Annotated in this window: 53 protein-coding genes and 1 pseudogene (1 of these 54 cut by a window edge); 28 read left to right on the top strand and 26 right to left on the bottom strand. The window is 71.8% G+C overall.

Translation table 11 applies throughout. The annotated features are described in order from the left end of the window. The first annotated feature begins 128 nt into the window (after positions 1-128). A complete protein-coding gene (locus H288_RS0120785) occupies positions 129-665 on the top strand; it encodes a glyoxalase superfamily protein (RefSeq protein WP_020094504.1) in 537 nt (178 codons plus the stop codon). A gap of 459 nt (positions 666-1124) precedes the next feature. Then, a complete protein-coding gene (locus H288_RS34050; RefSeq protein WP_081636503.1) occupies positions 1125-2099 on the top strand; it encodes a sterol desaturase family protein in 975 nt (324 codons plus the stop codon). Positions 2100-2386: 287 nt separating this feature from the next. On the opposite strand, the pseudogene H288_RS35970 reads toward H288_RS34050, so the two are convergent. After that, positions 2387-2590 (bottom strand): annotated as a pseudogene (locus tag H288_RS35970) (transposase); the annotation flags it as partial. A 97-nt stretch (positions 2591-2687) separates the two neighbouring features. Here H288_RS35970 and H288_RS0120775 point away from each other — a divergent pair. Then, positions 2688-3026 carry an MmcQ/YjbR family DNA-binding protein gene (locus H288_RS0120775; RefSeq protein WP_020094502.1) on the top strand — a complete coding sequence of 113 codons (339 nt, stop codon included), beginning with the start codon at positions 2688-2690 and terminating at the stop codon, positions 3024-3026. A gap of 48 nt (positions 3027-3074) precedes the next feature. Here the strand turns inward: H288_RS0120775 and H288_RS0120770 are convergent, their stop codons facing one another. The 3 genes from H288_RS0120770 to H288_RS0120760 form a co-directional block, all read right to left on the bottom strand. Beyond that, positions 3075-3566 (bottom strand): YidB family protein, encoded by a 492-nt coding sequence (locus tag H288_RS0120770; RefSeq protein ID WP_026605145.1) that lies wholly within the window; start codon positions 3564-3566, stop codon positions 3075-3077. Between the two features lie 126 nt (positions 3567-3692). Continuing rightward, positions 3693-4082 carry a nuclear transport factor 2 family protein gene (locus tag H288_RS0120765; protein ID WP_020094500.1) on the bottom strand — a complete coding sequence of 130 codons (390 nt, stop codon included), beginning with the start codon at positions 4080-4082 and terminating at the stop codon, positions 3693-3695. A gap of 173 nt (positions 4083-4255) precedes the next feature. Then, positions 4256-5272 carry an LLM class flavin-dependent oxidoreductase gene (locus tag H288_RS0120760; RefSeq protein ID WP_020094499.1) on the bottom strand — a complete coding sequence of 339 codons (1017 nt, stop codon included), beginning with the start codon at positions 5270-5272 and terminating at the stop codon, positions 4256-4258. A 209-nt stretch (positions 5273-5481) separates the two neighbouring features. Between H288_RS0120760 and H288_RS0120755 the strand changes: the two genes are divergently transcribed. Then, a complete protein-coding gene (locus H288_RS0120755) occupies positions 5482-6768 on the top strand; it encodes a hydantoinase/carbamoylase family amidase (protein ID WP_020094498.1) in 1287 nt (428 codons plus the stop codon). Between the two features lie 11 nt (positions 6769-6779). Here H288_RS0120755 and H288_RS0120750 read toward each other — a convergent pair whose 3' ends face one another. Together H288_RS0120750 and H288_RS0120745 are read right to left on the bottom strand one after the other, a co-directional pair. Beyond that, positions 6780-8099 (bottom strand): dihydroorotase, encoded by a 1320-nt coding sequence (locus H288_RS0120750; protein WP_020094497.1) that lies wholly within the window; start codon positions 8097-8099, stop codon positions 6780-6782. Between the two features lie 13 nt (positions 8100-8112). Beyond that, positions 8113-8793 (bottom strand): aspartate/glutamate racemase family protein, encoded by a 681-nt coding sequence (locus tag H288_RS0120745; protein WP_020094496.1) that lies wholly within the window; start codon positions 8791-8793, stop codon positions 8113-8115. 169 nt (positions 8794-8962) lie between these two features. Between H288_RS0120745 and H288_RS0120740 the strand changes: the two genes are divergently transcribed. Then, entirely contained in the window at positions 8963-10429 is a 1467-nt protein-coding gene (locus tag H288_RS0120740) for an amidohydrolase family protein (protein ID WP_020094495.1), read from the top strand. Positions 10430-10448: 19 nt separating this feature from the next. Here H288_RS0120740 and H288_RS0120735 read toward each other — a convergent pair whose 3' ends face one another. From H288_RS0120735 to H288_RS0120710, 6 genes are all read right to left on the bottom strand, one after another. Next, the gene (locus H288_RS0120735) at positions 10449-12041 is read right to left on the bottom strand and encodes an ABC transporter substrate-binding protein (protein WP_020094494.1); all 1593 of its coding nucleotides are present in this window, start codon (positions 12039-12041) and stop codon (positions 10449-10451) included. A gap of 180 nt (positions 12042-12221) precedes the next feature. Beyond that, positions 12222-13388, bottom strand: a complete 1167-nt coding sequence (locus tag H288_RS0120730) for a Xaa-Pro peptidase family protein (RefSeq protein ID WP_020094493.1) — start codon at positions 13386-13388, stop codon at positions 12222-12224. A gap of 26 nt (positions 13389-13414) precedes the next feature. Next, on the bottom strand, positions 13415-14095 hold the full coding sequence (locus H288_RS0120725; RefSeq protein WP_020094492.1) for a GntR family transcriptional regulator: 681 nt from the start codon (positions 14093-14095) through the stop codon (positions 13415-13417). Between the two features lie 67 nt (positions 14096-14162). Then, the gene (locus tag H288_RS0120720) at positions 14163-14972 is read right to left on the bottom strand and encodes a transporter substrate-binding domain-containing protein (protein WP_020094491.1); all 810 of its coding nucleotides are present in this window, start codon (positions 14970-14972) and stop codon (positions 14163-14165) included. A gap of 65 nt (positions 14973-15037) precedes the next feature. Continuing rightward, positions 15038-15721, bottom strand: coding sequence for an amino acid ABC transporter permease (locus H288_RS0120715; RefSeq protein ID WP_020094490.1), 684 nt, complete (start codon positions 15719-15721; stop codon positions 15038-15040). 34 nt (positions 15722-15755) lie between these two features. Then, positions 15756-16562 carry an amino acid ABC transporter ATP-binding protein gene (locus H288_RS0120710; protein WP_020094489.1) on the bottom strand — a complete coding sequence of 269 codons (807 nt, stop codon included), beginning with the start codon at positions 16560-16562 and terminating at the stop codon, positions 15756-15758. Positions 16563-16885: 323 nt separating this feature from the next. On the opposite strand from H288_RS0120710, the gene H288_RS0120705 reads away from it, so the two are divergent. The 5 genes from H288_RS0120705 to H288_RS0120685 are packed head-to-tail and all read left to right on the top strand — an operon-like array spanning position 16886 to position 21159. Continuing rightward, positions 16886-18142: a Zn-dependent hydrolase gene (locus tag H288_RS0120705; protein ID WP_020094488.1), complete on the top strand. Its 1257-nt coding sequence runs from the start codon at positions 16886-16888 to the stop codon at positions 18140-18142. A gap of 26 nt (positions 18143-18168) precedes the next feature. Beyond that, a complete protein-coding gene (locus H288_RS0120700) occupies positions 18169-18942 on the top strand; it encodes a 5-oxoprolinase subunit PxpA (protein WP_020094487.1) in 774 nt (257 codons plus the stop codon). Continuing rightward, positions 18935-19669 carry a 5-oxoprolinase subunit PxpB gene (gene pxpB / locus H288_RS0120695; RefSeq protein WP_020094486.1) on the top strand — a complete coding sequence of 245 codons (735 nt, stop codon included), beginning with the start codon at positions 18935-18937 and terminating at the stop codon, positions 19667-19669. Before H288_RS0120700 ends, pxpB begins: the two co-directional genes overlap by 8 nt. After that, the gene (locus tag H288_RS0120690; RefSeq protein ID WP_020094485.1) at positions 19662-20696 is read left to right on the top strand and encodes a biotin-dependent carboxyltransferase family protein; all 1035 of its coding nucleotides are present in this window, start codon (positions 19662-19664) and stop codon (positions 20694-20696) included. Before pxpB ends, H288_RS0120690 begins: the two co-directional genes overlap by 8 nt. A gap of 49 nt (positions 20697-20745) precedes the next feature. Beyond that, positions 20746-21159, top strand: coding sequence for a VOC family protein (locus tag H288_RS0120685; protein ID WP_020094484.1), 414 nt, complete (start codon positions 20746-20748; stop codon positions 21157-21159). 63 nt (positions 21160-21222) lie between these two features. Here H288_RS0120685 and H288_RS0120680 read toward each other — a convergent pair whose 3' ends face one another. The 10 genes from H288_RS0120680 to H288_RS0120635 form a co-directional block, all read right to left on the bottom strand. Continuing rightward, positions 21223-22818, bottom strand: a complete 1596-nt coding sequence (locus H288_RS0120680; protein ID WP_020094483.1) for an ABC transporter substrate-binding protein — start codon at positions 22816-22818, stop codon at positions 21223-21225. Positions 22819-22948: 130 nt separating this feature from the next. Next, entirely contained in the window at positions 22949-24472 is a 1524-nt protein-coding gene (locus H288_RS0120675) for a class I adenylate-forming enzyme family protein (protein ID WP_026605142.1), read from the bottom strand. Further along, the gene (locus H288_RS0120670; RefSeq protein WP_020094481.1) at positions 24469-25281 is read right to left on the bottom strand and encodes a VOC family protein; all 813 of its coding nucleotides are present in this window, start codon (positions 25279-25281) and stop codon (positions 24469-24471) included. Before H288_RS0120670 ends, H288_RS0120675 begins: the two co-directional genes overlap by 4 nt. After that, on the bottom strand, positions 25278-25697 hold the full coding sequence (locus H288_RS0120665) for a PaaI family thioesterase (protein ID WP_020094480.1): 420 nt from the start codon (positions 25695-25697) through the stop codon (positions 25278-25280). Before H288_RS0120665 ends, H288_RS0120670 begins: the two co-directional genes overlap by 4 nt. 26 nt (positions 25698-25723) lie before the next feature. Next, the gene (locus H288_RS0120660) at positions 25724-26740 is read right to left on the bottom strand and encodes a zinc-binding dehydrogenase (RefSeq protein WP_026605141.1); all 1017 of its coding nucleotides are present in this window, start codon (positions 26738-26740) and stop codon (positions 25724-25726) included. A gap of 31 nt (positions 26741-26771) precedes the next feature. Continuing rightward, positions 26772-27752 (bottom strand): ABC transporter substrate-binding protein, encoded by a 981-nt coding sequence (locus tag H288_RS0120655; RefSeq protein WP_020094478.1) that lies wholly within the window; start codon positions 27750-27752, stop codon positions 26772-26774. A gap of 64 nt (positions 27753-27816) precedes the next feature. Continuing rightward, positions 27817-28632, bottom strand: coding sequence for an ABC transporter permease (locus tag H288_RS0120650; protein WP_020094477.1), 816 nt, complete (start codon positions 28630-28632; stop codon positions 27817-27819). Then, complete coding sequence (locus H288_RS0120645; protein WP_020094476.1) at positions 28623-29393, bottom strand: ABC transporter ATP-binding protein; 771 nt, start codon at positions 29391-29393, stop codon at positions 28623-28625. Before H288_RS0120645 ends, H288_RS0120650 begins: the two co-directional genes overlap by 10 nt. Further along, positions 29390-30154 (bottom strand): GntR family transcriptional regulator, encoded by a 765-nt coding sequence (locus tag H288_RS0120640; protein WP_042670257.1) that lies wholly within the window; start codon positions 30152-30154, stop codon positions 29390-29392. Before H288_RS0120640 ends, H288_RS0120645 begins: the two co-directional genes overlap by 4 nt. 365 nt (positions 30155-30519) lie before the next feature. Continuing rightward, positions 30520-31065, bottom strand: coding sequence for a MarR family transcriptional regulator (locus H288_RS0120635; RefSeq protein WP_026605140.1), 546 nt, complete (start codon positions 31063-31065; stop codon positions 30520-30522). Positions 31066-31186: 121 nt separating this feature from the next. On the opposite strand from H288_RS0120635, the gene H288_RS0120630 reads away from it, so the two are divergent. The 13 genes from H288_RS0120630 to H288_RS0120565 all read left to right on the top strand — a co-directional run bounded on the left by H288_RS0120630 (position 31187) and on the right by H288_RS0120565 (position 45939). Further along, positions 31187-32470 carry an amidohydrolase/deacetylase family metallohydrolase gene (locus H288_RS0120630; RefSeq protein ID WP_020094473.1) on the top strand — a complete coding sequence of 428 codons (1284 nt, stop codon included), beginning with the start codon at positions 31187-31189 and terminating at the stop codon, positions 32468-32470. 10 nt (positions 32471-32480) lie between these two features. Then, positions 32481-33350, top strand: coding sequence for an alpha/beta hydrolase (locus tag H288_RS0120625; RefSeq protein ID WP_043712895.1), 870 nt, complete (start codon positions 32481-32483; stop codon positions 33348-33350). Beyond that, on the top strand, positions 33347-35701 hold the full coding sequence (locus H288_RS0120620) for a xanthine dehydrogenase family protein molybdopterin-binding subunit (RefSeq protein ID WP_020094471.1): 2355 nt from the start codon (positions 33347-33349) through the stop codon (positions 35699-35701). The genes H288_RS0120625 and H288_RS0120620 overlap by 4 nt, the downstream gene beginning before the upstream one ends. Then, complete coding sequence (locus tag H288_RS0120615) at positions 35698-36570, top strand: FAD binding domain-containing protein (protein ID WP_020094470.1); 873 nt, start codon at positions 35698-35700, stop codon at positions 36568-36570. The genes H288_RS0120620 and H288_RS0120615 overlap by 4 nt, the downstream gene beginning before the upstream one ends. Next, positions 36567-37766, top strand: coding sequence for a 2Fe-2S iron-sulfur cluster-binding protein (locus tag H288_RS0120610; RefSeq protein ID WP_020094469.1), 1200 nt, complete (start codon positions 36567-36569; stop codon positions 37764-37766). Before H288_RS0120615 ends, H288_RS0120610 begins: the two co-directional genes overlap by 4 nt. A 34-nt stretch (positions 37767-37800) precedes the next feature. Next, the gene (locus tag H288_RS0120605) at positions 37801-38949 is read left to right on the top strand and encodes an ABC transporter substrate-binding protein (RefSeq protein ID WP_020094468.1); all 1149 of its coding nucleotides are present in this window, start codon (positions 37801-37803) and stop codon (positions 38947-38949) included. A gap of 83 nt (positions 38950-39032) precedes the next feature. Next, positions 39033-39905, top strand: coding sequence for a branched-chain amino acid ABC transporter permease (locus H288_RS0120600; protein ID WP_020094467.1), 873 nt, complete (start codon positions 39033-39035; stop codon positions 39903-39905). Beyond that, the gene (locus tag H288_RS0120595) at positions 39902-40936 is read left to right on the top strand and encodes a branched-chain amino acid ABC transporter permease (RefSeq protein ID WP_020094466.1); all 1035 of its coding nucleotides are present in this window, start codon (positions 39902-39904) and stop codon (positions 40934-40936) included. Before H288_RS0120600 ends, H288_RS0120595 begins: the two co-directional genes overlap by 4 nt. Then, positions 40933-41751 (top strand): ABC transporter ATP-binding protein, encoded by an 819-nt coding sequence (locus H288_RS0120590; RefSeq protein ID WP_020094465.1) that lies wholly within the window; start codon positions 40933-40935, stop codon positions 41749-41751. The genes H288_RS0120595 and H288_RS0120590 overlap by 4 nt, the downstream gene beginning before the upstream one ends. After that, positions 41744-42448 (top strand): ABC transporter ATP-binding protein, encoded by a 705-nt coding sequence (locus H288_RS0120585; RefSeq protein ID WP_020094464.1) that lies wholly within the window; start codon positions 41744-41746, stop codon positions 42446-42448. Before H288_RS0120590 ends, H288_RS0120585 begins: the two co-directional genes overlap by 8 nt. Next, the gene (locus H288_RS0120580; protein ID WP_020094463.1) at positions 42441-42839 is read left to right on the top strand and encodes a Rieske (2Fe-2S) protein; all 399 of its coding nucleotides are present in this window, start codon (positions 42441-42443) and stop codon (positions 42837-42839) included. Before H288_RS0120585 ends, H288_RS0120580 begins: the two co-directional genes overlap by 8 nt. Before the next feature lie 665 nt (positions 42840-43504). Beyond that, on the top strand, positions 43505-44101 hold the full coding sequence (locus H288_RS0120570; RefSeq protein WP_020094461.1) for a response regulator transcription factor: 597 nt from the start codon (positions 43505-43507) through the stop codon (positions 44099-44101). Beyond that, positions 44098-45939 carry a hybrid sensor histidine kinase/response regulator gene (locus H288_RS0120565; RefSeq protein ID WP_020094460.1) on the top strand — a complete coding sequence of 614 codons (1842 nt, stop codon included), beginning with the start codon at positions 44098-44100 and terminating at the stop codon, positions 45937-45939. The genes H288_RS0120570 and H288_RS0120565 overlap by 4 nt, the downstream gene beginning before the upstream one ends. Positions 45940-46020: 81 nt before the next feature. On the opposite strand, the gene H288_RS0120560 is transcribed toward H288_RS0120565, so the two are convergent. Next, complete coding sequence (locus H288_RS0120560) at positions 46021-46464, bottom strand: PACE efflux transporter (protein ID WP_020094459.1); 444 nt, start codon at positions 46462-46464, stop codon at positions 46021-46023. A gap of 89 nt (positions 46465-46553) precedes the next feature. Here H288_RS0120560 and H288_RS0120555 point away from each other — a divergent pair, with 89 nt between their 5' ends. Both H288_RS0120555 and H288_RS0120550 read left to right on the top strand, forming a co-directional pair. After that, positions 46554-47453 (top strand): LysR family transcriptional regulator, encoded by a 900-nt coding sequence (locus H288_RS0120555; RefSeq protein WP_020094458.1) that lies wholly within the window; start codon positions 46554-46556, stop codon positions 47451-47453. Between the two features lie 167 nt (positions 47454-47620). Beyond that, positions 47621-48523: a LysR family transcriptional regulator gene (locus tag H288_RS0120550; protein WP_020094457.1), complete on the top strand. Its 903-nt coding sequence runs from the start codon at positions 47621-47623 to the stop codon at positions 48521-48523. A gap of 149 nt (positions 48524-48672) precedes the next feature. Here H288_RS0120550 and H288_RS0120545 read toward each other — a convergent pair whose 3' ends face one another. The 3 genes from H288_RS0120545 to H288_RS0120535 form a co-directional block, all read right to left on the bottom strand. Next, complete coding sequence (locus H288_RS0120545) at positions 48673-49365, bottom strand: helix-turn-helix domain-containing protein (protein WP_020094456.1); 693 nt, start codon at positions 49363-49365, stop codon at positions 48673-48675. A gap of 156 nt (positions 49366-49521) precedes the next feature. Further along, a complete protein-coding gene (locus H288_RS0120540; protein ID WP_020094455.1) occupies positions 49522-49860 on the bottom strand; it encodes an SPW repeat protein in 339 nt (112 codons plus the stop codon). A gap of 345 nt (positions 49861-50205) precedes the next feature. After that, complete coding sequence (locus H288_RS0120535) at positions 50206-51879, bottom strand: methyl-accepting chemotaxis protein (protein ID WP_043712889.1); 1674 nt, start codon at positions 51877-51879, stop codon at positions 50206-50208. A gap of 408 nt (positions 51880-52287) precedes the next feature. On the opposite strand from H288_RS0120535, the gene H288_RS0120530 reads away from it, so the two are divergent. The 3 genes from H288_RS0120530 to H288_RS0120520 form a co-directional block, all read left to right on the top strand. After that, positions 52288-52710 carry a response regulator gene (locus H288_RS0120530; protein WP_020094453.1) on the top strand — a complete coding sequence of 141 codons (423 nt, stop codon included), beginning with the start codon at positions 52288-52290 and terminating at the stop codon, positions 52708-52710. A gap of 249 nt (positions 52711-52959) precedes the next feature. Beyond that, on the top strand, positions 52960-54123 hold the full coding sequence (gene puuE / locus H288_RS0120525) for an allantoinase PuuE (RefSeq protein WP_020094452.1): 1164 nt from the start codon (positions 52960-52962) through the stop codon (positions 54121-54123). 178 nt (positions 54124-54301) lie between these two features. Continuing rightward, on the top strand, positions 54302-54822 hold the 5' portion of the coding sequence (locus H288_RS0120520; protein WP_020094451.1) for an NCS1 family nucleobase:cation symporter-1. The gene runs 976 nt beyond the window's last position; the window shows 521 of its 1497 coding nt (coding positions 1-521); its start codon is at positions 54302-54304; its stop codon lies off the right edge, out of view.

The raw sequence follows: 54822 nt of genomic DNA, 5'->3' as shown, positions 1-54822 counted from the left end.
GCCTGCCGCTCGCCCCGGAACCGGGATGGTGAAAGCATCGCGGACGACCCACCCCCACCGTGTCCCTGACCGGCGCCGGGTCGGCAATGCGGGCACCGACGGACCGACGCCGGCTCGGGGAGAGGACCATGACGACCGTCGATCAGGCCAAGACCATGGCCAAGCGGCTGCGCGCCGCGCTGGCAGCCCGCGACCTCGCCGTCCCGCACGCGGCCGCCCTCGAACTCGTCGCCGCCGGGCTGCGCTACGACGACTGGAACACCGCCTGCGCCGTCCTGGACCGGGACGCGGATGACGGCCCCCGTTTCCTGGAAGCGGTGCCGGTTCTGCGCATCTTCGACGAGGCCAAGGCGCGCGCGTTCTACTGCGGCTTTCTCGGCTTCACGCCCGGGTTCGAGCACCGGTTCGAGCCGGGTCTGCCGCTCTACATGGAGGTCGCCCGCGCGGGATTGCGGTTGCACCTGACCGAGCACCACGGCGACGCCACCCCCGGCTCGACCGTGTTCGTGCCGATGCGCGGCATCCGGGCCTATCACCGGGCGCTCACCGACCAGCGCTACGGCTATGCCCGGCCCGGCATCGAGCAGGCGCCCTGGGGCGAGGTGCTGGAGGTGGCGGATCCGTTCGGGAACCGGTTGCGATTCTGCGAGCGCCGGACCGGGTGACCGGTCGGGCGGGCGGTCCGATCCGCCGCCGACCCAGCATCTGGACTCGATCGGCACCTAACGGCGACGACGGCGTTCAGAGCGACGCCCGAGGCGTGGTGTTGCCCTCGATCGCGAAGGCGGCCTGTGGGGAAAGGCCGATCCCGGGCGCATCCCCATCGCCGGCCGGGTCCCGATGCCGCCGGCGTGCTGGGCCCGCCTCCAGTCCGAAAGCGGATCGTAGGTGCCGGCCCGGCGCCCGTGCTGCAGCGCTCTCACCGCGACGGAGCCGCACGCTCGTATGGGTGCTCATATAATGACCTTGACGTGGGTTAATAGGGGCGATCTCAAAAAACTTATTGAACATAGACGCTAGGTCTAATATCTGACAATTTTTAGATCAATATTGGTGGGGTCGGCCACATCGCTTTGGTGGGCGCCTGCCTTTCTGGAATCGATTGAATTGCGTTGGAGGGAGCGATGACTGATTTTTTCAAGCAAATCATTCATGCGCCACAGTTGCTTATTACCTGGACAATGTTTTTCGGGTTCGGACTGGCATTTTATGTAGCTTATATTGCAAAGAACCGCGCGAAATTCTCGCTCCGTGGACTTGCGAAGCACTGCGTGCCGTTCAATGTCCTCACGGAAAAAAGCTTCCACACAGATGTAAAAATATACATCATTGGAAAATTGACAGGCAGTTTCATCGTGATACCTGCCATATTTCTCACTGCTGTTTGCTGCAATGCATATAGTTCTCTCGCGCATCTACTGTTCCCGGATTTCAAGAATATCGAGTTTAGTATTTTTTATGCCAGTATTTGCACGATCGTCGTGTTCGTTGTCGTAGAATTCTCGGATTTTATCTGCCATTATGTTGAGCATAAAGTGCCGTTCCTGTGGGAGCTTCATAAAGTCCATCATTCGGCGCAAACTCTGAACCCTCTGACATCGAAGCGAGGCCATCCCGTGGGGATGGCGCTCGAAGCCATCGTTCGAGGGCTTCTGACTGCCGTGCCTGGTGGCTTGTTCATGTTCCTGTTCGGTCTTAGCGTCGTTGAGGCAACGTCACTATCTTGGGTCGCATCGAAAGTTTTTATTTTTCTCACTCTCGATCCGCTGAAGCATTCCCATCTTCCGATAAGCTTGGGTTTCTTCGATAAATTCCTGATCAGCCCGCATATGCACCAGATACATCACAGCAAGGTGCAGGCGCATTGGGACAAAAATTTCGGTACAAATTTGTCTATATTCGATTGGATGTTCGGGACTGCCTACAGACCGAGTCGGAACGAGATGCCGGTATTCGGCATCTCTGGCCTCAAAGACGAAACGTTGATGAAATACAACTCTCTGTACGGGTCCTATGTCGCGCCTCTGACCAGGAGCTACAGAAAGATCCGGAAAATGTTCAATCATGAAACAGGCTCAACCGAGCGATCGGCATCCTAGCTGGGGGCTCATTCAGGCCCATGCGATGACACGGGAGACGAGCGCGACGGCGGCGAGATGATCATGGGTCGAGCGATCGTGGTGGATCGTGACGGGCCGCCAGTTTCTGAGGTGTCCGCAAAGGCGCGCGACTCGATTGCGCCGCCGGTCGGCGATCCGGCTGTGCTTGTAGGGCACCGTCCGCGTGGCCGTGGACGGGATGGTGGCGATCAGTTCGGTGGCTCTTGAGCCAATCCCCCAGGCTCTGCGCGTCGCAGGCTCTGTCGGCCGTCAGAGCCCGCGATGAGCCACCTGTTGTAGCGGTTGTGGATCGTCGTGTGGGTGCCGTGGGCGGAGGGCGTGTCCTGCCAGCGGCAGCCGACCTTCGGGACGTGCCGGATGCCGCTGATCACCCGCCTGTCGTCGATCCGAGGTTTGCCCGGTCGGCCATGCGGCAGAAGCGGCTCGATCCGCGCCCAGGCGTCGTCCGAGAGCTGGAACAACCGCGCCATCGCGATCCTCTCGCGCGGAGAACTCCACAATCAGGAAGAGGACGCGAGCGGACGCAGATCGTTGTATGAGTGCCCGAACTAGGGGAGGAGGGCCGCGATGGGCGTCGATATCGCGCGCGTGAAGGCGCTCATCGCGACGTTGGAGGCGGTGACCTCCGCCCCCCATTTTCACAGGACGGCCTTCCGGACGCCGCGCAAGACCTTCGCGACGCTGGACGAGGTGGGCCACGACATCAACCTGATGTTCGACCCGGACCTGCGCGACTTCTTCTGCGAGCAGGTGCCGGCGGCTTTCAGCCCCGTTCCGGGCGGCTGGGGGCGGATGGGCGCGACGCGGTGCGACCTCGCGATCGTCGACGAGGCGACCCTGATGTCGGCCCTGACGGCGGCCCACCGGCTCGCCGCGCCGAAGCCGCGCACGCCCCGCCGACCGTGACGGTCCCGACCCCCAAGGTCGGGCCGGGATCCGTCCGCCGGCCAGACCTCAGGCCGGGATCCGTCCGTCGGGCGTGTAGCGGTCGACGGCCCGGGGGAGCTCGCGGGACAGCCGGGAGAGCAGCTCATCGCGGGACAGTCCCGTCCGCTGGGTGAGAGCCGTTAGGACGTCGGGTCCGATCGCCTGTTCCAGATGATGCGGCGCGATTTCCTGGTTCGGTCCCGTCTTGACCCAGGACTGGGCGGCCGTCCCGTGACCGGCCTGCTGGAAGCGGTCCAGCATCTCGCCGAGGCCGCTGTGCAGGAACCCGCCGGGAGCCTCGCCGCGCCTGTCGCCCAGCAGGCCGCCGAGGAGACCGCCCAGGCCGGCACCGGAGCCGCTGTTGGAGGCGCTGTTGGAGCCGTCGGCCGGGCCGCCGGGGCCCGCCGGCGCGGTCTGACCGGCGCCGCCCAGCAGTTCCGCGAGCTTGTCGCGGTTCTGGTAGCCTGCCAGGGCGAGGAGGCCCAGGAGCGCCGTCATCGAAGGGTAGCCATCACTCATGGTTTGTCTCCCGCTGCGGGCAGCGGGCCCGCGCCCGTTCGCCACGCGACGCCAACCAACGCGCACGGACCCGGTTGCGATGCGGGCGGCCCCGCCGAGGCCGGCGCGGCCGCATCGCGAACGGCTCTAGCCCGCCGCGGCACCGACGGGGTTGTCGACGCCGATCGGGTAGGTGCCGTGCCCCGCCCGCACGCGGCCGTCCTCGAAGACGAGCACCTCGCTGACGCTCACACCCTTCTGATTGCGATACTGGATCACCAGCGTGTCGATGCCCGCGAAGACCTGCTCCACCGCGAAGTGGAGGTCCGGGATCCGCCGCAGGGCCTCGGTCCAGTAGGCGCGCAGCGCATCCTTGCCCCGCACCGTTCCGCCCGAAGCGGGAACGATCCGCGCGGCGCCCGGCGAGGTGAACACGGCGTCGTCGTGGAAATGGGCCAGCACCCGCTCGACATCGTGCGCGTTCCAGGCGGCGCACCACGCATCGGCGAACGCGTTCCAGTCCAACGGGCGCGGCATCCCGGAGATCCCCTTACAAGTGCCGGACTCGGGCACAGCGGCACCGCGTGACGGGCCGACGGGAGGCTACCGCACGCTCGCGGCGATGGGTAGGCCGGCGGGCCAGGTCCCAAGATAGGGCCGGCCGAGGAGCTGCATGCCCTCGGCGCCGGCGAACCCGGCCGGAGGTCGGCTCAGCGCCACCCGAGCGCGGGGGCCACGTGCGAGAGCAGGCTCTCGATGAGGTGGGCGTTGTAGGCGACGCCCAGCTGGTTCGGGACCGTCAGCAGCAGGGTGTCGGCCTCCGCGATCGCCGCGTCGGCGCGCAGCTCGTCAACCAGCCGGTCCGGCTCCGCGGCGTAGGAGCGGCCGAACACCGCGCGCATGTTGTCGATGATGCCGACCTGGTCGCTGCTCGTGCCGCGCCCGAAATAGGCGCGGTCGAGGTCGTTCACGAGCGCGAAGATCGAGCGCGAGACCGAGACCCGCGGCGTGCGGGCGTGCCCCGCATCCTGCCACGCCTGCCGGTAGCGGCGGATCTGCCTGGCCTGCTGGACGTGGAACGGCTCGCCGGTCTCGTCCGCCTTCAGGGTCGAGCTCTGCAGGTTCATGCCCTGCTGCGCCGCCCAGATCGCGGTCGCGTCGGAGGCCGATCCCCACCAGATGCGGTCCCGCAACCCCTCGGATTGCGGCTCCAGGCGCAGGAGTCCCGGCGGGTTGGCGAACATCGGCCGCGGGTTGGGCTCGGCGAACCCCGTTCCCTTCAGGAGGTCGAGGAAGACCTCGGTGTGCCGGCGCCCCATATCGGCGTCCGTCTCGCCCTCGGCCGGGGCGAAGCCGAAGTGCCGCCAGCCGTCGATGACCTGCTCGGGCGAGCCGCGGCTGAGCCCGAGCTGCAGGCGTCCGCCCGCGATGAGGTCCGCCGCGCCGGCATTCTCGACCATGGAGAACGGGTTCTCGTAGCGCATGTCGATGACGCCGGTGCCGATCTCGATGCGCTTCGTCCGGGCGCCGACTGCCGCCAGCAGCGGGAAGGGCGAGGCGAGCTGGCGCGCGAAATGGTGGACCCGGAAATAGGCGCCGTCCGCCCCGAGCTCCTCCACGGCGACCGCGAGGTCGATCGACTGGAGGAGTGTGTCGGCCGCACTGCGCGTCGCCGATCCGCCGGTCGGCGACCAGTGCCCGAAGGACAGGAACCCGATCGTCTTCATTTGCAGAACCTCCGCCCGCCTGCCGGGACCGGCGATAGCCGCCGGAATCCGGCCGGGCAACGACCCCGCGCCGCGGGGCTGACCCGCGCGGCTGGCCGCGCGCCCGGCGATCCGGCAGACTCGGTCCCGGTGATCCGGCGGGCCGGCACGAAAGTGGCAGGGGCACCGGCGGGCCCGTCCCGGGGACCGGCGCTCGGGGAGGCGTAGCGATGGACCGCGTGTCCGCCATCTCGGCAGCTGTGCGCGCGCAGCGCGGCCGGGTCGAGGCCCTGTTCGCGGAGTTGGCCCGGTGCGGCCGGACGGAGCCCGGGTTCACCCGGCCCTCCTACAGCCCGGAGGAGACCGCGGCGCACGCGGTGGTGGCGCGCTGCGCGGCGGATCTCGGCCTCGCGATCGGCCGGGACGCCGCCGCCAACACCGCGATGACGCTGCCCGGACGGGACCGGACCCTGCCGCCGATCCTGATCGGCTCCCACCTCGACACCGTGGCCCAGGGCGGCAACTTCGACGGGGCCGCCGGCGTGGTGGCCGGGCTCGCCGCCGTCGCGGCCATCCGCCGGCTCGGTCTGGAGCCGGAGCGGGACATCACCGTCCTGGGCATCCGCGCCGAGGAGAGCGTCTGGTTCCAGGTCTCGTACATCGGGAGCCGCGCGGCGCTCGGAGCCCTGCCGGACGGGGCGCTCGACGCGGCCCGGATCGACACCGGCCTCAGCCTCGCCGCCCACATCGCCCGGGAGGGCGGCGACCCGGACGCGCTCGCCCGCGGACCGGCGGCCCTCGACGCCGCCGCGATCCACGCCTTCCTGGAGGTGCATATCGAGCAGGCGCCGAGCCTGGAGGAGGCCGGGATCCCGGTCGGGCTGTGCACCGGGATCCCCGGCAACGTCCGCTATCCCGACGTCCGCATCGCCGGCCGCTACGACCATGTCGGGACGCCGCGCCGCTTCCGGCGCGACGCCGCCATGGCCGGGGCCGAGATCGCCCTGGCTCTGGACCGGGTCTGGGCGGAGCGCGAGGCGGCCGGCTGCCCGATGGCCGTGACCTTCGGCCGGTTCCACACCGACGCCGCGGCGCACGGCCTGACCACGGTCCCGGGCGAGTTCCGGTTCAGCCTCGACATGCGGGCCTACGCGGCCGAGGTGCTGGCGGAACTGGAGGCGGCGTTCCTGGCGGCCGTCGCGGAGGTTTCCGCGCGGCGCGCCGTGACGGTGACGCTGGGCCCGCGCGCCGAGGCGGGCGTCGGCGCCGTCGCGCCGCGGATCCGCGACGGGTTCGCGGCGGCCGCGGACGCGCTCGGCATCGCGACCCGGCCCCTCGGCAGCCCGGCCTCCCACGACGCCGCCGCCTTCGCCAAGGCCGGCGTGCCGATGGCCATGCTGTTCGTGCGCAACGCCAACGGCAGCCACAATCCCCGCGAGGCCATGGCGATCGACGACCTGCTCGACGCCGTGGCGATCCTCACGACGTGGCTCGTGGCGGAGACCTGCACCGCCTGACGGGCGCCCCGTCAGGCGGCGAAGCGCGCGAGGCGGCCGACGGGCTCGCCCAGCACCGCGTCGTCGCGCATGACGGGGATCCCGCGCACGATCGTGGCGACGGGCCAGCCGGTGACGTCGACGCCCGCGAAGGGCGTCCAGCCGCAGGGCGACACGATCCAGGATTCCTCGATCCTGCGGCGGGCCTTCAGGTCCACCAGGGTGAAGTCCGCGTCGTAGCCGGCGGCGATGCGGCCCTTGCCGAGGAGCCCGTAGACGCGGGCCGGCCCGGCTGCCATCAGGTCGACGAGGCGGGCGAGGGACAGCCGCCCCGCCGCGACGTGGTCGAGCATTACCGGCACCAGCGTCTGGACCCCGGTGAGGCCGGCCGGGCAGTCCGGCCAGGGCTGCGCCTTGGCCGCCCGCGCGTGGGGCGCGTGGTCGCTGCCGACCGTGTCGACGGTGCCGTCGCGCAGGGCCGCCCAGGCGGCCGCCCGGTGGCGCGCGTCGCGGATTGGCGGGTTCATCACGCCGAGGCCGCCCAGCGTGTCGTAGCAGTCCGGCGCCACCTGGGTCAGGTGATTGACCAGCACCTCGACGGTGGCGACGTCGCGGAAGTCGCGCAGGTAGGCGAGTTCCTCGGCGGTCGAGACGTGCAGGATGTGGGTCGCCCGGCCGGTCTTGCGGGCGAGGGCTATGAGGCGCCGCGTGCCCAGGAAGGCGCATTCCGCGTCGCGCCACTCCATGTGAGTCCGGTAGGGCTGGCCCCGGCTGAACAGCGGCCTGCGCGCCTGGAGCCGGTACTCGTCCTCGCTGTGGAAGGCCATGCGCCGGTGGCCGGCGCGCATCGCCCGCTCGAGATGCGCGTCGTCCTCGATCATCAGCGCCGCCGTGGAGCTGCCGGCGAAGACTTTGACGGCGCAGACCCCCGCCTCGCGCTCCAGGGCGGCGAGCGCGTCGATGTTGGTCTTGGTGCCGGCCACGTAGAGGCCGATGTCGCACCAGCTGCGGCCCGCGACGTAGTCGCGCTTCCAGGCGAGGCGCCCGGCGTCGGCGATCGGCGGGACGGTGTTTGGCATGTCGAAAAGGGTTGCGATGCCGCCGAGGATCGCGGCCCGCGTGCCGGTTTCGATCGTCTCCACCGCCGGGTCGCCGGGATCGCGCAGGTGAACGTGACTGTCGATCAGGCCGGGCAGGACGTGCAGGCCCGCGGCGTCGATCACCGCCTCCGCCGTCGCTCCGGCCGGGACCCCGAGGGCCGCGATGCGCCCGTCGCGGATCCCGACATCCGCCGTCTCGGTGCCCCACGGCGTCACGCAGGTACCGCCGCGGATCAGGAGGTCGTACTGCATCGCCGGTTCCTTCTCACGGGGCGGCCCGGAGCAGCACGGCCCCGAGGGCCGCGGCGGCCGCCTGCTGGCAGGGCTCGATGACGGGGCACCCGATCGCGGCCTCCGCGGCGGCCCGGTGGCGCGCCATGCCGGCGCAGCCGAGCACGACCACGTCGGCGCCGTCGCGCTCGACCAGGGTCCGACCGGCCGCGATCAGGCGCGGGCCCATCGCGGCGTCCGCCGTCTCGGAGGCCCGCGCCTCCACCGGCCGGCTCCCGGCATAGCGATCCCCGAGGCCCATCTGGCGCACCGTGCGGCGCTGGCGCCGGACGCTGCCCTCGGACAGGGCCACGATGCCGAAGCGCTCCCCGAGCGTCAGGGCCCGCAGGATCCCCCACTCGGCGATGCCCATCACCGGGCGACCGCTCGCCGCCTCCCGGACCGCGTGCAGGCCCGGATCGCTGAAGCAGGCGATCACGAAGGCGTCGGACGGATCGTCCGCCACACACCGGACGAGCGGCATCACCACCGAATCCGCGTCCCGCTGGGTCGCGATGCTCTCCGGGCCCTCCGGCAGGTCGGTCACCGCGAGGATGGGGCCGCCCGGCAGCCGCAGCGGCGCCAGGGCGGCGTCGATGGCGGCCGTCACCGCCCGGGACGCGTTCGGGTTGATGATCAGGATGCGCGCGGGCTCGGTGGTGTCGCGAGGCCGCATGGCGCCTTCCCTCTGAATACCGGTCGATCGGGATCGACCGCGATGCCGCGACGTCGACCGACCCATCGTGACCGCGGAAGACCTCAAGCGAAACCCGGGCCGCATGGCCGCCGATCCGACCGGAAGGCACCGTTCTTGCCCGCCCGCTTACGCAAGGGAGAGGTTATCGATGCAGGACGAAGCTCCGGACGCCACCGCCGAAATCACGCTGGTGAAGGGGGCCCGGTGGGTCGTCGCCTGGGATCCGGACAGCGGCAGTCACGTCTACCGCACCGGCGCGGACGTCGCCTTCGCGGACGGCGCCCTCATCCATGTCGGGCCGGGCTACGCGGGTCCCGAGCCGGCCCGGACTGTCGACGCCTCCGGCTGTCTGGTCATGCCCGGCCTCGTGGACATCCACACCCACCTGTTCTCGGAGCCGATGAACAAGGGCATGTGGGACGAGGTCGGCAGCCAGCGGCTCTACAACACCTCGCTCTACGAGTACCTGCCGATCCTGCGGCCCGACGCGGAGGGGACGCGGGCCGCCTACGGGGTGGCGCTCGCCGAACTCGCGCTCTCGGGCGTCACCACCGTCTGCGACCTCGCCCTGCCGAGCGCGGGCTGGCTGGATCTCCTCGGCGCCTCGGGCCTGCGGGTCTGCATCGCCCCGATGTTCCGCTCCGGGCGCTGGCTCACCCGCAACGGCCACAGCGTGGACTACGAGTGGGACGCGGCGGCGGGCCAGCGCGGCCTGGAGCAGGCCCTCGCCGAGATCGCGGCGGCGGAGGGGCACCCGAGCGGCCGCCTCTCCGGCATGCTCTGCCCGGCGCAGGTCGACACCTGCACGGCGGAGCTGCTGCGGGACGCCCATTCCGAGGCGGTCGCGCGCGACCTGCGCTTCCACACCCACGCGGCGCAGTCCCTGTCGGAATTCCACGAGATCACCCGCCGCACCGGGATGACGCCGATCGAGTGGCTCGACGATCTCGGCGTGCTCACCGAGCGGACCATCGTGGGCCACGGGATCTTCCTCGATGACCATCCCTGGACCCACTGGCACAGCCCGGGCTCGGACCTGCGCCGCCTGGCCGAGCGCCGCGCCACGGTCGCCCACTGCCCGACGGTCTTCGCCCGGCGCGGCATCGCGCTCCACCATTTCGGGCGCTACCTCCAGGCCGGAGTCAACATGGGGATCGGCACCGACGTCTACCCGCACAACATGCTCGACGAGATGCGCCTCGTCTCGTACCTCGCCCGGGTCGTCGCCGAGAATCCCCGCGACACCCGCGCGGCGGACGTGTTCCACGCCGCCACGGTGGGCGGCGCCAGGGCGCTCGGGCGCGAGGACATCGGCCGGCTCGAACCGGGCTGCAAGGCCGACTTCGTGCTCGTGGACTGCGGGCATCCGGCCATGCGCCCGTGCCGCGATCCCGTGCAGTCGCTGATCTACTCGGCCGGCGACCGCGCGGTTCGACAGGTCTTCGTCGGCGGCCGCGAGATCGTCCGCGACGGGCGCGCCCTGACGATCGACTACGCCGCCGCCGCGGCCGCGCTGGAGGAGGCGCAGGGCCGCGCGCTCGCGCAGGTCCGGCAGCTCGACTGGGCCGGGCGCGGCCCCGACGCCATCGCGCCGCCGACCTTCCCGGGGCTGTGAGGCCCCGGAACTCGCCCCCTCAGGCGGGCCGGACGTTCCAGAACGTCGGGAACCCGTCGAGGATCCCGGTGAGGCGGGAGCGGTAGGCGGTCGGCTGCAGGTACTGGCCCAGCGGGTAGTGGGGCACGTCCTGCATCGCCTGGAGCTGGATGTCCCGGCACAGGGCGGCACGCGCCGCCTCGTCCGGGGCGGTGAGCCACGCGTCGCGCAGGGACTCGATCCGCGGGGTCGTGGCCCAGCCGGCGTAGCCGCTCTCGCCGGTGCCGCGCAGGGCGATGTAGCCCGCGGGGTTCAGCCAATCCATGCCGGACCAGTTGGTGACGAAGGCGCTCCAGCCGCCCTCCGAGACCGGCCCCTTTCGGTTGCGCCGCTGCAGCATCGCGTTGAACTCGACCGCGTAGACCTCCACCGTCATGCCGACCCGCTGCAGCAGGTCGGCCGCGACCTGGCCGAGCGCCAGCAGCGGCGCCGAGTTCGACGGCACCATCAGCAGCACGGTCTCGCCGCCGTAGCCGGCCGCCTTGAGATCGGCGCGCACCCGCGCCGGATCGCGCGGATCCGTGAGCGGCTGCAACCCGTCCGTCGAGGCCATCGGCGTGCCCGGGCAGAAGAAGCCGAGGGGCACGTGGAACAGGCCGGGATCCTCGGCGCCGACGACCCCCTGCATGCACGCGGTCTGGTCGATCCCGCCCCAGAGAGCCCGCCGGATCGCCGGGTTGTTGAAGGGCGGCTGCAGGTGGTTGACCCGCAGCATGGTCACGAAGCCGGTCGGGTCGAGAACGCGGGTGCTCACGCCCTTGGCCGCCTGCAGGAGCGCGATCTGGTCGTGCGAGGCGTATTCCTGCCAGTCCGTCTCGCCGGCGATCAGCGCGGAGGTCGCCGTGGAGGTGTCGCCGATGACGCGCCACTCGACCCGGTCGAAATGGACGACCTTCGGACCCGAGGTCCAGGTCAGCGGGCCGTCCGGGCGCGGCACGTAGTCCTCGAAGCGGGTGTAGACGACGCGGTCGCCGGGCACCCGCTCGTCGGGCTTGAAGCGGAACGGTCCCGAGCCGATGAGCTCCGGCACCTGCTGGAACGGGTCGATGGCGGCGAGGCGCTCCGGCATCATGGCGCAGACCGGGACGGACGCCTTGCCCAGCGCGATTGGCAGCAGCGGGAACGGGTGTTTCAGGCGGAACCGGATCGTCCGGTCGTCGGGCGCGGAGAGTTCGTCGGTCGCCTCCATGAGGGAGCCGCCGAACGGGTCGCGCTTCGCCCAGCGCCGCAGCGACGCGACGCAGTCGCGGGCCAGCACCGGCGTCCCGTCGTGGAAGCGCAGGCCCGCCCGCAGGATCAAGTCCCAGCGGCGCCCGTCCGCCTCGACCCAATGGCCCTCGACCATCTGCGGCGTGGCGCGATAGGCCGCGTCCATGCCGTAGAGCGTGTCGAAGACCATGTAGCCGTGGTTGCGGGTGATGTACGCGAAGGTCGTCACGGGATCGAGGGTGACGAGATCCTGCTGCGGGATGAAGCGCAGGGTCCGGGCCGCCTCCGCGCGGACGAGGGCCGGCGCCGCGACGGCGCCGGCGACGAGGGCGCCGGCTCCCTGCAACAGCGTGCGTCGCTTCATCCGAGACCTCCCGCTCCGCTCCGGCACCACGCACCGGTGGGCCGGGTCCCCGCGGGAAGCCCGGCCCGGCATCGCTTGCAGGAATGGGGCCGGCTCCCGCTCGGCGTCGCCGACCAGTCCGCGACCGCGGGAGCGGTACGGCGGCCCGTCAGTTCAAGCTCCGCTTGTGAAAGCAACGCCTCACCGCACCGACAGGGTGCGCGGCAGGTCGGACAGGGGCTCGACCCCGTCTGCGGTGACGATGACGGTCTCCGAGGCGCCGACCGTCCAGGCGCCGTAGCGGCGCAGGGTGGCCGGCAGGTGGAAGACCATGCCGGGTTCGATCGGCCGGTCCTGTCCGGTGAACAGCGAGAGCAGGGCACCCTCTCCCCAGTCCGGCGCGAAGGCGACGCCCATCGAGTAGCCGATCCGCTTGCGGAAGGCCGGGCCGTAGCCCGCCGCGTCGATCACGGCCTGCGCCGCCGCGTGCGGGGCGGCGCAGGGATGGCCGGGGCGGATCGCGCCGAGCGCCGCGTCGAGGGCGCGCAGGGCGCAGTCCATCATCCGCTGCGCCTCGGCCGGCGGCGGGCCGATCCAGACGCTGCGCATTAGCGCCGCGTGGTAGCGGGCGTGGCTGCCGGCGAGCTCAAGGAAGACCGCGTCGCTCGGCTCCAGCCGGCGGCGCCGCCACGTCATGTGCGGCAGACCGCTGCGCGGTCCCGACGCGACCAGCGGCTCCATCGCCATGGCCTCGGATCCGGCGGCCGTTGCGGCCGCCAGCATGGCGGCGGCGACGGCGTTCTCGTCGGTGCCGGCCGCGCAGGCGTCGAGCCCCGCGGCGAGACCGGCCTGCGCGTACCGGGCGGCGGCCCGGATCGCCGCCAGTTCGGCCGCCGACTTCACCGCCCGCAGGGGGGCGAGGAGGCCGGATCCGTCGGGCAGCGGGCCGCTTCCGAGGGCGGCGTCGATCCGCGCCGCGAGCGCCGGCGCGACGAACCAGCCGTCCCGCTCCAGGGCCGGCCGGGCGACCCCGCGCCCGCGCACGAGGGCCGCCAGGGCCGCGGCCGGGTCGGCGCCGTCCGGGTAGGCCCGGATGTCGTCGAGCCACGTGTTGGCGGCCGCGCCCGGCAGTTCGAGCTGCCGGACCAGGAGGGCCGGGTCGCCGTCCACGGGCACGAGGAGTGCCTGGAAGGCGAAGTAGCCCGCCGTCTGGCGGCCGGTCAGCCAGTAGATCGTCTCCGGGCCGGTCACCACGAGGGCGTCGTGGCCGGCACCCGCGATGGCGGCCCGGGCCGCCGCCTGCCGGGCGGCGAACTCCGCCTCCGGGAAGGCCGCCTCGCGGCCGCGCAGCTCCGTGAACTCGTGCATCGCGCCGCCCTCGTCCCAGACTTCGCTCAGACTTCGCTCAGGCGCTGGATGATGCCCTGCTTGAAATTCTCGAGATGGGCCGCGATCGCGTCCGCCGCCGCCGCCGCGTCCTTGGCCCGCAGGGCGGCGACCACCGCGAGGTGCTCGCGATGGACCGCCTCGAACCGCTCGGGCATCCGGCTTAGGTTGAACATCTGCGTCTTGAGCCGCAGGTCCTTGATCGTCTTGGCGAGGGTCGCGTTCTGGCTGTGCTCCGCGATCAGGTCGTGGAAGCGCCGGTCGACCTCCCAGTTGCCCGGCGCGTCCGGGTCGCCCGCCGCCAAGAGTGCCTCCATCTGACGCTGCAGGTCCGCCAGCACCGCGTCGGCGATGCGGCCGGTGGCCAGCGCGACGCTCTCCCGCTCCAGCAGGCGGCGGACATGCAGGATCTCGATCAGCTCGCGCAGGGAGAATTCCTTGACCACGAGCATCCCGCCGGGTTGCCGCTCGATCAACCCCTCGGTCTCCAGCCGCGACATCGCCTCGCGGGTCGGGGTCCTGGAGATGTCGAGCATCTCGGCGAGGCGGCGCTCGTGCAGCACGGTGCCGGCCGGAAGGTCGCGGCGGACGAGCATGTCGAGCAGGCGGTCGTAGGCCATCTGGCCGAGGCTCTGCTCGCGCCGTGCACTGAGCGCCGTCGTGTACGACGCGGCGTCGAGGGTCTTCATGGTGTCCTCCCGGAGCGGCCGGCTCAGCCGCTCCCCATTCTTGTTCTCGCGCGTCCGCCGTGCCCGCTCACATGGCGGGCGTGCGGATCGGCTCCTTCGGGGCCGGATCATAGCCGATCAGCGGGGTAACGAGCTTGGCGTAGGTACCGTCCGCGACCATCTCGCCGAGCGCCTTGTTGACGGCGGCGTGCAGGTTCGGCTTGCCCTTCTTGATGGCGAAGCCCTTCTGGACCGTGCTCAGCGGGGTCTCGATCATCACCAGGGGCAGCTTGCGCGCCTTGATGGCGTAGTTGCCGGCCACCGCGTCGTTGATCACCGCGTCGATGTTGCCGCCGACGAGGTCCTGCATGGCGTCCGCGGCCGTCTTGTAGCTCTTCAGGGTGGCGCCGTTCTCCTCGGCGAGCTTGCCGAAGGTCGAGGCCGAGAGGGCGCCGACGTTGCGGCCCTTGAGATCCGCCGGCCCCTTGATGCCGGTATCCTTGCGGGTGACGATCCGCGCGCCGGATTCGAGCCACCCGTCCGCGAAGGCGACCTGCTTCTGCCGGGCGGGGGTGATGTCCATCGACTCGCTGGTGATGTCGTACTGGTCGGCCATCAGGCCCACCAGCAGGGCGTCGAACTTGATGTTGACCGGGCTGTACTCGAGCCCGAGCCGGCGGCAGACCTCGCGCATGACCCGGACCTCCAGCCCGTCGAGCTCGCCGCTCGGCGTGCGCATGCTGAAGGGCGCGAAGGTGCTGTCCGTCGCCACGATCAGCTTGCCGGGCTCGATCAGCTCCAGCTTGCCCTCGGCCGCGCGGGTCGCGGGGGCGGCGAGGATCCCTGCGCCGAGGCTGGCGCAGAGGGCGGCGAGGGCGAGGACGTGGCGGCGGTTCATGGTGATCTCCGGTCTCGGGACGGGGCGGGAAGGATCGGCCGCGGCCCGTCCCGCGGCGGGGGGGCTCAGGACAGGCGGGCGTAGCGCCGCTCGAAATAGGCCGAGAGCTGCGACAGGATCGACGTGAGGCCGAGGTAGATCAGCGCCGCCGCGATGTAGAAATCGAACGGCCGGAAGGTCGTGGCGATCATGAGCTGCGCGTAGAGCGTCAGCTCCACCACCGTGATCGTCGACAGCAGCGAGGTATTCTTCACCGCCGAGATCGCCTCGTTGGTCAGCGACGGCAGGATCATGCGGAAGACCTGCGGCAGGACGATGCGCACCATCATGATCCGCGGGTTCATGCCGAGCGCCAGCGCCGACTCGACCTGACCCCGGGGGATCGCCGCGAGGCCGGCCCGGATCGTCTCGGCCACGTAGGCGCCGCTGCTGACACCCAGCGCGATGATGCCGGCGGTCACGGGCGAGAGCTTCACCCCGACCTGCGGCATGCCGAAATACACGATGAAGACCTGCACGAGGGTCGGCGTGCCGCGGATGAACCAGACGTAGAAGCTCGCCAGCGCCCGGAAGGGCGCGAAGGACGAGCGCTTGCCCAGCGCCCCGAGCAGGCCGCAGGCCCAGCTCACCAGGATGCTCGCCACCGTGACGCCGAGCACCACTAGGGTCGCCGAGAGGAAGCCGGGGCCGTAGGTGACGACCTCGTCCGAGAGGGTGAGCCACCACTCCTGCAACGCCGCGACGCTCATCGCTGTCCCTTCTCCCCGGTGATGGGCCGGCGGCTCACGCCGTCTGTCCCGGCGCGGCGGGCTGGTGCAGGACGCGCCGGAGGAACTGGCGCAGCCGCTCGCTCCGGGGCGCGCCGATGATGGCGTCGGGCGGCCCGTCCTCGGCGATCACGCCGCCGTCGAAGAACAGGGTGCGGGTGCCGACATCCCGGGCGAAGGCCATCTCGTGGGTGACGAGCAGCATCGTCATCCCGTCCGCCGCGAGGGAGCCCATCAGCGCCAGCACCTCGCCGACCAGCTCCGGATCGAGGGCCGAGGTCACCTCGTCGAACAGCATCACCTTGGGCGCCATCGCCAGGGCGCGCACGATCGCCACGCGCTGCTGCTGCCCGCCTGAGAGCTTCGACGGGTAGGCGTGCCGCTTCTCGTAGAGGCCGATGCGCTGGAGCAGCGCCTCCGCCTCCGCGACGGCCTGCCGGCGCGGCATCCGCCGCACCCGGATCGGCGCCTCGATGACGTTCTCCAGCACGGTCATGTGCGGCCAGAGATTGTAGCTCTGGAAGACCATGCCGATCCGCGCCCGCAACTCGCAGAGCTGCTGCGGCGTCGGCTGGCGGCGGGCGCCCTGCTCGTAGTCGAAGGCGAAGCGCTCGAAATCCATGAAGCCGGAGGTCGGCGTCTCCATGAGGTTCAGGCAGCGCAGGAACGTGCTCTTGCCCGAGCCGCTCGCACCGATGATCGACACGACCTCGCCCTCGTGGATGTCGAGGGAGATGCCCTTCAGGACCTCGTTGGTGCCGTAGCTCTTGTGCAGTTTCCTGATCTTCAGGAGCGGGGGCGCGGCCGTATCGATCTGAGCCATCGTCGAACCTGATGTCGTGCGATCGCGGCGCAGATCAATGCTTCGATCAGCGTGCAGAACGCGTTACGTGACTGTGTTATTGTGCATCAAATCTCTCAATGTGGAGATTTAATTTTTCATCCGGCAACGTTTTACATTGCCAAGCTGGATGGGATGCCTTAGCAGAACCGGTATACCGCCGGCATTCAAGCGGTATTTTTGAGCATGGCTGCCTCCGACATGGTCATCGAGCTTCCGGACCCCGGTATTCCCTTCGCGACCGCGCCGGGCGCGTGCCTCATTGTTCAGCCGATGAACCGGGTCGGACCCGCGCGGCAGCCGGCATGACCCGGCTCGCGATCGATCCGGATCTCTGCGCGGGCCTGTTCGCCGAGCTCCTGAGCTTCAGCCAGGACGCGCCGGGCGTGACGCGGGCGGCCTACGGCGTCGGCGAGGAGCGCGCCCACGCCCTGATGCGAGCCACCGGGCTGGCACTCGGGCTCACCGCCGAGACCGACGCGGCCGGCAACCTGTTCCTGACGATGGCGGGCCGCGACCCGGCACTGGCGCCCTGGATGGTCGGCTCGCACGTCGACACGGTGCCCCACGGCGGCAATTTCGACGGGGCGGCGGGCGTGATCGGCGGCCTCGCGGCCGTGGAGGCCATGCGCCGGGCGGGGATCGTGCCGGCGCGTCCCGTGACGGTGGCGGTGTTCCGGGCCGAGGAGAGCGTGTGGTTCCCGTCCTCCTACGTCGGCAGCCGGGCCGCGCTCGGCCTGCTGCCGCCGGAGGTGCTCGATCTCCCCCGCGCCGATACCGGCCGGAGCCTGCGCGACCACATGGCCGAACTCGGCCTGCGGCCGGAGGCGGTGGCGCGGGGCGCGCGGCTCCTCGATCCGGCGCGGATTCACGGCTTCGTCGAGATGCACATCGAGCAGGGCCCGGCGCTGGAGGCGGCCAGGCTCCCCGTGGGCTTCGTCACGGCGATCAGCGGCAGCTTCCGCTACCGCAAGGCGGCCTGCTTCGGCCGCTACGGCCATTCCGGCGCCGTGGCGCGGAGCGAGCGCAGCGACGCCGTCTTCGCCCTCGCCGACCTGATCACCGGCCTGGACGGCCTCTGGGGCGCGCTCGAGGCGGAGGGATGCCCGGCCACGATCACGCTGGGCGAGGTCGCCACCGACCCGGTCCAGCACGCCTTCGCCAAGATCCCCGGCGAGGTCCGCTTCTGCCTCGACGTGCGCAGCACCGAGCCGGCCGTTCTCGACCGGGTCGAGGCGGCGCTCGCCGAGCATATCGCCGCCATCGAGGCCGCCCGCTCGGTACGCTTCGTGCTGGGCGAGCGCACCGGCAGCACGCCGGCGCGGATGAGCGCCGCGCTGGTCGAGGCCCTGTCCGGCCACGCGCGCCGGCTCGGGACGCCGTTCCGCACGATGGCGAGCGGGGCGGGGCACGACACCGCGACGCTGGCCGGCCAGGGCGTGCCGAGCACGATGATCTTCATCCGCAACCAGAACGGCAGCCACAACCCGGACGAGGCGATGCGGATCGCGGATCTGTGCGCCGCCGCCACCCTGGTGGCCCACCTCGTCGCCGAAGCCTGACCCCGCGCGAGAGAAGGGATGCACCGATGATCGTCGATCTGAACTGCGACATGGGCGAGGGCTTCGGCGTCTACCGTCTGGGCGACGACGCCGAGATGCTGACCGTGGCGACCTCGGCCAACATCGCCTGCGGCTTCCACGCCGGCGACCCGCTGGTGATGCACGAGACCCTGAGCCGCGCCGCCGCGGAAGGCGTGCAGGCCGGCGCCCATCCGAGCTTCCTCGACCTCTGGGGCTTCGGCCGGCGGCCGATCCACGGCGAGCGCCCCGCCGACATCGAGAAGGCGGTGCTTTACCAGGTCGGCGCGCTGCTGGCGCTGGCGCAGGATGCCGGCTGCCCGGTGCGCCACGTGAAGACCCACGGGGCCATGGGCAACATGGCCAACGAGGATGCCGACCTCGCTCTGGCGGTGGCCCGGGCGATCCGCACCCTCGACCGCGACCTGATCTTCGTGGTGATGCCCGGCCTGGAGACCGAGCGGGCCGGCGAGAAGCTCGGGCTGCCGATCGCGCGCGAGATCTACGCCGACCGCGCCTACGCGGATGACGGCACCCTGGTCTCGCGCAAGCTTCCCGGCGCCGTGCTGCACGATCCCGACGCCGTCTCGGAGCGCGTGGCGCGGATGCTGGAGGACGGGGCGATCACCTGCCTGTCCGGGCGGCGCATCCCGACGCGGATCGACACGGTCTGCGTCCACGGCGACACGCCCGGCGCGGTCGCCATGGCGCGCCGCCTGCGGGCAGAGTGCGCCGCCAAGGGCATCGCCCTGCGCCCGATGGCCGAGGTGCTCGGTGTCTGAGCCCGGCTACCGCCTCCTCGATAGCGGCGACCGGGCGCTCACGGTGGAGCTCGGCCGCGCGGTCGATCCCGCGATCAACGCGCGGGTCATCGCCCTCGACGCGGCGCTCCGCGGCGCCGGGCGCCCGGGCCTCTTGGAGACCGTGCCGACCTACCGCTCGCTCCTCGTCCTATACGATCCGGACCTGCTGCCCCGGGCCGACCTCGCCGCGCTGATCGCCGCGCACTGGCCGCCGCCGGACGGGGCGACGGGCTCGCTGCGCCGCTGGCGGGTGCCGGTCCATTACGGCGGCGCGCACGGCGCCGACCTCGACGACCTCGCCGCCGGGGCCGGGCTCAGCCCGGAGGCGGTGATCGCCCTTCATTCCGGCCGCGACTACCGCGTCTACATGATCGGGTTCGCCCCCGGCTTCGCCTATCTGGGCGGCCTCGATCCCCGGCTCCACGCGAGCCGGCGCACCGATCCGCGGCCCAAGACGCCCGCCGGCAGCGTCTCGATCGGCGGGAACCAGACCGGCGTCTCGCCGCCCCTGGAGCTGCCGAGCGGCTGGCAGCTCATCGGCCGCACGCCCGCGCGCTCCTACGATCCGGGCCGGGCCGAGCCGTTCCTGTTCGCGGCCGGCGACCTGATCCGGTTCGAGCCGATCGACCGCGCCGCGTTCGACGCCCTCAGCGAGGCCGCCCGCGCCGGCGAGACCGTCGCGACCCTGGAGCGGATCGATGCCTGAGGGCCTGCGCGTCATCGCCCCCGGCGTGGCCTCAACCCTGCAGGATGCCGGGCGGCCGGGCTACCTGCGCTACGGCATCTCGGGGTCCGGCGCGATGGATCCCGACCTGCTGGCCCTGGCCAACGGCCTCGTCGGCAACCCGCTCGACGCCGCGGTGATCGAGATGGCGATGGTCGGTCCGACCCTCGCCTGCGAGACGGATATCTGCCGCGTCGCCCTCGCCGGCGCGCCCTTCGCGATGAGCCTGAACGGCCGCGCCCTCGACCCGTTCACCGCCCACGACCTGCGGCGGGGCGACCGGCTCGTCCTGGGCGGACCGCGGCAGGGCCTGCGCGCCTGCCTCGCGGTCGCCGGGGGCTTCGCCGTCGCGCCGATGCTCGGCAGCGTAGCGACGCACACCCGCACCCGCCTCGGCGGCCTCGACGGCCAACCCCTGGCCGCGGGCGACCTGCTGCCCCTCGCGGCGCCCGCGCCTCGCGACCGCCCGCTGACCCTGCCGCCGGCCCACCGGCCGACCTTCGGCGGGCCGATCCGGGTGGTGCTCGGGCCGCAGGCCGACGGCTTCACCGCGGACGGCCTGCGGACCTTCCTCTCCGAAGCCTACACCCTCACGGCGCGGGCGGACCGGATGGGCTGCCACCTCGACGGGCCGCCGATCGCCCACGCGGACGGCTTCAACATCGTCTCGGACGGGATCGTGAACGGCTCGATCCAAGTGCCCGGCCACGGGCGCCCGCTGATCCTGCTGGCCGACCGCCACACCACCGGCGGCTACCCGAAGATCGCCACCGTGATCTCGGCGGATCTCGGCCGCCTCGCGCAGGTGCGGCCGGGGGAGACGATCCGGTTCGCGGCCGTCGCCGTCGCGGAGGCCCAGGCCATCGCCCGCGCCGCGCGAAGCGCTCTGGCCGCGCGGCTGACGGCGCTGGTGCCGGCCGGCGGCGGCGATCTCGACAGCGCGTTCCTGCTGTCCTGCAACCTCGTCGGCGGCGTCGTCTCGGCGCGTGCCCTCGATCCGGCGCCCTGACGGCGCCGCAACCCCCTCTCAACCGAGCTCAGCAAGCAAGAGACCGTCGATGCTCACGCCGTTCCACCTCGCCTACCACGTCACCGACCTCGACGCGGCGCGCCGCTTCTACGGGGGCGTCCTGGGCTGCCAGGAGGGCCGCAGCACCGAGACCTGGGTCGATTTCGACTTCTTCGGCCATCAGCTGTCGCTGCACCTGGGCGAGCCCTTCGCCACCACCCGGAGCGGGAAGGTCGGCGACCACACGGTGATGATGCCGCATCTGGGCGTGGTGCTGCCGCTCGACGCCTGGGAGGCGCTCGCCGGCCGTGTCGAGGCGGCCGGCATCGCCTTCGACATCCCGCCCGTCGTCCGCTTCGCCGGCGAGCCCGGCGAGCAGCGCACGATGTTCTTCTTCGACCCGAGCGGCAATCCGATCGAGGTCAAGGGTTTCCGGGATCTGGCCGGCGTCTTCGCGCACTGAGGCGCGTATCCGCGAAGCGGCCCGCCGCCGGAGCGGCGACGGGCGGCCAGGACACGCCGCCCGTCAGGCGCGGCGGGCGTTCCAGAAGACGAACTGGCCGTCGACCACGTCCCGGAGGTCGCGCCGGAAGGCCGTCCGGTAGAAGTACTGGCCGGTCGGCAGGTACGGCACGTCGCGCATCGCCAGGGTCTGCATCCGGGCCGCGATCGCCTGGCGCGCGGCCTGGTCCGGCGCCTCGATCCAGGCCTCGCGCAGGCTCTCCAGTTCGGGCAGGTCCGGCCAGCCGAAGAAGCCCTTCGGGCCGCCGCAGCGCAGGACCTGCTCCACGACCGGGTTCGCCATGTCGAGGCCGGTCCAGGTCGTGGTGAAGATGTTCCAGCCGCCCTGGTCGGGGGGCGCCTTGCTGGCGCGGCGGGTGACCAGCGTGCCCCAGTCGGACACGACGTACTGCACGTTCATCCCGAGGCGCTGGAGCAGGTCGTGCATGATCTCGCCGAGGGCGCCGAGCACGGGGTTCTCGCTCGTCGACATGAGCACGACGCGCTCGCCCTGGTAGCCGGCCGCCACGAGGTCGCGCTTGGCCTTGGCGAGATCGCGCGGCCGGGTGAGCACGTCGAGCCCGGCATCGGTGGCCATCGCGGTCCCCGGTGTGAACAGGCCGACATCCTTGCGCCACAGCTTGGGATCGTCGCCGGCGGCCGCCGCCATGAAGTCCGCCTGGGACAGGGCCTCGAGGACCACGCGCCGGACCGCGGGCTTGTCGAAGGGCGGATGGAGATGATTCATCACGCCGGTGCCGAGATTGCCGAGCGGCGAGGCGAGCTGCGTGGCGATCTGCGGGTGCGCCTGAAGCGTCGGCACGAGATCGCTGATCGGGTTCTCCCACCAGTCGACCTCGCCGTTCTGAAGGGCGGCGGCCGCGGTGCCGGGATCCGGCATGACCTGCCACTCGACCCGCTCGAAATGGACACGCTTCGGCCCCGCCACCCAGGAGACCGGGCCGTTCTCCCGGGGCCGGTAGTCCGGGTTGCGGTCGTAGACCACGCGGGCGCCGACGAGCCGCTCCTTGGTGTTGAACCGGAACGGCCCGGAGCCGATCAGCTCGGGGATCTGCTGGGCCGGGTCGGTGGCGGCGAGGCGCTCGGGCATGATGACGAGGACCGGCGGACCGAGCTTCGCCAGCGTCTCGAGCATCAGCCCGTAGGGCCGCTTCAGGCGGATGACGAAGGTGCGGTCGTCCGACGCCTCCAGGGCGTCCGTGCGCGCCATCAGGGCCTGCCCGAGGCTGTCGCGTTGCGCCCACCGCCGGATCGACGCGACGCAGTCGCGGCCCCGCACCGGCTCGCCGTCGTGGAATCGCAGCCCCTCGCGCAGCCGGAAGGTCCAGCGCCGCCCGTCCTCCTCGACCGCGTGCCCCTCGACCATCTGCGGCTGCGGCGTGAACTGCGCGTCGAGGCCGTAGAGCTGGTCGAACACCATGAGCGCGTGGTTGCGCGTGACGTAGGCCGTGGTCGTCACCGGGTCGACGATGGTCAGGTCGGATTGCGGCACGAAGCGCAGGACGCTCGCCCGGCCGCCCTGGGCCAGGGCCGGGCGGGCCGGCAGGAAGGGCACGGCGGCCGCGGCGGCGGCACCGCCCAGGAAGGTTCGTCGCAGCATGGGGTCACTCCTGGCGTTCCGGGTCAGGCGGACGGGGACGGGAGCGCCGGTCGGCCTTCCGTGCGAGGCCAATTTCTGCGGGCGCAGTCCGCGGGAGCACAACCTGCAAGGGCCGTTCCGCCCCGGCCGGTCACGGGGTGCGGACGGCCTCTTCGGCCCGCCGGCGCAGGGCCGCGCGGTCGATCTTGCCGGTCGAGGCGAGCGGCAGCGCCTCGACGAACCAGACCCGACGCGGGTGCTGGTAGGCCGGCGCGTGTTCGAGCGCGTAATCCTTGAGAGCGGCCTCGTCGACGGTGGCGCCGGGCCGGCGGACCACGAAGGCGACCGGCTTGGTGCCCTTGATGGCGTCGTCCACCGGCACCACGCAGGCCTGGAGCACCGCGGGGTGGCGCTCCAGCACCAGCTCGACCTCGCCCGGAAAGATGTTCTCGCCGCCGGAGACGAACATGTCGTCGGTCCGCCCGAGGAAGTAGAAGAACCCGTCCGCGTCGCGGCGGAAGACGTCGCCGGTGTCGTAGAACCCGTCCGCGGTGATCGGGACGGGCACGTCTGGCCGGTTGTGGTAGCCGAGCATGATCGCGGGGCTGCGCATCTGCAGGATCCCGGTCTCCGGGGCGTCCGGTCCGACGAGGCGCAAGGCCACCTGGGGATGCGGCACGCCGACCGACGCGACCGGCGTCGGCAGGCCGTCCGGATGGTCGCCGAACACGACCGGGCCGCCCTCGGTGGTCCCGTAGGCGTTGAGGATGCGGGCGTTCGGCAGGAGGGCGCGGATCTGCCGGGCGAGGGTGTCGTTGACCGGCGCCGAGCCCATCCGGACCGTCCGCACGCCGGTGAGGTCGGCTTCCGCGAGGAGATCCGGCTCCCGCAGCATCATGGCGATCATCGGCGGCACGGCGGTGAGCCACGTGCAGCGGTACCGGTCGATCGCCGCGATGTAGGCCCGCGCCTCGAATTGCGGCAGCAGCACCATCGTGGCGCCGGCCGCGCAGACGAGGAGCGCCAGGGCGAGCGCGTTCATGTGGTAGAGCGGCGCCGCCACGAGCAGCCGGTCGTCGCGCAGGTCCGTCTCCGCGGCGCGGGTCCGCGCCACCCAGAGGTGGCTGGCATGGCTCAGCCGCACGCCCTTCGGCCGGCCCGTCGAGCCGGACGTGTAGAGGAACAGGGCCGCCTCGTCGGGCTCGGGCACGACCGGCACGAACGGACCGGGGTCGAGCCAGGCCGCGAAGCCCTCCGGCCCGTCATCGTCGAACCCGGCGATCCGGATATCGGGGCCGAGATCGGCCAGCAGCGCCCGGCGCGGGCCGTCGCAGAGCACGAGCCGCGCCCCGCAATCGGCGAGCACGGCGGCGATCGTGGCCGGCGGGAACTTGTGATTGACCGGGACCGGGACCACGCCGGCGCGCATCGCCCCGAGCAGCGCCGCGATCGTGTCGGGCCGGTTGGCCGCGAGGATCGCGACCCGCGCGCCGCGGGCGATCCCGCCGCGCAGCAGGCCGCGCGCGAAGGCGTCGGCCCGGGCGTCGAGGCCGGCGCGGGTCATCACGGCGGGCTCGCCATCGGGGGCGACGCCGATGATCAGCGGCCTGTCCGGCGGCCCGGACCGGTCGACGAGATCGCCGAGATTGGTCGGAGCCGTGGCCGCGCGCGTCATGGGGCCGCCCTGCACGGGAGGTTGAGGTCGAAGGTCGGCAGCGTCAGCGTGGCCGCGCCCGGCCCGTGCCGAACCCAGCCCGCCTCCGGGAGCGCGCCCGCGCGGGCTTCGAGGGCGTCGAGGCTGCGGAAGCGCAGGGTCAGGGTGGCGAAGCGGCCGGCCGGCCCCGGCGCGATCGCGACCCGCGTCTCCCCGAGCCGGAGGGTCCAGCCGTCACCCACGGCCTCGGCCGGCGCACCGCTCGCGGCGGCGTAGAGACGGGCGTCGGCATCCGGTGCCGGGCTCTCGATCTTCAGCGCGTCGATCCCCGTGAAGCCGTTCGGATGGTCGAGCCATTCGGGGCGCCAGACGAGATCCGGGGTCAGGTGCTCACAATGGTAGAGGCGCCCCGCCGGGAACCGGTCGACCGGCACCCGCACCGTGCGGAACCGGGCCGTGTCCTCGCGGCCGTCGACGGTCACGGGGCGCGTGAAGGCGACGGTCGGCCCGGCCGCGAGCCCCGCCGCGGCGAGGCGGGCATGCGTCGCGTCGGCGTCCCGGCTCGCCACGACGAGCCCGTTCAGGCCGAACGGGCTGTCCAGAACGTCCTGCCGCTGCGGACCCGTCTCGGGCAGGCCGACGAGTTCGAGGTAGGGTCCGGCCGTCATCATCAGGTGGTTGATGGAGCCCAGCGAGTGGTGGCCGCGCGGTGTCAGGCGGAAGCCGAGGGCGGCGAACAGCTCCGCCGCCTCGTCCATCCGCCGCAGCACGTTGATCACCACGTGGTCGAGGGCCCCATCCGCCGGGGCGCCGGGGGCCGGTCCGGTCATTTCGGCGGCGCCGTCATGTAGACGCCGCGGCCGCTCGCGAGCAGGCGCCCCTCCGGGTCGAGGATCTGCGCCTCGGCCACCGAGAGCTGGTTGCCGAACTTCACCACCGTGCCGCGGCAGGTGAGATCGCCCTGCATCGCGGCCCGGTGATAATCGACCCGCAGGTCAACGGTGGGGACGCCGCGGCCGGTCTTGGAGACCAGCGCCCAGTCGGCGGTGAGATCCACGAGCGTCGCCAGGATGCCGCCGTGCACGTAGCCGCGCTCGGCGTTGACGACCCATTCCGGCCGCCACGTCGCCTTCAGCTCGATCGTCCCATCGCCGACGGCGACGACGGAGAGGCCGAGCCACTGGTGGAACGGGCCGCGCAGCAGCAGCGCCTCGACCTGCTCCTTGGTGAGGGGGGTGTCGGACATGGCTTGGGGGATCTCCTCGGGCGGTGTCAGGGGGTGACGACGATCTTGCCCATGACCTCGCGGTCGCGGATCATCCGCAGGCCCTCGGCGGCCTCCTCGAGGGGCAGGAGCTTGTCGATGGTCGGCTTCAGCGTGCCGGCCTGGATCATGTCCATCAGGGCCGACAGGTTGTCGTCGTAGAAGCTGTTCGAGCCGATCACCTTGAGCTCGAAGCTCCAGATGTAGCGGAGATCCTCCTTGGGATCGTGCCCCGCGGTGGCGCCGCAGACCAGCAGCGTGCCGCCGCGCTTCAGGCACTTGAGCGAGGGCACCCAGGTGTCGCCGCCGGTGAAGTTGATCACCACGTCGACCCCGCCCTCGTAGGTCCGGCGCTGCGGCTTGCCGTACTGCTGGATCGCCCACTTGGAGAAGTCGGTCTCGCGGTAGTTGACGACGTGGTCGGCCCCGAGGGCCGTCAGCGCCGCCATCTTCTCCGCGCTGCCCGCGCAGGCGATCACCTCGGCGCCGAGCTGCTTGGCCAGCATCACGCAGCCGGTGCCGACGCCGCCGCTGGCGCCCAGGATCAGGACCTTGTCGCCGGCCTTCACGGTGTTGTGGGTGATCAGCATGCGGTGGGCCGTGCCGTAGGCCACCGGCAGGGACGCCGCGTCCGCGTAGCTCACGTCCGGCGGCATCGCGATGAGCTGGCCCGTCGAGACCCGGCAATACTCGGCCATGCCGCCGTCGAGCATCTCGCCCATCAGGCCCTTGGCCTTGTTGAGCGGGTTGACCAGCACCCGGTCGCCGACGCGCCACTCCGCGACGCCTTCGCCGAGCTCGACGATCTGCCCGGCCATGTCGAGGCCGATCACCACCGGCATCGGCACCTTGATGCCGGGCATGCCCTTCACGGTGAACACGTCGTGGTAGTTGAACGAGGACGCGCCGACGCGGATCAGGACCTCGCCCGGGCCGGGGGACGGCCTCGGATAGTCGTCGACCACCTTCAGCGTGTCGATGTCGCCGTGCGCCTCCAGCACGAGCGCCTTCATCGTCTGAGCCATCGTGGAAACCCTCTTCTGCAGGTCGGAAAGGCTATGGGATCGACTTCGACCGCTCGTAGGGGCCGGGGACCAGGGCCGTGTCCGGCAGGCTGCCCTGGACGGCGCCGACCGCCTTGAACACGTCGAATTCCCGCTTCAGCGAGGCGATGTCGGCGGGCTCCAGGCTGACCGAGTAGATGCCGTCCCAGAGGCCCGCGTAGGCCGCGGCGTCGGCGTCGCTCAGGTTCGCGGCCGCCTTCAGGATCTTGGCCACGCCGGGCTTGTCGGCCTGGCCGAAGGCGTAGGCCTTGCGCATCGCGGCCACGACCTTGGCGGGCGCGTCCGGATTCTGCGTCATCCAGGCGTTGCGCATCAGGCCGACGCCGAGGACCGGCGGCGCGTCCTGCTGGGTGAGGCGCCTCCACTCCTCCCGGAAGGTGCCGAGTCGGCGCAGCTTCACGTCCGGCAGGAGCGCGAGGGTCACGGTGCGCAGGGCCGCGGCGTCGATGTCCTTCTGGACGAGGAATTGCGCCAGCCGGGAATCGTTGCCGGGGACGGCCTGGTAGTCGGCGGGCTTGAGGCCGTGATTGGTCTCCAGGATCGCCGCCGCGATGGCGGCGGTGCCGCTGCCGGCCGGCGAGGTGCCGATCTTCCTGCCTTTGAGGTCGTCCATAGTCTTGATCGGCGAGTCCTCCGGGACGACGAAGTCGAGATCGGCCACCTGGGTCGCCAGGACGATGCTCATCGGCAGCCCGTCGGCGGTGACGCTCAGCGCCGTCCCGGCGCTCGCCGCGATCGCGAAATCAATCGCCCCGGCGGCCATCGCCTTGGTCGGCGCGTTCACGTCCGGGAACTTGACGTACTCGGCCGTCAGGCCCTCCTTCTCCATGAACTTGCCGGCTTCCAGCACGGCGCCGAAGCCGAGGCTGATGCCCGAGCTCCAGTATCCGATGCGCACCGTCTCGGCGCGCGCGAGGCCGGGCAGGCCGAGTGCGCAGAGCGCGGCGGCGGCGAGGACGCGGATCCGTTTCAAGGCGTTCTCCGGGACGGGCGATGAGGGGTCGTGCGACGGGCGTGTCGCCGGGCGGTGCCGGCCGTCACGGCTGCGCCACCTTCTTCCAGGCGAACAGGCGCTGCTCGGCCGGCTTCAGGACGAGCGTCTCGAGCCCGATCATCAGGGCGACGAGGGTGAGGGTCCAGGCGAAGACCTGGTCGGTCTGGACGAGGTCGGCCGCCTGCCGCAGGCGGTAGCCGATGCCGCTGCTCGCCCCGAGCGATTCCGCCACGAGGACGACCCGCGCCCCGAAGCCGATGGCGAGGCGCGCGCCCGCGAAGAAGGCGGGCAGGATCGTCGGCAGGTAGATCTTGGTCAGCACCTTGCGGCGCGGCATCCGGAAGGTGCGGGCGAGCTCGAGATGCTCGGCGCTGACCGTGCGCGTGCCCTGCCAGACGTTGGTCAGGATCAGCGGCATCGCGGTCATGAACACCACGAAGATCGTGGTCCAGTTCGAGAGGCCGAACCAGATCAGCGCGAAGATCGCCCAGATCGCGGAGGAGACGGTGTTGGTCACCGTCAGCACCGGCTCGAAGAAGCGCCCGAGGCGCGGGCTCGCGCCGAGCAGCAGGCCGAGCGGCAGCCCCACGAGGGCCGCGAAGGCGAGGCCGGCGCCGATCCGGCCCAGCGTGATGCCGAGATCGGCGGCGAAGCTCGGCGTGGCGACGAGGCCGAGCCACGTGTGCCAGACCCGCGCGGGGCTCGGCAGGACGAAGCTCGGCGCGTGCAGCGATCCGAGCTGCCACGCGGCCAGCGCCAGGGCGAGCAGGGCGAGCCGCTGGAGCAGCACGCCCGCCCGGCGTCCGGCGCCGGACGTCCGCGTCCGCCGGATCAGGCGCGGCGGGGTCTTCACGAGCATCGCGCGCTCGCGGCGGAGAGGCTGATGCGCAGGCGCCGGACCTCCTCGGCGACCTCCGTCGAGAGCGGGTCGCGGGGGTACGGCAGATCGATGGCCCGGACGGTGCCGATCCGGCCCGGCCGCGGGTGCAGGACGACCACCCGGCTCGCCAGCACCACCGCCTCCTCGACGTCGTGCGTGACGAAGACCAGGGTCATCGCCCGCAGACCGGCGATGCGCAGCAGCTCCGCGTGCATCTGCGCGCGGATCTCGGGATCGAGCTTCGAGAACGGCTCGTCGAGGAGCAGGATCTTGGGCTCGGTCACGAGGCTGCGCGCGAGCGCCACCCGGCTGCGCATGCCCCCCGACAATTCGTGCGGGTAGGCGTCGCGGAAGGCCTCCAGCCCGACGAGCCGCAGGGTCTCGTCGACCCGCCGCGCCCGCTCCGCCCGGCCCATGCGTCCGGCCTCGAGGCCGAAGGCGACGTTCTGGGCGGCCGTGCGCCAGGGCAGCAGCCGGTCCTCCTGGAACATGTAGGTCATGGCCCGCCAGTCGCGGAAGGCGTGCGACGGGATGCCGTTCAGGAGGACGGCGCCCTGATCGGGCTCGACCAGCCCGGCGATCATGTTGAGGAGGGTGCTCTTTCCGCAGCCCGACGCGCCCAGGATCGCGACGATCGCGTGCTGCGGGATCGCGATGTCGACGGTGTCGAGGACGTGGAGCGGCCCGCCCTCGCGCCGGTCGAACCACTTGCTGACGTGGTCGAGCTCGACGGCGTTCACGGCTCGCCCCCGTCGACCCGGGCCGGCCGCACCGGCGCCACCACCGCGGTGTCGCGCAGGCTGGCGATGACCTTCTCCAGGGTCATGTCGCGGAACGTCTCGACGTGGCGGCGGGCCACCAGGGCGGCGCTGTCGGCGTCGCCCGCCACGAGGTGCTCGATCATCGCGGTGTGGTCGTTCTCGATGTTCGGCCGCACCCCCTGCACGCCGAAGCCGAGGGCGACGAGGCGGGTCATCTCGTCGAGGAGGCCCGACAGCGTCCGGTACAGGCGCCCGTTCCCCGAAGCCGCGGCGATCGCGAGGTGGAAGCCCCGGTTGGCCTCCAGGAAAAAGTCGATCTGGTTGCCCATCTCCACCGTGATCTTGCGGCGGCAGGCCTGCTCCAGGCGCTCCAGATGCGCCCGGTTCACGCGGCCGGCGGCGCCCCGCGCCGCGAGGGGCTCAAGCTCCATCCGGAGGGCGAAGACCTCGTCGACATCCTTCACGGTCACCGGGCTGACCCGGTAGCCGTGCCGCGGCATCGAGCTGACGAAGCCTTCCTGGGCCAGGCGCTGGAGCGCGATCCGGCAGCTCGCCTTGCCGATCTCGAACCGCTCCATCACCTCGGCCTCGGTGAAGCGCGTGCCGGGCAGGAGGCGGCAGGCGACGATCTCGCGGCGCATCAGGTCGTAGGCCTGGTTGCCCTTGCGCGTGGCGTCGGGGACGGCGAGCACCGTCGTGGTCGGGCGAGCGGGCCGGGACCTGTCATCGCGGGTCGTCATCGCACCTCGCTGTTCGGGCATTGAGGCTCCCACAGCATGCTGTGAGCTGCCCACCACACGCAGGACATGTGCCAACCCCGCGCCGGCCCGCCTGCGCGCGGCGCGCATCGGCAGGCGGAACGATGGTCGGGTGCCGGCATTCGTCGCGCGGTGGGAAGCTCAGATGCGACGCGTGATCAGCTCAGCGCGCGCTGTGGGCATTCCATGCCGTATTTATGCGCAACGTCTCCGCGTTCTGTAAATGGAATGCGCGTCCAATTTTCGCGAAGATGTTGGAAGAAAGAGCTTTTCGCGGCACTCCAAGGCAGAACGATCTGTATTTTCTTTGAGCAGTGGGGCCTGCTGCGGGCCGCGTCGGCGACGCCCTACAGGATGTCGGGCTGGCCGCGCCGATGCTCGTGCCCCGCGATGACGCGGCGCAGGAGCCGGGTCAGGGTGTCCTGCTCCGCCGGCGTGAGGGCCTCGACGGTGAGGGCGTGCGCGGCCCGCGCCGCCGGCTCCATCGCGCCGTGGAGCGCGGCGCCTTCGTCCGTCAGCCGGCAGACCTGCGCGCGGCGGTCGAGGGGCGAGGTCGTGCGGCTCACCAGACCGCGGGCCGCGAGGCGCTTCAGGGCGCCGGTCGTCGTCGTCCGGTCAAGGGCGACCGAGCTCGCGAGCGTCGTCTGATCGGCCTCCCCCAGATCGCGCAGCAGCGAGAGCAGGCTGTACTGGAGCGGGGTGACGCGAAACGCGGCACAGCGTTCGGCGAAGAGGCTGACGTGGATCTGGTGCATGCGGCGGGCGAGGAAGCCCGGGCGCTCGGCTAGTGGCCAGTGCCGCGCCTTCGCGTCCGTTGCCGCGCTCGCCGCCCCCGCGGCGACCCCCGCCTCTGCCGACCCCGCAGCGAACCCGGCGTCCGGGACCTCATCCATCGTCCGCCTCCACAGAACGGTTCCAGCCTTGGCACGCGGTGTGCAACGCCGGAATACGAAGCATGCTTCGCTTTTGGCAAGGGCGAGGCCGGCGTGCGCCGGCCGGGACCACGAGGTCGACATGGACAATCGCCGCTATGATCTGGTTCTGCGGGGCGGGCGGGTCATCTGCCCTGCCTCAGGCATCGACGGCATCCGCGACGTGGCGGTGCGGGACGGGCGCATCGCCGCCGTGGCGGAGACGATTTTGCCCTCGGCCGCCGCCGAGGTGGTCGACGTCTCGGGCAAGCTCGTCCTGCCCGGCATGATCGACACCCACGCCCACGTCTACCAGTACGTCACCGGCCGGTTCGGCCTGAACCCCGACATGGTCGGCGTGCGCTCGGGCGTGACCACGGTGGTGGACCAGGGCGGGCCGTCCTGCATGACCCTGCCGGGCTTCCGCCACTTCATCGCCGAGCGCTCGGAGACGCAGGTCCTCGCCTTCCTGTCGGCCTACCTCGTCGGCGGCCTGGAAGGGCATTTCTACCCGAACCTCTACAGCCCGGACGGCGTCGACATCGACGCGACCGTGAAGTCGGCCACCGAGAACCGCGACCTCGTGCGCGGCATCAAAGGCCATGCCGAGATCGGCGGCTTCGCCCGCTGGGGCATCAAGGTGATGGAGATGGCGGCCGAGATCAGCCGGCGCGCCGACCTGCCGCTCTACGTGCATTTCGGCCAGCTCTGGGGCCTGCCGGAATCGGGCGCCAACGGCGAGGATGCCGACACCATCGTCGAGCGGGTGATCCCGCTGCTGCGGCCCGGCGACGTGCTGGCCCATCCCTTCACCCGCCACCCGGGCGGCTTCATCAACGAGCAGGGCGAGGTCCACCACATCATCCGCCGGGCCATGGAGGCCGGGCTGAAGGTCGATGTCGGCCACGGCAGCCACTTCTCCTACCGCGTGGCCCGCGCGTCCCTGCCGGCCGGCGTGATCCCCTACACGCTCGGCGCCGACATGCACGGCTACAACACCGAGGTGCCCGAGGTGACGAAGCCCGCCGGCACCCCGGACGAGCACCACGACGACGAGAACCATCCCTTCCTCGGCCAGGCCCGGTTCAGCCTGACCCAGGCGATGAGCTCGATGATGGCGCTCGGCATCCCGCTGGAGGAGGTGGTGCCGATGGTGACGTCGCACCCGGCCGAGATGCTGCGCATGGGCGACCGGATCGGCGCCCTCAAGGTCGGCTACGCGGCCGACGTCTCGGTGCTGCACGACGATCGCGGCCGCTTCCTGCTGCGCGACAACGAGGACACGCGGGTGATCGCCGACCGTCTGCTGCGCCCGGCCTTCTGCCTGCGCGCGGGGAAGCGCTTCGAGGCCGACTCGCCGATCCTGCCCCAGGCGATCGCGGCCTGAGGTGGCGCCGGTGACCGCCTTCGTCCTCGACGACCCGACCCCGCCGGACCCGCGCCGCCGCTGGGACAGCCTGGACTTCGCGGCCCGGGGCGCCTCCTACGACAACAACGCGGGCGTGCCCGACAGCGCCGCGCAGGTCGCGGCCCGCAACGCGGCCTCCGCGGCCTACCGCGCGGCGCACCCGGCCGGGCTCGACATCCCCTACGCCGCCGGCGCACGCACCGGCTTCGACCTCTACCCGGCGTCGGAGACGGGGGCGCCCTGCCTCGTCTTCGTCCACGGCGGCTACTGGCAGCGCAACGCCCGGGCCGATTTCGCCTGCTTCGCGGAAGGGCTGAACGCCGCCGGCTGGTCGGTGGCGATGCCGGGCTACACCCTGGCACCCGAGGCGAGCCTCACCGGGATCGTCGCCGAGATCGGGGCCGCCCTCGACTGGCTCGCCGCGCACGGGACGGCGCGCGGGATCGGAGGCCCGATCGTCCTCGCCGGCTGGTCCGCGGGGGCGCAGCTCGCCGCGCTCCATCTCGGGCATCCCGCCGTGTCCGCGGGTTTGGCGATCTCCGGCGTCTACGACCTCGCGCCGATCCGCGAGACCTACCTGAACGAGAAGCTCGGGCTGACCGAGGACGAGATCGGGACGCTGTCGCCCCTGCGCCTGCCCGTCGTGCCCAAGCGCATGACGATCGCCTACGGCAGCCGGGAGCTGCCCGCCCTCGTCCGCGACGCGCGCAACCTCCACGCTCTGCGCGGCGCCGCCCACGCGCCGGGCGCCCTGCTGCCGGTTCCGGGCGCCGACCACTTCTCGATCCTCAATGAATTCCGCCGGCCCGACGGCCTGCTGGTCCGCGCCGCCCAGGATGTTCTCGGAGGCGCCCGATGAGCCGCGAGGGCGTCGGGGCTCCGCTGCCCCGCAAGGAGGACGAGCGCCTGATGCGCGGGCGCGGCCAGTATGTCGGCGACCTCCGGCTGCCGGGGATGCAGGACGTCGCCTTCGTGCGCAGCCCGCTCGCCCATGCCCGGATCCGCGCCATCCACGTGCCGGAGGCCTACCGCGACCGCGTCTTCACCGCCGCCGACCTCGACGGCGTGCTGCCGATCCGGGCGGTCTCGGGGCTGCCCGGCTTCAAGGTGTCCGAGCAGCCGGTGCTCGCCACCGGCAAGGTCCGGCAGGTCGGCGAATTGGTGGCGATGTGCGTCGCCCCGACCCGCGCGGAGGCCGAGGACATCGCCGCCGCCGTCGTCCTCGACCTGGAGGAGCTGCCGGCCGTCCACGACATGCTGGCCGCGCGCGAGCCGGGCTCCGCCCTCGTCCACGAGCACTGGGGCGACAACGTCTTCCTGGAGACCCTGGTCGACGTCGGCATCGAGGGCGCCCTCGACGCGCCGGTCAAGGTCAGCCGTACCATCTCGACGGGGCGCCAGTGCATGGCGCCGATCGAGGGCCGCGGCACCGTGGTGCAGCTCGATCACCGCCTCGACCAGCTCGTGGTCCACACCGCGAGCCAGATGCCGCACATCGTGCGCAACGGCCTCTCGGAGTGCCTCGGGATCGAGCAGGGGCGCATCCGCATCGTGTCGCCGGATGTCGGCGGCGGGTTCGGCTACAAGGCGATCCTGCTTGCCGAGGACGTGGCGCTGGCGTGGCTCGCGCTCCGCTGCGGCCACCCGGTCCGCTGGCTGGAGGACCGGCGCGAGCACCTGACCGCCAACGCCAATTGCCGCGAGCACCATTACCGCATCACGGCCTACGCGGAGCGGGACGGGACGCTGCGCGGCATCGACTGCGAGGCCACCGTCGATTCCGGCGCCTACTCGGCCTACCCGTTCTCGGCCTGCCTGGAGGCCGCGCAGGTCGCCAGCATCCTCCCCGGCCCCTACGACTTCCCGGCCTATCGCTGCCGCACGTGGTCGGTGGCGACCAACAAGTGCCCGATCCTGCCCTACCGGGGCGTCGCGCGCACCGGCGTCTGCTTCGCCTTGGAACTGGTGCTCGACGCCGTCGCCCGCGCGGCGGGGGTCGCGCCCGAGACCGTGCGCGAGAAGAACCTCGTGCGGCCCGGGCAGATGCCGTTCGAGAACATCACGAAGAAGCACTTCGACAGCGGCGACTACCCGGAGGCGCTCGCCCGGGCGCTGAAGGCCGTCGACGTGGCGGCGGTCCGCGCCCGCCAGCGTGAGGGCGAGGCGGACGGGCGCCGGATCGGCCTCGGCCTCGCGATCTACTGCGAGCAGGCCGCGCACGGCACCTCGGTCTATTCCGGCTGGGGCATCCCGATGGTCCCCGGCCACGAGCAGGCGAGCGCCCGCCTCACCCCGGACGGCGGCCTGGAATTGCGAATCGGCGCCCATTCCCACGGCCAGGGCCTGGAGACGACGCTGGCCCAGGTCGCCCACGAGATCCTGGGCGTCCCGGTGGCGCGCACCCGCCTCGTCCACGGCGACACCGCCATGACCCCCTACTCCACCGGCTCCTGGGGCTCCCGCGTGATGGTGATGGCGGGCGGCGCGGTGGCGGCGGCCTGCGAGGAACTGCGGGCCCGGGCCGTGCGGATCGGCGCCCACCTGCTCCAGGCGCGGCCCGAGGAATGCCGGTTCGAAGGTGGCCACGTCGTCGGCCCCACGGGCGATGTCCCGCTCGAGGCGATCGCCCGCACCTGGTACCGCCGCCCGCAGGACCTCGCGCCCGACACCGATCCCGGCGGGCTCGAAGTCACTGCCGGCTACAAGCCGGTGCGCGATTCCGGCACCTTCTCGTACGCGGCGCACGCGGCCGTGGTGGCGGTCGATCCCGATCTCGGGGCGGTGGAGATCCTCGACTACGTCATCGTCGAGGACGGCGGCACGCTGGTGAACCCCCTCGTGGTCGACGGCCAGATCTACGGCGGCCTCGCGCAGGGGATCGGCACGGCCCTGTTCGAGGAGATGCGCTTCGACGCCCGCGGCCAGCCGCTGGCCTCGACGTTGGCCGACTACCTCCTGCCGGGCGCCCCCGACGTGCCGATGGCGCGCATCGAACACATGGAGACGCCCTCGCCCTACACGCGCTTCGGCCAGAAGGGCATCGGCGAGGGCGGCGCCATCGCGCCGCCGGCGGCGCTCGCCAACGCCGTGAACGACGCCCTCGCGCCGCTCGGCGTCGAGCTGCTGCATTCGCCCCTCACCCCCCGACGGATCGTGGAGGCGGTGCTCGCCACCCGCGCGCCCGCCGAGACCGCGCGGGAGGCCGCATGAAGCCCGCCGCCTTCGCCTGGGAGCGCCCCGACAGCCTGCCCGCGCTGCTGGCGCGCCTCGCCGAGGCCCCCGCGGGCGTGAAGCTGATCGCGGGGGGCCAGTCCCTCGGGCCGATGCTGAACCTGCGCCTCGTCGAGCCCGCCCTCATCCTCGACATCACCGGCGTGCCCGAACTCCGGGACGCGCGGGTCGAGGGCGACACGCTCGTCCTCGGGGCCTGCGTGACCCATGCCGACATCGAGGACGGGCGCGTCCCGGACCTCACCGGCGGCGCGCTGCGGCGGGTCGCCGCCGCGATCGCCTACCGGCCGGTCCGCAACCGCGGCACGATCGGCGGCAGCCTCGTCCACGCCGACCCGGCCGCCGACTGGGTGAGCGCCCTGACCGCCCTCGGCGCCGAGGTCGAGATCGCCGGGCGGAGCGGCCGCCGCACCCTGCCGGTGGAGCATTTCGTGAACGGCGCCCTCGAAGTGGCGCTCGGCGCGGACGAGATCCTGGTCGCGGTGCGCGTCCCGGCGCTGCCGGCGGGCGCGGCCTGGGGCTACGTCAAGCACTGCGCGAAGATCGGCGAGTTCGCCCACGCCATCGGGGCCGTGCGCCTCGAGCCCGGCGCGGGCCGGGGCCGGGCCGTGATCGGCGCGGTCGAGGGGCCGCCCGTGCTCCTGGCCGATGCCCGCCCGCTCTTCGGCGGCCGCATCGGCGCCGACTTCGCCGCGCGCTTCGACCCCCGGGCCGCCGACCAAGCCCTGCGGGAGGCTGGCATGGCCGATGCGGTCGAGCGGCACATCCACGTCACCGTCCTGAGCCGCGCGGTGGCCGCGGCGGCCGCGCCCGATCCCCGCGCCAACACCCTTCCGGAGGCCGCATGAGCGCCGCGCTGGCCGAACCCGGGACGTCGCGCATGGCCCTGGCGCTGACGGTGAACGGCCGGGCCGTGCGGGTCGCGGCCGAGCCGCGCAGCCACCTCGGCGACGTGCTGCGCGACGGGCTCGACCTCACCGGCACGCATCTGGGCTGCGAGCACGGCGTCTGCGGCGCCTGCACGGTCCTGCTCGACGGCGAGCCGGCCCGCGCCTGCCTCACCTACGCGGGGGCCTGCGCGGGCGCCGCGGTCACGACGATCGAGGGCCTCGACGCGGACGCGATCGCGGGCGAACTGCGGGCCGCCTTCAACCGCGAGCACGCGCTCCAGTGCGGCTACTGCACGCCCGGGATGCTGGTGGCCGCCCGCGATTTGGTCTTGCGGCTGCCCGAGGCCGACGAGCGGCGGATCCGCGTCGGCCTGTCGGGCAACCTGTGCCGCTGCACCGGCTATGCCGGCATCGTCCGGGCCGTGATGGCGGTGATCGCGGAAAGGCGCGGGCGCGGCATCCCCCCGGAGACCGGTGCGGCGCGGCCGCTCGGCCCGGTCGGCGCCCGGATCGGCGACGCGGCTTTCGCGCCCCTGGAACCGCCGGCGGATCGGATCGCCCCGGCGGCGCCCGCGGCCGTCGCGGACCTGTCCGACGCGTTCACCCCGGCCCACGGCTTCACGCAGGTGCTCGACCTCCTCCACCCGCCGGAGGCCGTCTTCGCCCTGCTGGGCGACATCGCGGCGGTCGCCGCCTGCCTGCCGGGCGCGGTGCTCACGGCGCGGCCCGCCCCCGACACGGTCGAGGGCGGCCTGCAGGTGCGGATCGGGCCGATCGCCGCGACGTTCCGCGGCCGCGCCCGCCTCGCGCGGGACGAGGCCGCCCGGACCGGCGCGGTCCACGGGGCCGGCACCGACGCGGGCGGCCGCTCGGCGACCGAGGGCCGGATCCGCTACCGGGTCGAGGCTGGGCCGACGCCCGGCACCGCCCGGGTCGAACTCGACGTCGGCTACACCCTGACCGGGCCGCTCGCGCAGTTCGGCCGGCCCGGCCTCGTGCGCGACCTCGCCGGCCGCATCGCCGCGGAGTTCACCCGCAACCTCGATGCCCGGCTCTCGGGTGTCGCAGCGCCGGTGCCCGTCGGCCTCAACCCGCTCCGCCTGCTCCTCGGCCTCGCCCGCGCGCGCCTCGCCGCGTGGTTCGGCCGCGCCTGATCCCATCCCGCCCCAACGCACCGGAGACACGCGAATGCTAGGCAGGTTCACCCTCACGACCGCGATCCTGCTGGCGCTGACGGCCACCGGCGCACGGGCGGAGGCGATCCGCATCGGCGTCAACGAGCCGCTGACCGGGCCGTTCGCGGCCTCGGGCACCTACGTGGTCAACGGCGCCAAGATCGCCGCCGACGAGATCAACGCCAAGGGCGGCGTCCTCGGGAAGAAGCTCGAACTCGTGATCGAGGACAACAAGAGCAACCCGACCGAGGCCGCCGCGGTCGCCGAGAAGCTGATCACCAGCGATAAGACCCCGGTGATGATGGGCGCCTGGGGCTCCAGCCTGACGCTGGCTGTGATGCCCAAGCTCGCGGATTACGAGACGCCGATGCTGGTCGAGACCTCCTCGTCCGGCAAGATCACGACCTCCGGCAACCCCTACGTGTTCCGGATCTCGCCGCCCTCGTCGCTCGAGGCCGAGACCTTCGCGCCCATGGTCGGCCGCCTCGGGCTGAAGAAGGTCGACTTCCTTGTCCTCAACAACGATTTCGGCCGCGGCGCCGCGACCGATTTCGGCAAGATGCTCAAGGACAAGGGCGTGACGGTCGGCCTCGTCGAGACCATGGACCAGGGCGCGCAGGACATGAGCGCCCAGCTCGCCAAGCTGAAGGCGTCGGATTCCGACACGATCATGATCACGAGCTCGGTCGATCAGCTCGTGCTGCTGTTCAAGCAGATGGCGGCGCTCGGCCTGAAGAAGCGGGTCATCACCACCGGCGGATCCCAGAACCCGGACCAGATCATCGCCCAGGCCGGCGCGGCCGCCGACGGCACGATGCACCTGACGACCTTCCTGCCCTGGTCGCCCGACAAGACGCCGGACCCGAAGGCTACCGAGGCCTTCATCGCCGCGTGGAAGACGCGCGGCTTCGACTTCGCCGGCGTCACCGAGAGCTTCCGCGGCTACGACGGCATCCGCGCGATCGCCCACGCCATCGAGAAGGCGGGTTCGGCCGATCCGTCCGCGATCACCAAGGCCTTCTGGTCGGTCGACTTCGTCGGGCTCAACGGGCCGATCCGCTTCGCCAAGGCCGGCCCCGCCGGGAAGGAGAGCGGCCAGAGCAAGCCCGACGTCTACCTCATCGAGATCAAGAACGGGACGGTGATCGTGCCGGCGCTGTGAGCGCCCCTGGGCCGGCGCTCTGATGCCGGCCCCCTCGCCCGTCCGCCGGCCTCCGGGCCGGGGCGCACCCTCGGAGGCCGCCCGTGAACGAACTGATCCAGCACCTCGTCAACGCCCTCATCCTCGGCGGCACCTACGCGCTGCTGGGGATCGGCCTGACGCTGATCTTCGGGATCATGAACGTCGTGAACTTCACCCACGGCGCGCTCTACACGGTCGGCGCCTACGTCATGTACCTCGCGGTCGCCGCGCTGGGACTGAACTTCTTCCTGGCGCTTCCTGTGGCGATCCTCGGCGGGCTCCTGCTCGGGGCCGCGATCGAGTTGCTGCTGCTGCGCCCGTTCCGAGGCTCGGACATCGACACCACCATGCTGGTGATGATCGGCGCCGGCATCGTCCTGCAATCGGGCACGCTCTGGACCTTCGGCGGCGTCGCCAAGGCGATCCCCGCGCCCTTTCCCGAGGCGCCGCTCCAGGTCGGCCCGGTCTCGGTGTCGTGGCTGCGGCTGTTCGTGCTCGGGGCGGCGCTGACGCTGATCGCCCTCACCTACGCGCTGATCAATCGGACCAAGCTCGGTCTCGCCATGCGCGCCGCCTTCCAGGATTCCGACACGGCGGCGCTGATGGGCGTCGACGTCCGCCGGATCTACACCGCGACCTTCGCCCTCGGCTCGTCGCTCGCCGCGGCCGCCGGCGCGCTCCTCGGTCCCGTCTACGTGGTGTTCCCGCAGATGGGCGGCCTCGCCGAGCTCAAGGCCTTCGCCATCGTCATCCTGGGCGGGCTCGGCAACGTCACCGGCGCGGCGATCGGCGGCTTCATCCTGGCGCTCGCCGAGGAACTGGGCGCCGGCTACGTCTCCTCCGGCTACCGGGACGCGATGGGCTTCCTGATCATCATCGCGGTCCTGCTCTGCAGGCCGACCGGGTTGTTCGCCAAGGCGGAGCGCGTCGGATGAACCGGCTCCTCCCCCTCGCCCTGCTCGCCGGCCTCGTCGCCCTGCCCCTGGGGCTCGGCGCCAACCCCTACCTCCTCAACGCCCTGATCGTGACCGGCATCCTGACGATCGGCGCCATGAGCCTGAACCTGCTCCTCGGCTTCACCGGGCAGCTCAGCCTCGGCCACATCGCGTTCTTCGGGATCGGCGCCTATGTCAGCGCGCTGACCAGCCTCGGCTTCGACGTGGATCTCGGCTTCGGCATCCGTGCGGTCCACGAGCCCTGGCCGGCGGTGGTCGGCCTCCTGCTGGCGACGGCGGCGGCGGGCGCTTGCGGCTACCTGATCGGGCGGCTCTCCTTCCGGGTGCGGGGCGCCTACTTCGTGATCGTGACGATCTCGTTCGCCGAGGTCGTGCGGCTCGTGGCGCTCAACTGGGTGGAGCTGACGCAAGGGCCGCTGGCGCTCACCAACATCCCGGCCATCACCCTCGGCCTGCCGGGCCTCGGGATGTGGACCCTCAAGACCAAGCTCCAGAACTACTACCTCGTGCTGGCCGTGGGGACGCTCTGCTACGCCGTGATCGCCCGCTTGGTCGGCGGGCGCTTCGGCCGGGCGATGCGGGGCCTCAAGGAGAACGAGCCGCTGGCGCTCTCGGTCGGCATCAACGCCACGCGCACGCTGACGGTGGCGGCGGTGATCTCGGCCGCCATGGCCGGCGCGGCCGGCAGCCTCTACGCTCATTACCTGCGGATCATCGATCCCGACGTGTTCCTGTTCGCCACCACGGTCACCATGGTCATCATGGTGGTGGCGGGCGGCAAGGGCACCCTGCTGGGCCCGGTCGTCGGCGGCCTGATCTTCGGCCTGCTGCCGGTGGCGCTCCGCCCGGTCATGGCGCCGGAGGCGCAGTGGATCGTCTACGGCCTCGTGCTGATCGTGATCCTGTTCGTGATGCCGCGGGGCATCGTGCCGGGATTGGCGGCGCTGCTGGGCCGCCGGCCGGCCCCGGCCGCGCCCGTCCTTGAGGCCAACCCGGCGGTGCAGCGATGAGCGCGATCCTCTCCGTCGAGCATGTCGGCGTCCGCTTCGGGGGCCTCGTCGCCATCGCGGACCTGCATTTCGACGTCCACGCGGGCGAGATCGTCAGCCTGATCGGCCCGAACGGGGCCGGCAAGACGACGGCCTTCAACGTGATGACGGGTTTCCTCAAGCCCAGCCAGGGCGCGGTCCGCTTCCGCGGCACGTCCCTGAAGGGCCTGCCGCCGCACGCGATCACGCGGCTCGGCCTCGCCCGCACCTTCCAGCGCACCAGCGTCTTCCCGGACGACACGGTGTTCGACAACGTGATGATCGGCCTGCACCAGATGGGCGCCGCGGCTGGCCGCGCGCCCGTTCTGGACGCGCTCCTCGGCCGCGCGGGGGCCGGCGAGAGGCAGCTGCGCGCCCGGGCCGCGGCGCTCCTCGACTGGGTCGGGCTCGCCGGACGGGCGCAGGATAAGGCCGGCGCCCTCGCCTACGGGGAGCAGCGCCTCGTCGGCGTGGCGCTGGCGCTCGCCACCGAGCCCGCCATGCTGCTCCTCGACGAGCCGGTCTCGGGGATGAACGCTTCCGAGACGCGGGTCTTCGTGCGCCTGATCCGGCAGATCCGGGAGCGCGGCGTCACCATCCTGCTCGTCGAGCACGACATGCCGATGGTGATGGAGGTCTCCGACCGCATCGTCGTCCTCAACTACGGGCGCCTGATCGCCGAGGGGCCGCCGGACCGGATCCGCAGCGACCCGGCGGTGATCGAGGCCTATCTCGGCCAGGGCAGCGCCGCCCGGCAGGCCGCCGCGGCTGCCGTGCAGGAGGCGGTCCATGCTTGAGATCCGCGACCTCGTCTGCGGCTACGGCCACGTCACGGCGCTGAAGGGGCTCACGATCGACGTGCGTGAGGGCCAGCTCGTCGCCCTCGTCGGCGCCAACGGCGCCGGCAAGTCCACGACGCTCCGGGCGATCTCCGGCCTCGTCCCGCCGCGCTCCGGCGCGATCCGGTTCGCCGGCCGGGACATCGCGGGGGCGGAGCCCCGCCGGATTTTGGCGGCGGGTATCGCCCATTGCCCGGAGGGCCGGCGCGTCTTCCCGCAGATGACGGTCGCCGAGAACCTCGCCATGGGCGCCTACCTGCGCCGCGACCGGGCGGCGGTCGCGGCGGACCTGGCGCGCATCTACGGGGAGTTCCCGCGCCTCGCGGAGCGCCGCGACCAGGCGGCCGGCACGCTGTCGGGCGGCGAGCAGCAGATGCTGGCGATCGGCCGCGCGCTGATGGGGCGCCCGAAGCTCGTGCTGTTCGACGAGCCGTCCCTAGGGCTCGCCCCCAACATCGTCGAGCGGATGTTCGCGGTGATCGGCGCGATCCGCGACGCCGGCACGACCGTGCTCCTCGTCGAGCAGAACGCCTTCGCGGCCCTCGAACTCTGCGACTACGCCTACCTCCTCGAGACTGGCCGCATCGTCCTCGAGGGGCGCGGGCAGGACCTCATCGCCGATCCCCACGTTCGGGACGCCTATCTCGGTGGCTGAGCGGGATCTGCCGGGGCGGATCCGCCTCGGCCCGGTCGACCTTCTCGGCGACCGGGACCTGCTCCCCGTCACCGCGGGCGGCCGCCGCCTGCTCCTCGTCCGGGACGGCGCGCGGATCGTGGCCGCCGAGCGCGCCTGCCCGCACGAGGGGGCCGACCTCGCCCTCGGCCGCTGCGTCGCGAGCCGGCTGCACTGCCCCCGGCACCAGGCCTCGTTCGACCTCCGGGACGGTGCCGTCTCGCCGGGCTGGTCGTTCCGGGCCCTGCGCCTGTCCGCGGTCGAGGCGGCGCCGGACGGGCTCTGGCTCAGGACCGGATCCGGCCTTCTCGCGCCGGACACCGCGCCGCCGGGCGGCCGCGGATTCCCGGCCGGCCCGGAGATCCGACGGTAGAGCGACCGAGATCGGCCGATCCGTCTCGCTCTACGGCAGCGAGGTCGGGATCGCGGCGCTCACCGCCTGTCTCGTGCGGACGATCGGCCCGCACGCGCGCCTGCTCGCGCGGGGACGCATCGCGAGGACGGTCGCGGGTCCCTCCGGCCGCTGCGGATCGGCGCTGATCGCCCGTCCGAAGGTGTCGGCCCAGGACAGCCTCGTCACGTTGTCCGGGGCCGGAGCGGGCGGAGCTTCCCGGTCGGCCGCCCGGCCGCGCTTGCGGGCCGCGGCACCGATCCACCGCACGATCAGGGGACCCTTCGCGTCGAACGTCGGATCGGACGCGGTCCGGCCGATGCCTCGTCTCTGACGGCGATGAACCATGGAATTCCCTCGAATCGACTTGGGAGGGCCGCGCGCGCGGTCCGACGGACGTCACCGCCCGCGATCACCGGACCGTCGCCGCGACGGCAGCGGTGTGAAGCGCGGGCCGCGCGGGCTGGCGGGCGCCCTCGCCCAGCATCCGATCCCGTCCGCGTGGTCTCCAACTGCATGTCCGGGCGCGCGCGATCGAATTCCTCGACCCGTGGCTTAGCCGATCGGAATGGCTTCGTGGACCAGTCCACATGGACTGGTCCATGACCCGTGACGGCGCCTGTGCGGTTGCTCTAGACAGGATCCGCATGGCGCAGGAAGCAATCCTCATCATCGATGACCACGCGCTGTTCCGGTCCGGCATCGTCTCGATGCTGTCGACGGCGTTCGATGAGATCCCGGTTCTCGACAGCCCATCGCTGCACGAGGCGCTCGCCATCGTGGCCGTCGTCCCGACGATCGTCCTCCTCGACATCCAGTTGCCGGGCATCGGCGGGCTCGAGGGGATGGGCCTGCTCCAGCAACGCTGGCCGGCCGCCCGGATCGTCGTCGTGTCCGGCCTGGATCTGCCCGATACCGTCAGCACGGCTCTGGCGCAGGGCGCCTGCGCGTTCCTGTCCAAGACCGACCGCCCCGAGCGGATGATGACGGTCCTGCGCGAGATGCTCGCCCGGTCGTCCGCGGTCCCGCAGGTCGGGGGCGCCCTCTGCCCGACGCTCACGCCGCGGCAGGCCGAGGTGCTGACCCTCGTCGGGCGCGGATTGTCCAACAAGATGATCGGACGCAATCTCGGTCTGTCGGAACACACGGTCCGCGGCCACGTGCAGGGTCTGCTGTCGGTCCTGGGGGTGACCCGGCGCGCCGAGGCGGTGTTCAAGGCGCAGCAGTTCGGCCTGATCCGATGAGCCCGTCGCAGGAGGAGCGGATCGCGGCCGAGCAGTTGCGCCTCGTCCTGGACGGCGTCACGCAGTCGGTCGCCGTCGGTTTCCTCGTCTCGACGCTCATGCTGGCCGTGCTGTGGACGCTGGTGCCCCACGCCGTCCTGCTGAGCTGGTACGGCGCGTTCCTCGTCGAGCGGTTCGGGGCGGCCGCCTACGCGCGTCGGGTCCGCGCCGCGATCGGCGAGCCCGACCGCGCCCGCCGGGTCGAGCGGGTCATCTTCCTGAGCAAGATCGTCGAGGGCGCGATCCTGGGATCGCTGATCTGGATCGCGCTGCCGCTCCAGGTCCCGGCGGTGAGCATCCTGACCATGTCGCTGCTGGGCGCGACCTGCAGCAACGGCGTCTCGCTCCTGGCGCCGCGGCGGCACCTCTACCTCGCCCTCGTCGTGCCCGTCGCCGTCCTGGCCGCGGGAACCCTCTGGTCGCTCGGCGGCGCGCCCTACCGGGCCCTGGCAATCTGCTCGATCCTGTTCGTGGTCGGGCAGTACGGTCAGGTCGTGCTCGCCAGCCGCCGCGTGCGGGAATCGATCGAGCTCCGCTTCGAGAACGCGGCCCTCGTGGAGCAGCTGCGCGCGGAGACCGCCGCGGCGCACCGGGCCCGCCGCGACGCCGAGCACGCCAACACCGCGAAGTCGCAGTTCCTCGCGGCGGCCAGCCACGACCTGCGCCAGCCGGTCCACGCCCAGGGCCTCTTCCTCCAGGCGCTGAGCCAGACGGATCTCGCCGCGCCGCAGCGGCGGATCCTGCAGAACGCCCAGACCGCGAACGTCGCGTCGACCGACATGCTCAACACGCTTCTGGACTTCTCGCGCCTGGAGGCCGGAGTCATCACGCCGCGGCCCCGCGCCTTCGAGCTCCAGCCGCTCCTCGACAAGATCGAGAACGAGCTGGCGCCGCTGGCCGACGCCAAGCGCCTGATCTATCGGACGCCCCAGACGGACCTGGCGATCGTCTCGGACCCGGCCCTGCTGGAGCTGGTCCTGCGCAATCTCGTCCTCAACGCCATCCGGTACACCGAGCGCGGCGGCGTCCTCATCGGCTGCCGGCGCCGGCGCGCGGGCGTGTCGATCGAAGTCTACGACACCGGGATCGGCATCCCGGTCGACAAGCGCGAGGACATCTTCCGGGAGTTCTACCAGCTCGGGAATCCGGAGCGCGATCGTCACAAGGGTCTGGGGCTGGGACTCGCGATCGCGCGCGGGATCGCCGTCTCGCTCGATCACCCGCTCTCCCTCTCGTCGAAGGTGGGGAGCGGCAGCGTCTTCCGCATCCTCGTCCCCCGGACGCTCGATGCTGGGCGGGACGCCAGGCTCGACGACGCGCCCGCGGCCGCCATCGCGGAGAGCGGTGGCCTGGTCGGCGCCCGCATCCTGATCGTCGACGACGATGCCATCGTCCGCGACGCGATGGTGGCGCTCCTCTCCGGCTGGGGTTGCCTGTGCTGGGCCTTCGAGGATCCGACCGACGTCACCGAACGGCCGCCGCAGGGGCCGCCGCCGGACGCACTGATCTGCGACTACCGACTGCGCAGGGGCCAGACCGGCGCCGAAGCCATCGCGACGCTGCGGCAGCATTGGGGACGGCCGATCCCGGCGATCCTCATCACCGGCGACACCGCGCCCGTCCGCATGCGGGAGGCCTTGGACAGCGGGGTCCCTCTGATTCACAAGCCGGTCCGGCCCGACCTTCTCCAGAAGGCGCTCGCCGCGCTGATCCCGCCGGGCCGGCCACCCGTCGGTCCCTTGGGCGCGGAGGTTCGGCGCGGACCGGAGACGACGGATCTCGTCCGCGCGGAGGGATAGCCGGCGCCTCACGCGGCGCCGCGGACCCTCGAACGCCCGCCGCGCCGCCGTCGCGGTCTCGCCGCGCGGCTGGCGCGAGCGTCAGCGGGACGGCTCGGCGGCAGCCTCGGTCCAGCTCGGGAGCGGGAAGGTTCGATCGTAGGCGAGATTGAACACGAAGGCGTAGGCCACGTAGAAGGCCGCGATCGCCAGATCCATGAAGAAGGCCTCCACGAGGCCGATGCCGAGATACCACGCGATCGGCGGCAGCAGGATCAGGAGCAGCCCCGCCTCGAACAGCACCGCGTGGGCGACCCGCAGGACGAGGCTCTTGCGCGTGTGCCCGGCGAGCCGCTGCATCGTCCGGTCGAAGCCGAGATTGTAGACGTAGTTCCAGCTCGTCGCGACGAGGGCGCTGCCGATTCCGATCACGCCCATGTCGGCGGCGTGCAGGCCGAAGGCCGCGGTCCCGAGCGGGACGATGAGGAGCAGCCCGATCACCTCGAACAGGATGGCGTGGCGAATGCGGTCGCGGGTGGTGCGCATGGTCTCGCTCTCGAGAGGCGGATTGGTCGGCCGCTCTCTATCTGCGATAAGGCGATCCACAAGTTAGGAAGTATCGGGTAATCAGATAGATGGCGGTCTCGCTCGACCAGCTCCAGGCTTTCGTGGCGGCGGCCGAGGCCGGGTCGTTCTCGGGCGCGGCGCGGGTGCTGCGGAAGGCGCAGTCGGCCGTCAGCACGCAGGTGGCTAACCTCGAGACGGATCTGGGGCTGGCGCTGTTCAGCCGCGCGGGCCGGAACCCGGTGCTGACCCCGGCGGGCGAGCGGCTGCTGCTGGAGGCGCGCGTGGTGCTCGACCGGCGGGAGCACCTGATCGGTGTGGCGAGCAGCCTGGAGCAGGGCGTCGAGAACCGGCTGGTGGTCGCCATCGACGAGCTCTACCCCGAGCACGCCCTCGGCGCCCTCTTCGCCAGCTTCGCCCAGCGCTTCCCCTTCGTGGAGCTCGAGCTGCTCTTCCCGCTGATGGAGGATGTCAGCCGCATGGTCCGGTCGGGCGCCGCCGACCTGGGCGTGATGTGGCGCCAGGAGGAGCTCCCGACGGAGCTCGGGTTCCGGACCATCGGCTGGGTGCCGCTCAAGCTGGTCTGCGGCCGCGATCACCCGCTCGCGAAGGAGCGGGTGGCGTGGGAGGAGCTGAAGCGCCACCGCCAGATCCTCGTGGCCGCCCGCGGCGACGGGGCGGAGAAGCGCCGTCTGCGGGTCGCCGCCGAGGTGTGGTGGGTGGAGAGCCACTGGGTCATCCTGGAGATGGTGAAGCACGGGATCGGCTGGGCCTTCGTCACCGACCACGTCATCGCCGCGTCCCTCACGGCGCCGTACCTCGTGACGCCCGACCTCCAGTTCGATGAGGGCGACTGGCCGATCGCCCTGGAACTGGTCTGGCACAAGCAGCGGCCCTGCGGCCCCGCCGCGACCTGGCTCCGCGAGCGTTTCGCCGCGGAGCGCGTCGGGATCCACCCGGGCGGGACCTGAGCGCGGTGCGGGACGGACGCCTGCCGCGCCCCGCCTCGGCGACACGCCCCTGTCGACGGTCCTGACGGGCCGGCGAGATCCCGGCCGTCGAGGACGTCCACCCCGCGAGTCTAGACGCAAAAGACCTTCCGTGCTTCTATCCATTCGAAATTCCTATGGGTCGGCCCATGGAACTCCGGCATCTTCGCTACTTCGCCGCGGTGGCGGAGCATCTCAGTTTCACCGCCGCCGCCCAAAGCCTGGGCGTGTCGCAGCCGCCGCTGAGCCAGCAGATCCGCGATCTCGAGGTGGAGATCGGCGTCAACCTGTTCGAGCGCTCGAGCCGGCGCGTCGTCCTGACCGCGGCGGGCGAGGATTTCCTTGGGAACGCGCGGGCGGTCCTCGCGCAGGTCGCCGATGCCGTCGACCGGGCGCGGACGATCGGCACCGGAACGGCCGGCATCCTCAACATCGGCATGACGAGTTCCGTCCTCGCGGGGCCGGCCGGTTGCCTGATCCGGGCCTTCGAGCAGCGCTTCCGGGCGGTGGACGTGCGCATCCACGAGATGGCGCCGGCCGACCAGATCGCGGCCCTCAAGGCGAACCGGACGGATCTCAGCTTCCTCCGCAGCCCCCCCGAGGATCCGGATCTCGTCGCCCACCTGGCGTGGCCGGAGCGGCTCTGCGTGGCCGTGCCGCGCGAGCACACCCTCGCCGCCGGTCGCAGTGTCGCGATCGATGTCTTCCGCAGCGAGCCGCTGATCTCGCTCGGCCTCGAGAGCTCGCGCTTCGCGGCGGATATCTACCAAGCCTGCATCGCGCGCGGGTTCACGCCGAGCATCTCGCAGCAGGTCCGCGAGGCCTCGTCGCTGATCAACCTGGTCGCGGCGGGCTTCGGTCTCGCCATCATCCCAGAATTCGTCGGCCGACCGAGGCATCCGGACGTCGTCGTCCTGCCGATCAAGCCGCCGTTCCTGTCGGCGGACGTCTACGCGCTGCATCATCAGCGCCGGAACCCGGTGATCGACAATTTTCTCGGGCTGATCCGCGAGGAGGCCCCGGGCTTGATCGCGCGCTTCCAGAGGCGGTGACGCCCTTCGTCCCCGCACCCGCTCGCCGGCGCCGTCCGCGACCGTCTCCGAGGCAGCGTCCTGCGCGCAGGCGCCACCCCGAAAGCCAACGCGAAACCACGCGGTAGCCCGCAGCGGCATTCCCGGTGGCGTCCCCGGCGGCACCTGTCTCAATCCTCGACGAGCCGGCGCAGCCGGGTCCGATGCAGGCACACCTGTCGGCCGCCGTCGCGTCGCAACACCCCGTCCTCCTCCAGCTGCGAGAGGGTGCGCGATACGGTCTCGATGGTCAGGCCGAGGTAGTCGGCGATGTCGCGGCGGGTCATCGGCAGCGCGAAGGTGCCGGCCGCACCGAGGCGGTCATCGACCTCCAGCAGGAAGGCGGCGACCCGCTCCTGGGCCGAGCGCCGTCCGAGCAGGAGCGCCAGGTCCTGGGCGTGTCGCAGGTCGCTCGTGGCCATGCTCCAGAGTCGGCAGGCGACCTCGGCCCGCCCGGTCGCGGCGCGCTCGACCTGTCGCCGCTTGAAGATCAGCACCTTGGTGCTGGTGAGGGCCTCGGCGGTCTGGCGATTGGTCTCGCCCTGCCCGAGCCCGAACAGGTCGCCGGGCAGGTGGAAGCCCGTGATCTGGCGGCGCCCGTCGCTCAGGACCCTGTGAGTGCGCACCGCGCCGCTGAGGACCTTGTAGACGAACTCGGCCTCCTCGCCCTCTCCGTAGATCTCCTCCTCGCGGGCGTAGGAGAACGGTGTCCCGACGACGTCGGGGCATCCCGCGAACAGGGTGCTCCCCTCGATCTCCGGGACGGGAGCGGGACGGGCTGCGGGCCCCTCCGGTGCTGTCCGTGCCGTGAACTCGGTGCTCATCGCTGCGCTCCTCGCCTGCGTCGGTCGGGACGAGATTGGCAGCGGGCGGGAGGCGGAGAAATTCCGGTCGGAGCCTTAAGGCGCGCCCCTTAAGGGCAATCCCGTAGTCGCGGGTGCCGGCCGAATGCCCGCGGCCGCGGCGGCGACGGGCGCGCCTCAGACGGAGCGCGCCTGAGGCGACACGAAGAGCCGCCACAGCGCGTACGCGGCCAGGGCGGCCACGGCGAGCCCGGTCACGCCGTGCACCCACACGGGTGCCGTCGCGTCGGCGAAGCCGAGAACCCAGGGCGCCATGGCCGCCCAGAACCCGAGGGCGACGTTGAGGTATTCCTCCCAGGCGCAGGTCACGCCGAGGGCCAGGAGTGCGACCACGGTGATGGCGCCCCCGGTCACGAAGGCGTTGCGCGCGGCGGCCGTCTCGTAGCCCAGATCCAAGTACCAAGGTGCGAGGAGGAGCGCGACGCCCAGGAGCATGTTGAGCGCGTTCGGGACCATATCCGCCGTTCGGTTCTCGATCGTTCTCACCGGATTCCCCGCGCGGGCTGACGGCATCGGCGGCCCGATGTCCGGGCACCCGAGCCCTGAGCGACAGACGACCTGTCATCTTTCACGGCCCGAGCATCCGGTATCCGTGCGGCCGGTCATTGATCTGGCTCAAGTCGATCGCGGCCTTGCCCGCGTGTCGGGATCCGGCAAGCTTGGCGCGGCCGCGGATTTGCTGCGCGCTGTGGGTGGCAGACTCGAGTCTCTTGATTGTCGTCGCCGACGGGACGCGCGCGTCGGCGAGATCCGCGTGCTCCCGTCAGACCGGGCGGACGCGGATCTCGGCCGTGGCCACCCTCAGGCGGCGCGCACGGTGGCGAGGAAGCGGGCGACCTCGGCGCCGAGATGCTCGGATTGCCGCGACAGCTCCGAGGCGGCCGACAGGACCTGCGAGGCCGCAGCCCCCGTCTCCTCCGACGCCTCCGCCACGCCGGCGATGTTGCCCGTCACCGCATTCGTCCCCGCCGAGGCCTGCGCCACGTTGCGCACGATCTCCTGGGTCGCCGCGCCCTGCTCCTCGACGGCCGCCGCGATCGAGGTCGCCACGCTGTCGATCTCCCGGATGCGGCCCGTGATCCCGCCGATCGCCGTCACCGCCTGCGCGGTCACACCCTGGACCTCGCCGATCTGGCGCGCGATCTCCTCGGTCGCCTTGGCGGTCTGCTCGGCGAGCGCCTTCACCTCGGAGGCCACCACCGCGAAGCCCCGCCCGGCCGCGCCGGCGCGGGCCGCCTCGATCGTGGCGTTGAGCGCCAGCAGGTTGGTCTGGCCGGCGATGCCGGAGATCATCCCGACCATGTCGCCGATCCGCGCGGCGTTCTGGCTGAGCGCCTGGACGAGGTGGGCGGTCTGGTCGGCCTCGCCGACCGCGGCCTGGGCGAGGTGGGCCGAGCCGGTCACCTGCCGGCCGATCTCCTGCACGGAGGAGCCGAGTTCCTCGGCCGCGGCCGCCACCGTGTTGACGTTGGTCGAGGCCTCCTCGGCGGCGGCGGCCACGGTGGTCGACTGGGATGCGGTCTCCTGGGCGGTGGCGGTCATCTGCTGGGCGGTGGCCTGGAGCTCGGTGGCCGAGGACGAGACCAGGCCGACGATGCCGCCGACGGCGCGCTCGAAGCCGTCGGCGAGCTCGATCATGGTACGCTTGCGCTCGGCAGCCGCGGCCGCGTCGGCGCGGCGTTTCACCTCGGCCTCCTCGGCGGCCTTGCGGGCGACCATGGTCTTGATGCCCTCGACGGCCTGGCCGACGGCACCGATCTCGTCGCCGCGGGCGGCCTCGCGGATCTCGGCGTCGACCGCGCCCTTGGCCATCCGCTGCAGGACGCCCACGAGGCTGCCCAGCGGGCGCGTGATCTGTACGACGATCACGTACACGCCGTAGGCGATGCTGAGCGCGGCGAGCGCGAGCGCGGCCAGGAGCGCGAGGCGCGACCAGCCGGCAATCGTCTCCGAGCGCCGGAACTCCGCCTCGGCTTCCCGGACCTGCAACGCGGTCAGCTTGCTCAGCGTGGCGTTGGTGGCCTGCATGCTCTTCAGCAGGTCCGTGTGGGTGGCCTCGAAATCCGAGGCCGCGCCGGCGGCGACGCGCTTGAGGATCTCGGCCGCGATCGCGTCGTTCCGATCGACGCGCACCTGCAGCTCCTTGGCGAGGACGTCCTCTTCCGGAGTCAGGTAGGTCGCCAGATAGGCCGACCACTCCTTGTGGAGCTTCGACAGATCGCGCTCGATCTTGTCCTTGGCCTCTGCCGGCGCGATCTGCTTGCCGCGCAGCTGGCGCGAGGCGTCGAGCAGGTCGTCATAGGCGTCGCGGATGATGCTGAACTGCCGGAGACAGACGACGCGATCGTCGAAGACGGTCTTCAGGCTCTGATGGCTCCAGTGGAGCGAGAGATTTCCGAGCGCCGCCGTGGCGAGCAGCACCAAGCCGAGTCCGCCGAGCAGCGAGACGAGTCGCAGTTTGATGGTCATTTTCATGAGGCGGATGTCCAGGCGACGGAACCCAGGGCTGCGAACGCGTCAGCCAGGCTGAGCAGTCATGATCGGGTTGCGTAAAATATACGCAAACTGATTAAGATTTATTCCAAAGAGGTTTCTGTCGCGGGGTCTGTCATTCGGTCTCCGGATCGCGATATCGTGGGCGCGGAGACGGTTGTTCAACTTTAAGATGATGAGACGGAGCTGAATCAATCGGAAACGGCCTCCGGTGCGGACCGGAGCGTCACCGCCCGACGTGTCGGATCGCCGCACAGCGAGCGGCACGCGCAGGGCGGGATCGACCGGTTAGGAACGTCGCCGGTCTCAGAATGGCGGCAGCACGGACGCGGCCCCGGTCTTGAGGCAGGTCAAGGTCGGCCGCCGCGGACCGCCCCTAAGCTCGGCACCATGACCTCACTGGACGCCACGTTCCCGGCGAACGCCACGCTGCCCGCCGCGTCGAGCCTCATCTACGTTGTGGACGATGACCCGACCATCCTGCACTCGACCCGCTTCCTACTGGAGAGCGCGGGCCACCGGGTGGAGACCTTCGCCGACGGACGCGCTCTGCTGGCCGCCTTCCCCGGCCCGCACCCGACCTTCGTCCTGCTGGACCACGTCATGCCGGGGATGGACGGGCTCGCGGTGTCGGGCCGGCTGCGCGACCTCGCTGCCGGCGTGCCCGTGATCCTGATCACCGGCCACCCCGATCCGGGCATCCGGAGCCGCGCCCGCGCCGCCGGCATACCCCTGGTCGAGAAGCCGCTGGCGTTCGACGCCCTGATGGGCATGCTCGCCGCCGGCCCGATCCCCGCCAGCCGCACCCGTTAGGGTCCGCGGTGCCCGCTCGGGATGCCCGACCGTCGGCCCGCCGACGCGGCGGCGGGTGTGATCGTCGACCCGGCACGGGCAGGCTGCGCCGGATCGACGACAGGCCGGTGGCGGTCCGCCCGACGACGCTCCGACACTCAGATCAATGATCGCACCATCTAAACGTGCAACCTATCAATCAAGCCGAACAAGATATTGGACCAACGGTCGGGCGTGCGTCTATCTCGCATCGGAACGAGGGATCACGCCATGTTCGACCTCGACCAGGACTATCCCCGCGACATGGTCGGATACGGCCGGCATCGACCGGACCCGGCCTGGCCCGGGGGCAAGCGCGTCGCCGTCCAGTGCGTCATCAACTACGAGGAGGGCGGCGAGAACTGCATCCTCCACGGTGACGCGGCGTCCGAGGCCTTCCTCTCCGAGATCGTCGGGGCCCTGCCCTGGCCGGGGAAGCGCCACGCCAACATGGAGTCGATCTACGAGTACGGCGCCCGCGCCGGCTTCTGGCGCCTCTGGCGCGCGTTCACGCGCCGCAACCTCCCGGTCACGGTCTTCGGCGTCGCCTCGGCGATGCAGCGCAACCCCGAGGCCGTCGCCGCGATGGTCGAGTCCGGCTGGGAGATCGCCAGCCACGGCCTGCGCTGGATCGACTACCGCGACCACAGCCCGGAGGCCGAGCGCGCCGATATCGATGCCGCCGTCGCGCTGCAGGCATCGCTGACGGGCAGCAGGCCCCTCGGCCTGTACCAGGGACGCACCTCCGCGAACACGCTCGCCATCGGCGCCGCCGAGGGCGGGTTCCTGTACCTCGCCGATTCCTACGCCGACGACCTGCCCTACTGGCTGCGGATCGGGGGGCGTCAGCAGCTCGTCGTCCCCTACACCCTCGACGCCAACGACATGCGGTTCGCCACCGCCCAGGGCTTCAACAACGGCGACCAGTTCTTCGGCTACCTCAAGGACACGTTCGACGTCCTGTACCGCGAGGGCGAGGCGGGACGGGGCGGCATCATGTCGGTGGGGCTGCACTGCCGCCTGGTCGGGCGTCCGGGGCGGATGGCCGCGCTGGAGCGGCTCCTCGACTACGTGGGCGATCACCCCGACGCCTGGGTGACCACGCGGCTGGACATCGCCCGTCACTGGATCGCGGCCCACCCGCCGCGCGGCGGCTACCGGCCGACCTGCATGGGCCGCGCCCTGTTCGGCGCGGTCTTCGGCCCGGTCTGCGCCGGGCTGGCCGACGCGTCGCCCGCGGCGGGCGTGGCGATGGCGGAGCGGGTCCACGCGGCCGGACTCCCCGCGGAGGCGGACGACCCGTCCGGCCTGGCCCGGCTCCTCGCGGAGGCCGCGGGCGCCCCGGCCGACACGGGCGGCCTCCGGACCCGCCTCGCGGCGGTCGTCGCGGGATAGACAAGACGACGTCGCGACCGGGACTTGGAGGTCCGAACTCGGTCGTGATCTGTATTCAGGTCGTGTTTTCAGAAGTCAGGAGACGGAGAGTTCCAGGTTTTGCATGGCGGCCCCGGCGGGTCGTCAGCGTCACGGAAAAAGCCCGGCAACAGGGCTGCGCCAGTCAGGGAGAAACGCCATGTACGCACAGGTTGAGGCCGCCGGCATCAGCACGGCCGTGTCGGACGAACGGGAAGCCGTCGTCATCAAGCCGAGCTACGATCCGGATCTCGTGAACAAGGATCTGGCCCCGCTGCGCAAGCAGACCTGGGGCACCTACAACATCTTCGCCTTCTGGATGTCTGACGTCCACAGTGTCGGCGGATACGTGACCGCCGGCTCCCTGTTCTCGCTGGGCCTCGTGAGCTGGCAGGTGCTGATCGCCCTGCTCGTCGGCATCGTGATCGTCCAGATCTTCTGCAACCTCGTCGCCAAGCCGAGCCAGCAGACCGGCACGCCCTATCCGGTGATCTGCCGCGCCTCCTTCGGGGTCAAGGGCGCCAACATCCCGGCGATCATCCGCGGGCTGATCGCGGTCGCGTGGTACGGCATCCAGACCTACCTCGCCTCGGCGGCGCTGACGGTGGTGGCGCTCCGCTTCTACCCCGAACTCGCCGTCTACGCCGACGTCAAGCAGTACGGCTTCGCCGGCCTGTCCGG

It is taken from the genome of Methylobacterium sp. 285MFTsu5.1, from assembly GCF_000383455.1.
Lineage (GTDB): Bacteria > Pseudomonadota > Alphaproteobacteria > Rhizobiales > Beijerinckiaceae > Methylobacterium.
The sequence above is the reverse complement of the archived record's forward strand: the minus strand, read 5'-3'. Positions and strand labels throughout refer to the sequence as shown.

Excerpts from the sequence above, each read along its gene's own strand:
- H288_RS0120785 (WP_020094504.1), top strand. The coding sequence starts at position 129 with ATGACGACCGTCGATCAGGCCAAGACCATGGCCAAGCGGCTGCGCGCC.
- H288_RS34050 (WP_081636503.1), top strand. The coding sequence starts at position 1,125 with ATGACTGATTTTTTCAAGCAAATCATTCATGCGCCACAGTTGCTTATT.
- H288_RS0120775 (WP_020094502.1), top strand. The coding sequence starts at position 2,688 with ATGGGCGTCGATATCGCGCGCGTGAAGGCGCTCATCGCGACGTTGGAG.
- H288_RS0120770 (WP_026605145.1), bottom strand. The coding sequence starts at position 3,566 with ATGAGTGATGGCTACCCTTCGATGACGGCGCTCCTGGGCCTCCTCGCC.
- H288_RS0120765 (WP_020094500.1), bottom strand. The coding sequence starts at position 4,082 with ATGCCGCGCCCGTTGGACTGGAACGCGTTCGCCGATGCGTGGTGCGCC.
- H288_RS0120760 (WP_020094499.1), bottom strand. The coding sequence starts at position 5,272 with ATGAAGACGATCGGGTTCCTGTCCTTCGGGCACTGGTCGCCGACCGGC.
- H288_RS0120755 (WP_020094498.1), top strand. The coding sequence starts at position 5,482 with ATGGACCGCGTGTCCGCCATCTCGGCAGCTGTGCGCGCGCAGCGCGGC.
- H288_RS0120750 (WP_020094497.1), bottom strand. The coding sequence starts at position 8,099 with ATGCAGTACGACCTCCTGATCCGCGGCGGTACCTGCGTGACGCCGTGG.
- H288_RS0120745 (WP_020094496.1), bottom strand. The coding sequence starts at position 8,793 with ATGCGGCCTCGCGACACCACCGAGCCCGCGCGCATCCTGATCATCAAC.
- H288_RS0120740 (WP_020094495.1), top strand. The coding sequence starts at position 8,963 with ATGCAGGACGAAGCTCCGGACGCCACCGCCGAAATCACGCTGGTGAAG.
- H288_RS0120735 (WP_020094494.1), bottom strand. The coding sequence starts at position 12,041 with ATGAAGCGACGCACGCTGTTGCAGGGAGCCGGCGCCCTCGTCGCCGGC.
- H288_RS0120730 (WP_020094493.1), bottom strand. The coding sequence starts at position 13,388 with ATGCACGAGTTCACGGAGCTGCGCGGCCGCGAGGCGGCCTTCCCGGAG.
- H288_RS0120725 (WP_020094492.1), bottom strand. The coding sequence starts at position 14,095 with ATGAAGACCCTCGACGCCGCGTCGTACACGACGGCGCTCAGTGCACGG.
- H288_RS0120720 (WP_020094491.1), bottom strand. The coding sequence starts at position 14,972 with ATGAACCGCCGCCACGTCCTCGCCCTCGCCGCCCTCTGCGCCAGCCTC.
- H288_RS0120715 (WP_020094490.1), bottom strand. The coding sequence starts at position 15,721 with ATGAGCGTCGCGGCGTTGCAGGAGTGGTGGCTCACCCTCTCGGACGAG.
- H288_RS0120710 (WP_020094489.1), bottom strand. The coding sequence starts at position 16,562 with ATGGCTCAGATCGATACGGCCGCGCCCCCGCTCCTGAAGATCAGGAAA.
- H288_RS0120705 (WP_020094488.1), top strand. The coding sequence starts at position 16,886 with ATGACCCGGCTCGCGATCGATCCGGATCTCTGCGCGGGCCTGTTCGCC.
- H288_RS0120700 (WP_020094487.1), top strand. The coding sequence starts at position 18,169 with ATGATCGTCGATCTGAACTGCGACATGGGCGAGGGCTTCGGCGTCTAC.
- H288_RS0120690 (WP_020094485.1), top strand. The coding sequence starts at position 19,662 with ATGCCTGAGGGCCTGCGCGTCATCGCCCCCGGCGTGGCCTCAACCCTG.
- H288_RS0120685 (WP_020094484.1), top strand. The coding sequence starts at position 20,746 with ATGCTCACGCCGTTCCACCTCGCCTACCACGTCACCGACCTCGACGCG.
- H288_RS0120680 (WP_020094483.1), bottom strand. The coding sequence starts at position 22,818 with ATGCTGCGACGAACCTTCCTGGGCGGTGCCGCCGCCGCGGCCGCCGTG.
- H288_RS0120675 (WP_026605142.1), bottom strand. The coding sequence starts at position 24,472 with ATGACGCGCGCGGCCACGGCTCCGACCAATCTCGGCGATCTCGTCGAC.
- H288_RS0120670 (WP_020094481.1), bottom strand. The coding sequence starts at position 25,281 with ATGACCGGACCGGCCCCCGGCGCCCCGGCGGATGGGGCCCTCGACCAC.
- H288_RS0120665 (WP_020094480.1), bottom strand. The coding sequence starts at position 25,697 with ATGTCCGACACCCCCCTCACCAAGGAGCAGGTCGAGGCGCTGCTGCTG.
- H288_RS0120660 (WP_026605141.1), bottom strand. The coding sequence starts at position 26,740 with ATGGCTCAGACGATGAAGGCGCTCGTGCTGGAGGCGCACGGCGACATC.
- H288_RS0120650 (WP_020094477.1), bottom strand. The coding sequence starts at position 28,632 with ATGCTCGTGAAGACCCCGCCGCGCCTGATCCGGCGGACGCGGACGTCC.
- H288_RS0120640 (WP_042670257.1), bottom strand. The coding sequence starts at position 30,154 with ATGACGACCCGCGATGACAGGTCCCGGCCCGCTCGCCCGACCACGACG.
- H288_RS0120635 (WP_026605140.1), bottom strand. The coding sequence starts at position 31,065 with ATGGATGAGGTCCCGGACGCCGGGTTCGCTGCGGGGTCGGCAGAGGCG.
- H288_RS0120630 (WP_020094473.1), top strand. The coding sequence starts at position 31,187 with ATGGACAATCGCCGCTATGATCTGGTTCTGCGGGGCGGGCGGGTCATC.
- H288_RS0120620 (WP_020094471.1), top strand. The coding sequence starts at position 33,347 with ATGAGCCGCGAGGGCGTCGGGGCTCCGCTGCCCCGCAAGGAGGACGAG.
- H288_RS0120615 (WP_020094470.1), top strand. The coding sequence starts at position 35,698 with ATGAAGCCCGCCGCCTTCGCCTGGGAGCGCCCCGACAGCCTGCCCGCG.
- H288_RS0120610 (WP_020094469.1), top strand. The coding sequence starts at position 36,567 with ATGAGCGCCGCGCTGGCCGAACCCGGGACGTCGCGCATGGCCCTGGCG.
- H288_RS0120605 (WP_020094468.1), top strand. The coding sequence starts at position 37,801 with ATGCTAGGCAGGTTCACCCTCACGACCGCGATCCTGCTGGCGCTGACG.
- H288_RS0120595 (WP_020094466.1), top strand. The coding sequence starts at position 39,902 with ATGAACCGGCTCCTCCCCCTCGCCCTGCTCGCCGGCCTCGTCGCCCTG.
- H288_RS0120590 (WP_020094465.1), top strand. The coding sequence starts at position 40,933 with ATGAGCGCGATCCTCTCCGTCGAGCATGTCGGCGTCCGCTTCGGGGGC.
- H288_RS0120585 (WP_020094464.1), top strand. The coding sequence starts at position 41,744 with ATGCTTGAGATCCGCGACCTCGTCTGCGGCTACGGCCACGTCACGGCG.
- H288_RS0120570 (WP_020094461.1), top strand. The coding sequence starts at position 43,505 with ATGGCGCAGGAAGCAATCCTCATCATCGATGACCACGCGCTGTTCCGG.
- H288_RS0120565 (WP_020094460.1), top strand. The coding sequence starts at position 44,098 with ATGAGCCCGTCGCAGGAGGAGCGGATCGCGGCCGAGCAGTTGCGCCTC.
- H288_RS0120560 (WP_020094459.1), bottom strand. The coding sequence starts at position 46,464 with ATGCGCACCACCCGCGACCGCATTCGCCACGCCATCCTGTTCGAGGTG.
- H288_RS0120555 (WP_020094458.1), top strand. The coding sequence starts at position 46,554 with ATGGCGGTCTCGCTCGACCAGCTCCAGGCTTTCGTGGCGGCGGCCGAG.
- H288_RS0120550 (WP_020094457.1), top strand. The coding sequence starts at position 47,621 with ATGGAACTCCGGCATCTTCGCTACTTCGCCGCGGTGGCGGAGCATCTC.
- H288_RS0120545 (WP_020094456.1), bottom strand. The coding sequence starts at position 49,365 with ATGAGCACCGAGTTCACGGCACGGACAGCACCGGAGGGGCCCGCAGCC.
- H288_RS0120540 (WP_020094455.1), bottom strand. The coding sequence starts at position 49,860 with ATGGTCCCGAACGCGCTCAACATGCTCCTGGGCGTCGCGCTCCTCCTC.
- H288_RS0120535 (WP_043712889.1), bottom strand. The coding sequence starts at position 51,879 with ATGAAAATGACCATCAAACTGCGACTCGTCTCGCTGCTCGGCGGACTC.
- H288_RS0120530 (WP_020094453.1), top strand. The coding sequence starts at position 52,288 with ATGACCTCACTGGACGCCACGTTCCCGGCGAACGCCACGCTGCCCGCC.
- puuE (WP_020094452.1), top strand. The coding sequence starts at position 52,960 with ATGTTCGACCTCGACCAGGACTATCCCCGCGACATGGTCGGATACGGC.